The 49640-nt window shown below is 60.6% G+C and carries 38 protein-coding genes, 8 tRNA genes and 1 pseudogene; 34 read left to right on the forward strand and 13 right to left on the reverse strand.

The features are described from left to right. On the reverse strand, positions 1–1385 hold a 1385-nt coding region (locus tag JV201_RS09600; protein WP_219407148.1), incomplete at its 3' end, for an aldehyde dehydrogenase family protein. 104 nt (positions 1386–1489) lie between these two features. On the opposite strand from JV201_RS09600, the gene JV201_RS09605 reads away from it, so the two are divergent. Beyond that, on the forward strand, positions 1490–2365 hold the full coding sequence (locus JV201_RS09605; RefSeq protein ID WP_003214475.1) for a LysR family transcriptional regulator: 876 nt from the start codon (positions 1490–1492) through the stop codon (positions 2363–2365). A gap of 530 nt (positions 2366–2895) precedes the next feature. Here JV201_RS09605 and JV201_RS09610 read toward each other — a convergent pair. Together JV201_RS09610 and JV201_RS09615 are read right to left on the reverse strand one after the other, a co-directional pair. After that, on the reverse strand, positions 2896–3105 hold the full coding sequence (locus JV201_RS09610) for a hypothetical protein (protein ID WP_017478782.1): 210 nt from the start codon (positions 3103–3105) through the stop codon (positions 2896–2898). Between the two features lie 310 nt (positions 3106–3415). Next, positions 3416–4612, reverse strand: a complete 1197-nt coding sequence (locus JV201_RS09615; RefSeq protein WP_003214471.1) for an amino acid aminotransferase — start codon at positions 4610–4612, stop codon at positions 3416–3418. A gap of 343 nt (positions 4613–4955) precedes the next feature. On the opposite strand from JV201_RS09615, the gene uvrB reads away from it, so the two are divergent. After that, entirely contained in the window at positions 4956–6971 is a 2016-nt protein-coding gene (uvrB, locus tag JV201_RS09620; RefSeq protein WP_008438773.1) for an excinuclease ABC subunit UvrB, read from the forward strand. Positions 6972–7145: 174 nt separating this feature from the next. Here uvrB and JV201_RS09625 read toward each other — a convergent pair whose 3' ends face one another. After that, the gene (locus JV201_RS09625; RefSeq protein ID WP_177080347.1) at positions 7146–8696 is read right to left on the reverse strand and encodes an MDR family MFS transporter; all 1551 of its coding nucleotides are present in this window, start codon (positions 8694–8696) and stop codon (positions 7146–7148) included. Next, positions 8686–9732 carry an HlyD family secretion protein gene (locus JV201_RS09630; protein ID WP_219406811.1) on the reverse strand — a complete coding sequence of 349 codons (1047 nt, stop codon included), beginning with the start codon at positions 9730–9732 and terminating at the stop codon, positions 8686–8688. Before JV201_RS09630 ends, JV201_RS09625 begins: the two co-directional genes overlap by 11 nt. Positions 9733–9928: 196 nt before the next feature. Here JV201_RS09630 and gltX point away from each other — a divergent pair, with 196 nt between their 5' ends. The 9 genes from gltX to JV201_RS09675 all read left to right on the forward strand — a co-directional run bounded on the left by gltX (position 9929) and on the right by JV201_RS09675 (position 15162). Then, the gene (gene gltX / locus JV201_RS09635) at positions 9929–11410 is read left to right on the forward strand and encodes a glutamate--tRNA ligase (RefSeq protein WP_177028868.1); all 1482 of its coding nucleotides are present in this window, start codon (positions 9929–9931) and stop codon (positions 11408–11410) included. A gap of 147 nt (positions 11411–11557) precedes the next feature. After that, a tRNA-Ala gene (locus JV201_RS09640) sits at positions 11558–11633 on the forward strand. Positions 11634–11712: 79 nt separating this feature from the next. Next, a tRNA-Glu gene (locus JV201_RS09645) sits at positions 11713–11788 on the forward strand. A gap of 50 nt (positions 11789–11838) precedes the next feature. Continuing rightward, positions 11839–11914 (forward strand) — tRNA-Ala (locus JV201_RS09650). A gap of 80 nt (positions 11915–11994) precedes the next feature. Beyond that, a tRNA-Glu gene (locus JV201_RS09655) sits at positions 11995–12070 on the forward strand. 184 nt (positions 12071–12254) lie between these two features. Then, positions 12255–12794: a TetR/AcrR family transcriptional regulator gene (locus JV201_RS09660; protein ID WP_003214462.1), complete on the forward strand. Its 540-nt coding sequence runs from the start codon at positions 12255–12257 to the stop codon at positions 12792–12794. Between the two features lie 28 nt (positions 12795–12822). Beyond that, positions 12823–13656: an alpha/beta hydrolase gene (locus JV201_RS09665; protein WP_003214459.1), complete on the forward strand. Its 834-nt coding sequence runs from the start codon at positions 12823–12825 to the stop codon at positions 13654–13656. A 50-nt stretch (positions 13657–13706) separates the two neighbouring features. Beyond that, the gene (locus JV201_RS09670; protein WP_003214456.1) at positions 13707–14156 is read left to right on the forward strand and encodes a thioesterase family protein; all 450 of its coding nucleotides are present in this window, start codon (positions 13707–13709) and stop codon (positions 14154–14156) included. 40 nt (positions 14157–14196) lie between these two features. Then, positions 14197–15162, forward strand: a complete 966-nt coding sequence (locus JV201_RS09675) for a tRNA-dihydrouridine synthase (protein WP_003214454.1) — start codon at positions 14197–14199, stop codon at positions 15160–15162. A gap of 176 nt (positions 15163–15338) precedes the next feature. Here JV201_RS09675 and JV201_RS09680 read toward each other — a convergent pair whose 3' ends face one another. Continuing rightward, positions 15339–15545 (reverse strand): hypothetical protein, encoded by a 207-nt coding sequence (locus JV201_RS09680; protein ID WP_219406812.1) that lies wholly within the window; start codon positions 15543–15545, stop codon positions 15339–15341. Between the two features lie 162 nt (positions 15546–15707). On the opposite strand from JV201_RS09680, the gene JV201_RS09685 reads away from it, so the two are divergent. From JV201_RS09685 to JV201_RS09695, 3 genes are all read left to right on the forward strand, one after another. Then, positions 15708–16979 carry an adhesin gene (locus JV201_RS09685; RefSeq protein ID WP_219406813.1) on the forward strand — a complete coding sequence of 424 codons (1272 nt, stop codon included), beginning with the start codon at positions 15708–15710 and terminating at the stop codon, positions 16977–16979. A 78-nt stretch (positions 16980–17057) separates the two neighbouring features. Continuing rightward, a complete protein-coding gene (locus JV201_RS09690; protein ID WP_218166062.1) occupies positions 17058–18011 on the forward strand; it encodes a hypothetical protein in 954 nt (317 codons plus the stop codon). Between the two features lie 220 nt (positions 18012–18231). Further along, positions 18232–20196 (forward strand): hypothetical protein, encoded by a 1965-nt coding sequence (locus JV201_RS09695; RefSeq protein WP_219406814.1) that lies wholly within the window; start codon positions 18232–18234, stop codon positions 20194–20196. A gap of 369 nt (positions 20197–20565) precedes the next feature. Here the strand turns inward: JV201_RS09695 and JV201_RS09700 are convergent, their stop codons facing one another. Further along, positions 20566–23871, reverse strand: a complete 3306-nt coding sequence (locus tag JV201_RS09700) for a bifunctional diguanylate cyclase/phosphodiesterase (protein WP_102368522.1) — start codon at positions 23869–23871, stop codon at positions 20566–20568. A gap of 64 nt (positions 23872–23935) precedes the next feature. After that, positions 23936–24826 (reverse strand): LysR family transcriptional regulator, encoded by an 891-nt coding sequence (locus JV201_RS09705; RefSeq protein WP_003212656.1) that lies wholly within the window; start codon positions 24824–24826, stop codon positions 23936–23938. Between the two features lie 145 nt (positions 24827–24971). Between JV201_RS09705 and leuC the strand changes: the two genes are divergently transcribed. The 19 genes from leuC to JV201_RS09800 all read left to right on the forward strand — a co-directional run bounded on the left by leuC (position 24972) and on the right by JV201_RS09800 (position 43960). Next, positions 24972–26390 carry a 3-isopropylmalate dehydratase large subunit gene (gene leuC, locus JV201_RS09710; RefSeq protein WP_003212658.1) on the forward strand — a complete coding sequence of 473 codons (1419 nt, stop codon included), beginning with the start codon at positions 24972–24974 and terminating at the stop codon, positions 26388–26390. 10 nt (positions 26391–26400) lie between these two features. Continuing rightward, complete coding sequence (gene leuD / locus JV201_RS09715; RefSeq protein ID WP_003212660.1) at positions 26401–27045, forward strand: 3-isopropylmalate dehydratase small subunit; 645 nt, start codon at positions 26401–26403, stop codon at positions 27043–27045. Positions 27046–27191: 146 nt separating this feature from the next. Continuing rightward, positions 27192–27956 carry a class I SAM-dependent methyltransferase gene (locus JV201_RS09720; RefSeq protein ID WP_219406815.1) on the forward strand — a complete coding sequence of 255 codons (765 nt, stop codon included), beginning with the start codon at positions 27192–27194 and terminating at the stop codon, positions 27954–27956. 53 nt (positions 27957–28009) lie between these two features. Then, positions 28010–29092, forward strand: a complete 1083-nt coding sequence (gene leuB / locus JV201_RS09725) for a 3-isopropylmalate dehydrogenase (protein WP_177054537.1) — start codon at positions 28010–28012, stop codon at positions 29090–29092. Between the two features lie 64 nt (positions 29093–29156). Next, entirely contained in the window at positions 29157–30269 is a 1113-nt protein-coding gene (asd, locus tag JV201_RS09730) for an aspartate-semialdehyde dehydrogenase (protein ID WP_003212667.1), read from the forward strand. A gap of 248 nt (positions 30270–30517) precedes the next feature. After that, positions 30518–31528 carry an aspartate-semialdehyde dehydrogenase gene (locus tag JV201_RS09735; protein ID WP_003212668.1) on the forward strand — a complete coding sequence of 337 codons (1011 nt, stop codon included), beginning with the start codon at positions 30518–30520 and terminating at the stop codon, positions 31526–31528. Positions 31529–31688: 160 nt separating this feature from the next. Beyond that, entirely contained in the window at positions 31689–34259 is a 2571-nt protein-coding gene (locus tag JV201_RS09740) for a FimV/HubP family polar landmark protein (RefSeq protein WP_219406816.1), read from the forward strand. 156 nt (positions 34260–34415) lie between these two features. Continuing rightward, the gene (gene truA / locus JV201_RS09745) at positions 34416–35240 is read left to right on the forward strand and encodes a tRNA pseudouridine(38-40) synthase TruA (protein WP_003212671.1); all 825 of its coding nucleotides are present in this window, start codon (positions 34416–34418) and stop codon (positions 35238–35240) included. 63 nt (positions 35241–35303) lie between these two features. Then, on the forward strand, positions 35304–35936 hold the full coding sequence (locus JV201_RS09750) for a phosphoribosylanthranilate isomerase (RefSeq protein WP_003212673.1): 633 nt from the start codon (positions 35304–35306) through the stop codon (positions 35934–35936). A gap of 243 nt (positions 35937–36179) precedes the next feature. Further along, positions 36180–37100 carry an acetyl-CoA carboxylase, carboxyltransferase subunit beta gene (gene accD / locus JV201_RS09755; protein WP_003212675.1) on the forward strand — a complete coding sequence of 307 codons (921 nt, stop codon included), beginning with the start codon at positions 36180–36182 and terminating at the stop codon, positions 37098–37100. Continuing rightward, positions 37097–38404 (forward strand): bifunctional tetrahydrofolate synthase/dihydrofolate synthase, encoded by a 1308-nt coding sequence (gene folC, locus JV201_RS09760; protein WP_003212677.1) that lies wholly within the window; start codon positions 37097–37099, stop codon positions 38402–38404. Before accD ends, folC begins: the two co-directional genes overlap by 4 nt. Then, a complete protein-coding gene (locus JV201_RS09765) occupies positions 38388–39050 on the forward strand; it encodes an SPOR domain-containing protein (protein ID WP_087693954.1) in 663 nt (220 codons plus the stop codon). The genes folC and JV201_RS09765 overlap by 17 nt, the downstream gene beginning before the upstream one ends. 254 nt (positions 39051–39304) lie before the next feature. Next, entirely contained in the window at positions 39305–39862 is a 558-nt protein-coding gene (locus tag JV201_RS09770; protein ID WP_003212681.1) for a CvpA family protein, read from the forward strand. A 41-nt stretch (positions 39863–39903) separates the two neighbouring features. Beyond that, entirely contained in the window at positions 39904–41409 is a 1506-nt protein-coding gene (gene purF, locus JV201_RS09775) for an amidophosphoribosyltransferase (RefSeq protein ID WP_003212683.1), read from the forward strand. A gap of 66 nt (positions 41410–41475) precedes the next feature. Then, on the forward strand, positions 41476–42687 hold the full coding sequence (locus JV201_RS09780) for an O-succinylhomoserine sulfhydrylase (RefSeq protein ID WP_008438742.1): 1212 nt from the start codon (positions 41476–41478) through the stop codon (positions 42685–42687). 11 nt (positions 42688–42698) lie between these two features. Next, positions 42699–43463, forward strand: a complete 765-nt coding sequence (locus JV201_RS09785) for an SDR family oxidoreductase (RefSeq protein WP_003212687.1) — start codon at positions 42699–42701, stop codon at positions 43461–43463. A gap of 107 nt (positions 43464–43570) precedes the next feature. Then, positions 43571–43646: transfer RNA gene (locus JV201_RS09790), tRNA-Val, on the forward strand. Positions 43647–43701: 55 nt separating this feature from the next. Beyond that, positions 43702–43778, forward strand: a tRNA-Asp gene (locus JV201_RS09795). 105 nt (positions 43779–43883) lie between these two features. After that, positions 43884–43960 (forward strand) — tRNA-Asp (locus JV201_RS09800). 166 nt (positions 43961–44126) lie between these two features. On the opposite strand, the gene JV201_RS09805 is transcribed toward JV201_RS09800, so the two are convergent. Beyond that, positions 44127–45410, reverse strand: a complete 1284-nt coding sequence (locus JV201_RS09805; RefSeq protein ID WP_087693955.1) for an FAD-binding oxidoreductase — start codon at positions 45408–45410, stop codon at positions 44127–44129. Positions 45411–45593: 183 nt separating this feature from the next. Between JV201_RS09805 and JV201_RS09810 the strand changes: the two genes are divergently transcribed. Further along, positions 45594–45670: transfer RNA gene (locus JV201_RS09810), tRNA-Val, on the forward strand. A 179-nt stretch (positions 45671–45849) separates the two neighbouring features. On the opposite strand, the gene JV201_RS09815 is transcribed toward JV201_RS09810, so the two are convergent. From JV201_RS09815 to JV201_RS09830, 4 genes and pseudogenes are all read right to left on the reverse strand, one after another. Further along, the gene (locus JV201_RS09815; protein ID WP_102606034.1) at positions 45850–46161 is read right to left on the reverse strand and encodes a hypothetical protein; all 312 of its coding nucleotides are present in this window, start codon (positions 46159–46161) and stop codon (positions 45850–45852) included. 323 nt (positions 46162–46484) lie between these two features. Continuing rightward, on the reverse strand, positions 46485–48341 hold the full coding sequence (locus JV201_RS09820) for a hypothetical protein (protein WP_173406088.1): 1857 nt from the start codon (positions 48339–48341) through the stop codon (positions 46485–46487). Between the two features lie 549 nt (positions 48342–48890). Next, on the reverse strand, positions 48891–49454 hold the full coding sequence (locus JV201_RS09825; protein ID WP_102606480.1) for a siphovirus Gp157 family protein: 564 nt from the start codon (positions 49452–49454) through the stop codon (positions 48891–48893). Continuing rightward, positions 49451–49640: pseudogene (locus JV201_RS09830) on the reverse strand (hypothetical protein); the annotation flags it as partial. The pseudogene JV201_RS09830 and the gene JV201_RS09825, both read right to left, overlap by 4 nt.

Raw genomic sequence — 49640 nt, forward strand, 5'->3', positions numbered from 1 at the left:
CGGTTCAGCCACACGGTCTGCGCGTTGCAGAATTCCCGCACACCGAAGTGCGACAACTCCCGCCCGAAGCCGCTCTTTTTCACACCACCAAACGAGACCCGGGGATCGGACACGCTGTAGGCGTTGATAAAGATCCCGCCGGTTTCCAGCTGGTTGGCGATGCTGCGTGCCTTCTGCGGGTCGGTGGTGAACACACTGGCGGTCAGGCCGAACTCACTGTCGTTGGCGAGGGCCACGGCGTGGTCCGCATCGCGGGCGGTGATGATGGAGGCGACCGGGCCAAACAGTTCCTGTTTGAACGAGGTCATCTGGTCGGTGACGTTGGCCAGCACGGTGGGGGCGTAGTAGTTGCCCGCGCCTTCGACTTTGCTGCCGCCCAGCAGCAGGGTGGCGCCTTCGGCCAGGGTGGCCTGGACCTGGCCGTCGAGTTCGTCCCGCAGGTCGAACCGGGCCATCGGCCCGATGTAGGTCTCGCTGGCGGTCGGGTCGCCCATCACCAGGTTGCGGCTGGCTTCGAGGAATTTGGCGGTGAAGGCTTCCACCACGCCTTCTTCGATGATCAGGCGCTTGGCGGCGGCGCACACCTGGCCGGAGTTCTGGAAACGGCCGATCAGGGCAGCTTGCACGGCTTCGTCGAGGTTGGCGTCGTTGAGCACAATGAACGGGTCGGAACCGCCCAGCTCCAGTACGCATTTTTTCAGCGCGGCCCCGGCCTGGGAACCGATGGCCATGCCGGCGCGCACGCTGCCGGTGAGGGTCACGGCGGCGATGCGCGGGTCGGCGATGGCTTTGGACACGCCGTCCTGGGTGACGTTGATCACTTCGAACAGGCCATCGGCAAAGCCGGCGCGCTGGAAGGCTTGTTTCATCAGGTACGCGCTGCCCATTACGTTAGGCGCGTGCTTGAGCACGTAGGTGTTGCCGCTGAGCATGGTTGGCACCGCGCCGCGCAGCACTTGCCACACCGGGAAGTTCCACGGCATTACCGCGAGGATCGGGCCCAGCGGGCGGTATTCGATCTGGGCGGTGCCGTTGTCCACCAGGGTGGCTTCCGGGGCCAGCATGGCTGGGCCGTGGGCCGCATACCACTCAGCGAGTTGCGCGCATTTTTCGATTTCGCCACGGGCCTGGGCGATGGGTTTGCCCATTTCCAGGGTGATCATCTGGGCCATTTCTTCGGCCTGGTCGCGCAGGGTGCTGGCCAGGGCCAGCAGCAATTCGGCGCGCTGGGCGACGGGGGTATTGCGCCCGTTGCGGAAGGCGTTGATCGAGCGGGTGAGGGCGGCATCCAGCTGCGCCTCGGTTTCGTACGGGTAGCTGGCGACCGTTTCACCGTTGGCGGGGTTGATCGATAACGCGTGGGTCTGGGAGGAAATGGAGTTCATGGCACCGTCCTGCGCAGTGAATGGGATGGAGGCCAGCGTACGGGGCTGTATCTTTTTCGGAAACTGAATAATATTAAGCAATACGTTCACGTTTGGAGAATGACTTGGATCTGGTCCAGCTGGAAATTTTCAAAGCCGTTGCCGAGCAAGGCAGCATCAGCGCTGCCGCGCAATTGATCCATCGCGTGCCGTCGAACCTGACCACGCGGATCAAGCAATTGGAGCAGGACCTGGGCGTGGACTTATTTATTCGCGAGAAGAGCCGATTGCGTTTGTCACCGGCCGGGTGGAATTTCCTCGGCTATGCCCGGCGCATTCTGGATCTGGTGCAAGAGGCCCGGGCTACGGTGGCGGGGGAGGAACCCCAGGGCGCGTTTGCGTTGGGCTCGCTGGAGAGTACGGCGGCGGTGCGCATCCCGGCATTGCTCGCGGCGTATAACCAGAAGCACGCCAAGGTCGAGCTGGACCTGACCACCGGGCCGTCCGGCACGATGATCGAGGGTGTGTTGTCGGGGCGGCTGGCAGCGGCGTTTGTCGATGGGCCGGTGTTGCACGCGACGCTGGAGGGCGTGGCGGTGTTTGAGGAGGAAATGGTGGTGATTGCGCCGTTGCATCACGCGCCGATCACCCGGGGGCGGGATGTGAGTGGAGAGAGCATCTACACGTTTCGTTCGAACTGTTCGTACCGGCATCACTTCGAGCGCTGGTTTTCACAGGATGGCGCGGTGCCGGGGAAGATCTTTGAGATGGAGTCCTACCACGGGATGCTCGCGTGTGTGAGTGCCGGTGCCGGGTTGGCGCTGATGCCGCGGAGCATGCTGGAGAGCATGCCGGGGTTTACGGCGGTGAGTGTGTGGCCGCTGACCGATACGTTCCGGATTCTGAATACCTGGCTGATCTGGCGCCGGGGTACGGTGTCGCAGAGCCTGAACAGTTTTGTGCAGTTGCTGGAAGAGCGTGGCCTGGCCCTGGCATCGTAGCCGTAGCAGCTGTCGAGCTTTAGCGAGGCTGCGATGGCGTCGGCACAGTCGACATTKAKGGTGCCTGACCCACCGCTATCGCGGCCTCGCTRAAGCTCGACGGCTCCCACATTTGRTCTTTGTCAGCCGCCAAATTGCAGGGGGACTGCTTGCATCGAGTTGCACCAACCATACGAGCGCGGACTGAAGGCGGGAGTAGATCYCCTGTGGGAGCTGTCGAGCTTCAGCGAGGCTGCGAAGGCGTCGGCACAGTCGAYATTGAGGGTGCCTGACCCACCGCTATCGCGGCCTCGCTAAAGCTCGACGGCTCCCACATTTGGTCTTTGTCAGCCGCCAAATTGCAGGGGGACTACTTGGATCGAGTTGAACCAGCCACACGAGCGCGGACTGAAGGCGGGAGTAGACCCCCTGTGGGAGCTGTCGAGCTTCAGCGAGGCTGCGAWGGCGTCGGCACAGTCGACATTGAGGGTGCCTGACCCACCGCTATCGCGGCCTCGCTAAAGCTCGACGGCCCCCACATTTGATCTTTGTCAGCCGCCGAACTGGAAGGTGCCCATGGCCAGCTTGGCCATCAGGGCGCCGGCGCCCAGTTGCACCAGCCATAAGGCCAAACCACCGAGGAATACGCCGAGCGCGACTTGCAGCACCAGGCTTTTCTGGCGCTTGGCGGGTGGTGGGCGCGGGGTGAAGTGGTCCAGTTCGTCGCGGTCGGCACGCAGGTCCAGGTCGTCGTTTCTCATAGGATACTCAAGGGGAAGGGACTGTCTTGCTGTCAGTCTAGGGGCAGCGGACTGAAAGCAGCGAATTTTTAGGGGCTGAACACCCGCTCTTGAAGGCAAACCACCCACCCTGTGGCGAGGGAGCTTGCTCCCGTTGGGCTGCGCAGCAGCCCCAGTTCAGGCACCGCATTCATTCATAAAGTTCACGGTGGCAGGTTTTGGGGCCGCTTCGCCGCCCAGTGGGAGCAAGCTCCCTCGCCACAGGGGGCGCGGTTTTCAGAATGAAAAAGGGGAAGCCATTGGCTTCCCCTTTTTTTGCATCACAACAGGCTTACAGCACCTGAACGATGGCCTTGGTCACGGCATCGATGTTCTTCTGGTTCAACGCCGCCACACAGATACGACCGGTATCCAGCGCGTAGATACCAAACTCGCTACGCAGGCGTGTCACTTGTTCAACGCTCAGACCGGAGTAGGAGAACATCCCGCGCTGGCGACCGACGAAGCTGAAGTCGTGGCCCGGAGCAGCCTTGGCCAGGTCAGCCACCATCTGCTCGCGCATGCCGCGAATGCGCAGGCGCATTTCCGCCAGTTCCGCTTCCCACTGGGCGCGCAGCTCAGGGTTGTTCAGCACCGCCGCCACAATCGCCGCGCCGTGGGTCGGCGGGTTGGAGTAGTTGGTGCGGATCACGCGCTTGACCTGGGACAGGATGCGCGCGCTTTCTTCCTTGGAGTCGGTGACGATGGACAGGGCGCCCACGCGCTCGCCGTACAGCGAGAACGACTTGGAGAACGAGCTGGACACAAAGAAGGTCAGGCCCGACTCGGCGAACAGGCGCACCGCAGCGGCGTCTTCGTCGATGCCGTCGCCAAAGCCCTGGTAGGCCATGTCGAGGAACGGCACGAGGTTTTTCGCCTTGACCACGTCCAGCACTTGTTGCCAGTCGGCCGGGCTCAGGTCGACGCCGGTCGGGTTGTGGCAGCAGGCGTGCAGCACGACGATGGACTGTGGCGGCAGGGCGTTGAGGTCTTCCAGCAGGCCGGCGCGGTTTACGTCGTGGGTGGCGGCGTCGTAGTAACGATAGGTTTGCACCGGGAAGCCGGCTTTTTCGAACAGCGCCTGGTGGTTTTCCCAGCTCGGGTCGCTGATGGCGACGACGGCGTTGGGCAGCAGTTGCTTGAGGAAGTCAGCGCCGATTTTCAGGGCGCCGGTGCCGCCGACCGCTTGGGCGGTGATGACGCGGCCGGAGCTGATCAGCGGCGATTGCGCGCCGAACAGCAGCTTTTGCACGGCCTGGTCGTAGGCGACAATACCGTCGATCGGCAAGTAGCCACGGGCGGCGTGTTGCGCCACGCGAATGGCTTCCGCTTCGGCAACGGCACGCAAGAGTGGAATCTTCCCCTCCTCGTTGCAGTAAACGCCCACGCCAAGGTTCACCTTGGTGGTTCGGGTATCGGCGTTGAATGCTTCGTTGAGGCCCAGGATTGGATCGCGTGGTGCCATTTCGACAGCGGAGAACAGGCTCATTTTTGCGGCAGCTCTATAGAGAGTGGAGGGACGTGTCGCGCTCCAGCCGAATGCACTAGAGCGGTGCACAAACGGGGAGCTAGTATAGAGGCCATCACTGCTCACGGCGACAGCCGAAACGGCTTTTCGGCCAAGTTTTTCGGTTTATTTACCGACCGTTAGTCTTATTGCAACATGGGTGACCAACGGCATGTAGGACGATTGCCTTGAAACCCGTCACATTCGCCTCCACTTCTACAGCTATCATGGTTTTTTCCTGCAACCTGCGCCGAACAGTCGCGGGTCGCGGTCTTTTTCGTCCCCGTTGCTGTTTCCGGCCCCGGGGTGACTCAAGAGGTACGTTATGTCGGATTTCCAGCTAGTCACCCGCTTCGAGCCCGCCGGCGATCAACCGGAAGCCATCCGCCTGATGGTCGAAGGCATTGAGGCCGGCCTCGCGCACCAGACCTTGCTCGGGGTGACCGGCTCCGGCAAGACTTTCAGCATCGCCAACGTGATCGCCCAGGTGAACCGCCCGACCCTGGTGCTGGCGCCGAACAAGACCCTGGCCGCGCAGTTGTATGGCGAGTTCAAGGCGTTCTTCCCGAACAATGCGGTGGAGTACTTCGTTTCCTACTACGACTACTACCAGCCGGAAGCCTACGTACCGTCGTCCGACACCTTTATCGAGAAAGACGCCTCGATCAACGACCACATCGAGCAGATGCGGCTCTCGGCGACCAAGGCGCTGCTGGAACGTAAAGACGCGATCATCGTCACCACGGTGTCGTGCATCTACGGCCTGGGCAGCCCGGAAACCTATTTGAAGATGGTGCTGCACGTCGACCGCGGCGACAAACTCGACCAGCGCGAACTGTTGCGTCGCCTGACGAGCCTGCAATACACCCGCAACGACATAGACTTCGCCCGGGCGAGCTTCCGCGTGCGCGGCGATGTGATCGACATCTACCCGGCGGAATCCGACCTGGAAGCGATCCGCATCGAGCTGTTCGACGATGAAGTCGAGAGCCTGTCGGCCTTCGACCCGTTGACCGGCGAAGTGATCCGCAAGCTGCCGCGCTTCACCTTCTACCCGAAAAGCCACTACGTGACCCCGCGCGAAACCCTGATGGGCGCCATCGAGGGCATCAAGGCTGAGCTGGTGGAGCGCCTGGAATACCTGCGTTCCAACAACAAGCTGGTGGAAGCCCAGCGCCTGGAACAGCGCACCCGCTTCGACCTGGAGATGATCCTCGAGCTGGGCTACTGCAACGGCATCGAAAACTACTCGCGCTACCTTTCGGGCCGCGAGTCCGGGCAGGCGCCACCTACCTTGTTCGATTACCTGCCGGACGATGCCTTGCTGGTGATCGACGAGTCCCACGTCAGCGTGCCGCAGGTGGGCGCGATGTACAAAGGTGACCGTTCCCGTAAAGAGACCCTGGTGGAATACGGCTTCCGCCTGCCATCGGCGCTGGATAACCGGCCGATGCGTTTTGACGAGTTCGAAGGCATCAGCCCGCAGACGATTTTTGTCTCGGCCACGCCGGGTAACTACGAGGCCGAACATGCCGGGCGTGTGATTGAGCAACTGGTGCGCCCGACCGGCCTGGTGGACCCGCAAATCGAAATCCGCCCGGCGCTGACTCAGGTGGATGATCTGCTTTCGGAAATCACCAAGCGCGTGGCCCTGGAAGAGCGGGTGCTGGTCACCACGCTGACCAAGCGCATGTCCGAAGACTTGACCGATTACCTGGCCGACCACGGCGTGCGCGTGCGCTATTTGCACTCGGACATCGACACCGTGGAGCGCGTGGAAATCATCCGCGACCTGCGCCTGGGGGCGTTCGATGTGCTGGTGGGGATCAACCTGCTGCGTGAAGGCCTGGATATGCCGGAAGTGTCCCTGGTGGCGATTCTGGATGCGGACAAGGAAGGCTTCCTGCGGTCTGAGCGTTCGTTGATCCAGACCATTGGCCGGGCGGCGCGCAACCTGAATGGCCGGGCGATTCTGTATGCGGACCGGATTACCGGTTCCATGGAACGGGCGATTGGCGAGACCGAGCGTCGTCGCGACAAGCAGATTGCCTACAACCTGGAGCATGGCATCACGCCGAAGGGTGTGTTCAAGGACGTGGCCGACATCATGGAAGGCGCAACGGTGCCGGGTTCGCGCAGCAAGAAGCGCAAGGGCATGGCCAAGGCTGCGGAGGAGAATGCCAAGTACGAAGCGGAATTGCGTTCGCCGAGCGAGATCACCAAGCGTATTCGTCAGTTGGAAGAGAAGATGTACCAGCTGGCGCGGGATCTGGAGTTTGAAGCGGCGGCGCAGATGCGCGATGAGATCGGCAAGTTGCGGGAGCGGTTACTGGCGGTCTGATGATCGTTCCCACGCTCTGCGTGGGAAMGCAGCCCGKGACGCTCTGCGTCMCARGAGCGGACGCGGAGCGTCCAGTGAGGCATTCCCACGCAGAGCGTGGGAACGATCTTCAAGCTCTTTGTGGCGAGGGAGCATGCTCCCTCGCCACAACAAGCTCCCTCGCCACAGGTTATTTCAGTGAGATTCCCCAGCCTTAAGCCCCGCCGGCAACGCCTTGGTCAACAAGATCGCCACCATACTGATCCCCAACGCCAACCCCACAAAGTGAAACGCATCGTTGTAGGCCATGATCTGCGCCTGCTGATGCGCTATCTCACTCAACTTGCCCAACGCCGCCGTCTCACTGCCAAACGTCTCCGTCAGCCTGGCCATGCGCTCTGCCACCTGTGGATTGGTCGGCACAATCGCCTCACGCAGGTAATCAAAGTAGGTCTTGGTGCGCGCATCCAGCAGCGTCGCCAGCAACGCAATCCCGATCGCCCCGCCCAGGTTTCGCAAAATATTGAACAGGCTCGACGCCGACCCCGCGTCCTTCTGCATGATGTATGCCGTGGCAATCAACGAAATTGTCACCATGATCAACGGCTGCCCCAGCGCACGGATGATCTGGATGCGGTTGAACTGGTCGCCGGCAAAGTCCGGGTTCAGCACCCCCGATGAGAAACTCGCCAACCCGAACAGCCCGAAACCCAGGGTGCACAGCCATTTGGGCGACACGTACTTCATCAGCTTGGGCACCAGCGGAATCAAAAACAGCTGCGGAACCCCCATCCACATGATCACTTCGCCGATTTGCAGGGCGTTGTAGTTCTGGATCTGCGCCAGGTACAGCGGCAGCAGATAAATCGAGCCATACAACCCCACGCCCATCCCCAGGCTCGAAATACTCGATAGCCCGAAATTACGATTGCCGAGGATGCGCAGGTTGATCAGCGGGTTGGGCTTGGACATCTGCACGATCACAAAGGTGATCAGGCTGAGCAGGGCGACAGTGCCCAGGCTGACAATCAGGCTGGATTCCAGCCAGTCCTTGCGATGGCCTTCTTCCAGAAACACCTGCAAACACCCAAGGCCCACGGCCATGGTGACGATGCCAAGATAGTCGGTGCTTTTGAGCAGGTCCCAGTTCGAGTCCTTTTTCTCCAGGCCGTACAGCAGCCCGGCGATCATGATCAGGCCCGGTGGGATGTTGATGTAGAAGATGTATTCCCAACCCCAGTTTTCCGTGAGCCAGCCGCCAATGGTCGGGCCGATGGACGGGGCGAAGGTGGCGGTCATGGCGAACATGGCCATGCCTTTGGCGCGGTGATGTTCGGGCAGCTTGATCAGCGTGAGGGTGAACGCCAGGGGGATCAGCGCGCCGCCGGTAAAACCCTGCAGCGCGCGGAATACGATCATGCTTTCCAGGCTCCAGGCCATGGAGCACATCAGCGAGGCGATCAGGAACCCGCCCGAGACCCACACCGCCAGCCGACGCGCCGACAGCAGCTGCACCAGCCAGGCGGTGAGGGGGATCATGATGATTTCGGCCACAAGGTAGGAGGTGGAAATCCACGAACCTTCTTCCAGGGTGGCCGACAGCGCGCCCTGGATGTCCTTGAGGGACGAGTTGGTGATCTGGATGTCGAGCACTGCCATGAAGGCGCCGAGCATTACGCTCATGACTGCTATCCAGTCGCGCCGGCTCGGTTCGCCTACCGGCGGCAGCAGTTGATCACCGGCCATCTTGCGGGTCTTGGATGTTCACTTTGACCGTCACCGACATGCCCGGGCGGATTTTGCCCTGCAGCGGGTTGTCGGTGGCGAAGGTCAGTTTGACCGGAATCCGTTGTACGACTTTGGTGAAGTTGCCCGTGGCATTGTCCGGCGGCAGCAGGCTGAATTGCGCGCCGGAAGCGCCGAACAGGTTGGCGACGCGGCCTTCGATTGGAGTATCGCTGTAGGCGTCGAATGTCAGCTCGGCTTTTTGCCCAGGCTGCATGTGGCCGATCTGGGTTTCCTTGAAGTTGGCCTGCACCCAGATGTCCTGGTCCGGGACGATCGACAGCAGGTAGGCGCCGGCCTGTACGTATTGACCGTTGCGCGCGGCGCGCTGGCCGATCAAGCCGCTGATGGGCGCGTGGATTTCGCTGCGGGTCAGGTTCAGTTCGGCCTGGGCCAGGTCGGTCCTGGCGTTGGCGATCATCGCGTCGAGGCGCTTGATCTCGGCGTTCAGGGCGTTGACCTGCTGGCGCTGGCCCTGCAGGTCGGCCTGGGCCATGGTCACCTGGGAGCGGGCGATGTGGTTGTCGGCGTCGAGGGTGGTGACCCGTTCTTCGGAGACATAGCCGGGTTTGCGCAGGGTTTGTGCGCGGTTCAGGTCGATCTGCGAGCGGCCGAGGGTGGCCTGGCTGGACGAGACCTTGGCTGCACCGGCGGCGATCAGGCTGGCTTGCTGGGTCAGTTTGCTCTGGGCCTGCACACGCTCGGCTTCGCGCATGGCCAGGGCGGCGTTGGCGCGGTCGACGGCGAGGTGGAAGTCGTCGCCTTCGAGCTTGACCAGCAGTTGGCCTTTTTCCACGTGCTCGTTGTCGCCCACCAGCACCTCGACGATGCGCGCACCCAGTTGGCTGGAGACCCGGGTGATCTCGCCCTGGACGTAGGCGTTGTCGGTGCTTTCATAAAAACGGCCCTTGAAGAACCACTGGGCGAAAAAGCCCGCGGCGATCAGGACCACGATAAACAGGAAGATAAACAGGCGGCGTTTGAGCGGGGCAGGCATGGCGATGATGTCGTCGACAAAAGGTAATGGAATATAGCCAGCGAACGGTCTGGCAAATAGCCATGTCGAGACTTGAGACCGGAGCTTGTCTCATATGCCCTTTGTTCGCCTCCCCACGCTGGAGCCCAAGGGCTTGGGGCTGTTACCATTCGCCCCTTGTTTCATTTTCAGTTTTATCGCCAATTCGAGACCCGCCATGACCACCGTCCGCACGCGCATCGCGCCATCGCCTACTGGGGATCCCCACGTAGGTACTGCTTACATCGCCTTGTTCAACTACTGCTTTGCCAAGCAGCATGGCGGTGAATTCATCCTGCGGATCGAAGACACCGATCAACTGCGCTCCACGCGCGAGTCGGAACAGCAGATTTTCGATGCCCTGCGCTGGTTGGGCATTACCTGGGCTGAAGGCCCGGACGTCGGCGGCCCCCACGGCCCGTATCGCCAGAGCGAGCGCAGCGACATCTACAAGCAGTACACCCAGCAACTGGTCGACATGGGCCACGCCTTCCCGTGCTTCTGCACCGCCGAAGAGCTGGACCAGATGCGCGCCGAGCAGCAGGCCCGTGGCGAAACCCCGCGCTATGACGGCCGCGCACTGCTGCTGTCGAAGGAAGAAGTGGCCCGGCGCCTGGCCGCCGGCGAGCCGCACGTTATCCGCATGAAGGTGCCGAGCGAAGGCGTGTGCGTGGTGCCGGACATGCTGCGCGGTGACGTCGAGATCCCGTGGGACCGCATGGACATGCAAGTGCTGATGAAGACCGACGGCCTGCCGACGTACTTCCTGGCCAACGTGGTGGACGACCACCTGATGGGCATCACCCACGTACTGCGTGGCGAAGAGTGGCTGCCATCGGCGCCGAAACTGATCCTGCTGTACGAGTACTTCGGCTGGGAACAACCGCAGCTGTGCTACATGCCGCTGCTGCGTAACCCGGACAAGAGCAAGCTGTCCAAGCGCAAGAACCCGACCTCGGTGACTTTCTACGAGCGCATGGGCTTCATGCCCGAAGCGATGCTCAACTACCTGGGCCGCATGGGCTGGTCGATGCCGGACGAGCGCGAGAAGTTCTCGTTGCAGGAAATGGTCGATAACTTCGACCTGTCCCGCGTGTCCCTGGGTGGGCCGATCTTCGACATCGAGAAACTCTCGTGGCTCAACGGCCAGTGGCTGCGTGACCTGCCGGTGGAAGAGTTCGCCAGCCGCGTGCAGAAATGGGCGTTGAACCCCGAGTACATGATGAAGATCGCGCCGCTGGTGCAGGGCAGGGTGGAGACCTTCAGCCAGGTCGCACCGTTGGCGAGTTTCTTCTTTGCCGGTGGCGTGAACCCGGACGTGAAGCTGTTTGAGTCGAAGAAACTCTCGGGTGACCAGGTTCGCCAGTTGATGCAGTTGATCCTATGGAAGCTCGAAAGCCTGCGCCAGTGGGAGAAGGATGCGATTACCGCGACTATCCAGGCGGTGGTTGAATCCCTGGAGCTGAAATTGCGCGATGCCATGCCGCTGATGTTTGCCGCGATCACCGGGCAGGCGAGTTCGGTGTCGGTGCTCGATGCGATGGAAATTCTGGGCCCGGACCTGACTCGCTTCCGTCTGCGCCAAGCCCTTGATTTGCTTGGTGGTGTGTCGAAGAAAGAAAACAAGGAATGGGAAAAGCTGCTGGGCGCTATCGCTTAAGCACGCTGTTGTAACGGCCAAACCCCGGTTTTCCGGGGTTTGCTCGGTAAGTGATTGTTATCTCGGCAAAAAATTTTGAAAATTGTTGAAAATAAATTTGACACGTTTCGAATACGCCATTAAGATTCGCCCCGTCCTCACCGACGAGGGGCTATAGCTCAGCTGGGAGAGCGCTTGCATGGCATGCAAGAGGTCAACGGTTCGATCCCGTTTAGCTCCACCAATTTACAGGTTCAAGGTCTGGCCACACCGTCCTTGAATTCGATCAGACTCAGCCTGATCACGTTGTATAGAAGGTTTGTGTCCCCTTCGTCTAGTGGCCTAGGACACCGCCCTTTCACGGCGGTAACAGGGGTTCGAGTCCCCTAGGGGACGCCAGTTTCAACAAGCAGTTCGAAAGGTCTGCTGCGCCGCGAGGCGAAAAATCCGGGGCTATAGCTCAGCTGGGAGAGCGCTTGCATGGCATGCAAGAGGTCAACGGTTCGATCCCGTTTAGCTCCACCAATTTACAGGTTTAAGGTCTGGCCACACCGTCCTTGAATTCGATCAGTTCTCAGCGCTGATCAGTTGTACAGAAGGTTTGTGTCCCCTTCGTCTAGTGGCCTAGGACACCGCCCTTTCACGGCGGTAACAGGGGTTCGAGTCCCCTAGGGGACGCCACGATTACCCGCTCTGCGGGATTTTTAAGGGTCATTCAATTATTGAATGGCCCTTTTGTTTGTCTGGCGTTTAGCCAATCCTCCTTCCTTTTTCCCTGAATGTTCTTCTGACCAATGGTCATGCCTGTGGCTTGCGAAATATTATTATGGTAATAATATTCGAAGCATGAGATTCGGAGGCAACGATGAACGATAAAAAAGCGCAAACCCGCGAACGCATTCTGCAAGCTGCCGGCGCCGCCCTGGTACAACGCGGCCCGGCCGAGCCGAGTGTGGGCGAAGTCATGGGCGCGGCGGGGCTTACCGTCGGCGGTTTCTACGCGCACTTTGAAAGCAAGGACGCACTGATGCTGGAGGCCTTCACCGAGTTGCTGGCCCGGCGTCGCGCCGCCGTCGATGACATGGACTCCTCGCTGACCGGTGAAGAGCGTCGCGCGCTGGTCGCAGCGTTCTACCTGTCGCGTAAACACCGTGACTCCACCAGCCAGGCGTGCCCGATCCCGTCCACCGTGGGCGAGATGAGCCGCCTGCCGGACGAATTTCGCCAGGCCTTGAACGAACACTGCGAACTGATGGCAGCACAGCTGGCCGCCAGCCCGGAAGACACCGACAAGGCCTTGGCCGACATGGCACTGATGATCGGTGGCTTGTCGCTGGCCCGCGCCCTGGGCCCGGGTGAGTTATCGGATCGTGTGTTGCGTGCGGCCAAGTCCGCAGTGCGTTAAGAACGGCTTCTGGCCTGAGGGATGAGCGATGGGCACGTTGAAATGGATTCGTGGCGTCAATGGCACCTTGGGCCGGCTGGCGCCGCAAACGGTGGCTAGCAAGATGCGTCGGGTGTTCATGACGCCTCGGGATTTGCCGCCCCGTGACTGGGAGCTGCCGCTGCTGGCGCAGTCCGAGCGCATCACTTTGCGTTTCGGCCTGTCGGCGCTGAAGTGGGGCCAGGGCCCTGCGGTGCTGTTGATGCACGGCTGGGAAGGGCGCCCAACGCAATTCGCCAGCCTGATCAGCGCATTGGTGGAGGCGGGTTATTCGGTGGTTGCGCTGGATGGTCCGGCTCACGGGCGTTCGCCGGGGCGCGAAGCCCATGTGCTGCTGTTTGCCCGTGCCATGCTGGAAGCGGCTGCCGAACTGCCACCGCTGCATGCGGTTGTCGGTCACTCCATGGGTGGGGCCAGCGCGATGTTGGCGGTGCAGTTGGGCTTGCGCACCAAGGCGTTGGTCAGTATCGCCGCACCCTCGCGGTTTCTCGACGTACTGCGCGGCTTTGCCGGCATGGTCGGTTTGCCGGCGCGAGCGCGTTCGGCGTTTATCCAGGAGGTCGAGCTGACGATGGGCATGCCTCTCAAGCACCTCGATGTCGCCCACTATCAAATGAATATCCCGGGCCTGATCGTGCATGCCGAAGACGATACCTTCGTCTCGGTCAAGGCTTGCCAGGTCATCCATGACGCCTGGTTCGACAGCCGCCTGCTGCGCCTGGAGCAGGGCGGGCACCAGAAAGTGCTGGCGGATCCGCGTGTGATCGAAGGCGTGCTGGCGCTGCTGGCCGGCCGCCACGTGCCGGAGCGCCAAACCGCCTGAGCCATGGGTTACACTGCTCGCCGCCGACATTAATCGACCGGGAGCACCCCATGGGCTGGGATTTGGCAACGCCGTTTATCATCGATCTGCAGGTCGGTGCCGACGACATCGACGGTCTGGGGCACGCCAACAACGCCGTTTACGTGTCCTGGCTCGAACGCTGCGCCTGGCGCCATTCCCAGCGCCTGGGGCTGGACCTTAGCGAGTACCGCAGGCTGGATCGCGCGATGGCCGTGGTGCGTCATGAGATCGATTACCTCGCCGCCGGTTACGAGGGCGATGAGCTGCAGTTGGCGACCTGGATCGTCGACTGGGACCAGCGCCTGAAAATGACCCGACGCTTCCAGCTGGTACGCCCGCGTGATGGCGCTACCTTGCTGCGAGCGCAAACCACCTTTGTCTGCATCGAACTGTCCAGCGGCAAGCCCAAGCGCATGCCGTCGGAATTTCTTGAGGGTTATGGCCCTGCGCTGCAAGGCGAATTACCTGCCAGCGTCTGAAACCAGTAAACTGCGCCACGTTTTTCGTTGAGTGTTTTCCATGCAAATTGCTTTGGCGCCCATGGAGGGGTTGGTCGACAACATCCTGCGGGACGTGCTGACCCGGGTCGGTGGTATTGATTGGTGCGTGACCGAGTTCATCCGGGTCAACGACCGCCTGCTGACGCCTGCCTATTTCCACAAACTCGCCCCTGAGTTGCTGCACGGTGCCAAGACCGCTGCCGGCGTGCCGCTGCGTGTGCAGTTACTCGGTTCAGACCCGGTGTGTTTGGCGGAAAACGCCGCCCTGGCGTGTGAGCTGGGCTCTCAGGTGGTTGACCTCAACTTCGGTTGCCCGGCCAAGACCGTGAACAAGTCCCGTGGCGGTGCGGTGCTGCTCAAGGAGCCGGAGCTGCTTAACCAGATCGTCGAACACGTACGGCGTGCGGTGCCGGCACATATTCCCGTCACGGCCAAGATGCGCCTGGGCTTCGACAGCCCCGACGGTGCCCTGGTGTGCGCCACGGCCCTGGCCGAAGGCGGCGCAGCACATATCGTGGTGCATGCCCGCACCAAGGCTGACGGCTACAAACCTCCGGCGCACTGGGAGTGGATCCCGCGTGTGCAAGAGGTGGTCAAGGTGCCAGTGTTCGCCAACGGTGATATCTGGAGCGTTGAAGACTGGCGGCGGTGTCGCGAAATCAGCGGTGTCGAAGACATCATGCTCGGTCGCGGCCTGGTGGCCCGTCCCGACCTGGCCCGGCAGATTGCTGCCGCGCGGGCCGGGGAAGAGGTGGTCGAGATGACTTGGGCGCAGATGCAACCCATGCTCCAGGAATTCTGGCGGCAATCCGTTGAGCAATTGACCGAGCGCCAGGCGCCGGGACGCTTGAAGCAATGGCTGGCGATGCTGACCCGCAACTATCCCGAAGCAGTTGAACTGTTTACGCTGATGCGGCGGGAAACCGACCTGGAGCAGGTAGGACGATTGTTAGGGGTGCCTGATTCGGTTGCGCTGCAAAATTGAGTACATATATATAAGCGTTTCAATTCAGTAGGAAAGGGTGCCGTGGGCGCCCTTTTTTTTGCTTGAAATAAGGCCACGGATCGTTAACAGCGAGCGTTTGTGGGCACGTGACTAGAGCTTTTTGATTGCTTTATATATGTGAGCAAGTTTCTTGTTTGCTACAGAGTCTTGCGGTGTCAGCGGCGCATATTTTTAAGTTTTGTTAGTTGGAGTATGAGGGGCGCGCGCAATAACACAGATATGAATGACTGGCGTGGGTGAGTGATTTCATCAATTTGCCTTAACGGCTGACTGTTGCCTGATATATCCATTTTGCCCACGGCGACCACCGGGTAAGCATGATATTTTACGGAAAGTCCATAGGATAAATTCTCTATTTTCATTTGATTTCCTTATGTGAAGGCCGATTTTCGGAACCCGATGCTCGCAACACCCACGAAAGTAGGGAGTGTGCAGCACTCGGGTTTGTTTCCAGTCCAGAACCTGGACGGTCTGTTTGCAGACCGCTGAAGGAGTTTTGGCAATCACTGAATAAGGATTTGTTTATGTCTAATTTGTCGGTCAATAATTTCCCTCGCTTGACTAATGACTTCAATCAGCAGAATGCAGACCTGCCAAAGTCTGTCGACAAGAGCGCCGGCGAAATCCGGGCGAATACGCCCGGCACAGTATTGAAAAACAATACCGCCGTGGTGACGGATGGAACCGTCACCTTCAACAAGGATGCACTCGAGAAGTTGTTCGAGTTGTTTGAATATGCATTCAAGGCCATACGGAACATGCTGTCCGGGCAGGGGGGGATGCCCAAGTTGGTACCCGATGCTGGCCCGCTGCCTAAACCCGAAAAGAGTAGCGATACTCCGGTGAAGGATAAGGCGGACAGTAAATCGAATGTGCCGGACACTGCGGCCAAGGACAAGGCGGGGACTGACTCGCAAGTGCCGAACACTGTAGCCAAGGACAAAGCCGAGACCAACTCGCCGGTATTGAACACTGCACTCAAGGACAAGTCCGGGACCAACCCTGAGGTGTCGGTACAGAAAGACAAGCCAGCAAACAATCCAGCGGTCCCGAGTTCCGAGGTTAAGGTAACGCCTAAACCCCTGCCAGAGCCCCGCAGGCCAGACCCCGCATCGGGCAAGGACGTGCAGCCGAACAGCCGGAGCAGTTCCGACGTGAACGTCACGGTCCAAGTGATGAACTGCCATTGTCCTCACCCGGATGCAACGAAGCCGGTCCCGCCTAAGCCCGATGCACCGGTCCCGCCGAAGCCGGACGTGCCGGTCCCGCCTAAGCCCGATGCACCGGTYCCGCCGAAGCCGGACGTGCCGGTTCCGCCGAAGCCCGATGTGCCGGTTCCGCCGAAGCCAGATGCACCGGTTCCGCCGAAGCCGGACGTGCCGGTTCCGCCTAAGCCCGATGCACCGGTCCCGCCGAAGCCGGACGTGCCGGTTCCGCCGAAGCCCGAKGCACCGGTCCCGCCGAAGCCAGACGTGCCAGTTCCGCCGAAGCCTGATGCACCGGTCCCGCCGAAGCCRGACGTGCCRGTTCCGCCGAAGCCCGATGCACCGGTCCCGCCGAAGCCAGACGTGCCAGTCCCGCCGAAGCCAGATGTGCCGGTTCCGCCGAAGCCAGACGCTCCGGTCCCACCGAAGCCGGATGCGCCTAAACCAGATGCTCCGAAGCCGGATAAGCCGGAGCCGGACATCACTTCGCCAGGGCCGTCTGAGGATTTCTTTGAGTTCGAAACCAGCGGCAGGCGTCGAGCGTTCGACAACGACTGGCGGTTTAATCCCGGCCGCCGGATAAGCAGGTAAGTCGGCCACTTCCTCAGTTTTTTTCAACAAGGCGCTCCCGATCAAAAACGTCGGGGGCCCTTGATGAAGGATGGTTATATGTCTTGTTCAGAAATCAATAATGCGGGCGCGGTCAGAAACTATTATCAACATTCGCAAACCGGCAACACACCAGGACGATCGGTTCCCGTGCAGCCGGTATTCGTTAATAACCAAGTCCTCTCATCGTTCGGTAATAACGATCAAAGTACCGTTGGGAACACAGCCAGCGACACCCCGCTGTTAGCAAAGCTCCTCGAACTGTTCACCCAGTTTTTTACACAGTTGCAAGGCCTGCTGGCGGGCAAGGAACTGGCGAATACAGTTGCGACCAAGGTAACGCCTGCGCCCCCGCCGGCAGTGCTGCCCAAGCCGGATGCACCCCTGCCGGATCCAACACCGCAGCCGCTTCCTGATCTGTCCGATAAGCGCAACGGCGCCAAGCCGGCAAATATATGGAACGGTTTTCGCCAGGGCCCTGACGGTAATTGCGTGACCATTTCGGCGATCAAGGCGGCGATGGCGAAGTTCGGTCAAAGCCCGACCGATATCTTCAAGTCTGTTCAAGCCAAGGGTGATGGCTATCACATTGTCATGCGTGACGGGTACGCGCTGGATTTGAGCAAGGATGAATTGGCCCAAGCCAGGCGTGGCTCGAAGTTTGTCCCGATGCGCGATCCCGGCATGCTCAAGGATGCGCACTTTCTATTTGCCGTCAGCGCCAAGCGAGCGATGCTGGAAAACAATGACGGGACTGCAGGCAGGAGCTTTCAATCCGCAATAAACAGCCTCAACGACGGTGAAGACGAAACGGGGCCCGGGGAAGGCTTCAAGCGTCTGGGCTTGCGCCAGCATATGAAAGAAGTTCCGGTCAGTGCGTTTGCTGATAAATCATTGATCGGTATGGTCAACAGGAGCAGGCACTCTGTAGCAGTGGTTGATGGGTGTGAGGAGATGTATGGGACTAAAGCGGGAAGACCGCGGTTTGGACGGGCTATTGCATTGGTTGGCTAACCGGGCGTCCATAAAACAATAAGAAGATGATCGTTGCTGCGCAACACGTTAAATCTATAACTAGATCTTGTTGAACTTATTATCTGACTGGGTGCAGTTCATGGCGTGCAGAAAATACTGTATGCCGTGTTCATGCACTTTCTTTTTATGCCTGAGCGCAACGTGCAAGTGGCAGCGTTTACCACGGGCTGTTGTGTGTTCGCCCTTTAAGGAGTGCTCCATGATTACGATGAATACGGGTTATGCAATGAGTACGGCGGTCCATCATCCTGCGCGTGTATACGGGGGCGAAAATAAATCCGTCGACAGTGTAAGTACTTTGAATTCTACCGAGCGACAGTTCGGTGAGCATTTTGATACGAGCAGCCACTCTGCTGTTATCCAGATGATGATATCGACCTTCGGTCCTGCGCGCGCTGATCTATTTGATGAAGTAAAGCGCGTTGGCTCGGGGTATGACGTTACGCTGAAAGACGGTTATAAGTTGCATGTTTCCGATCATGAAGTGCATGGCACTGCCTCAACGTCGAGATTTGTCGGTGGTGATGCCAGTACAGTGGAAAACGCGAATTTCGCATTGGCTGTCTTCGTCAAGCGCAAACAATTGTCCAGTTCCGACAGCCGTATCAGCAGCAGCTTTAACGCGGCCTTGACCACGTCCTTACAAGGTGAGACTGCATCGAACCTGCTCAAGGGCATGGGCATGGGCCGTTTTATGCAGCAGATCCCTTCGGAGCAACTCGTCGGCAAGAACTCCGTCGGCGTCATGGAGGCGCATAACTTCGGTGCCGCGTTGATTCGGGATGGGGTGGCGCATCGGTTTGACCGTCAATATCGCCCCGACCGTCCCTACGTCTACGTGCTGGACAAGGAGGGGCAAACGGCTAAGCCGGTCAAGCGAGATGTGCCGGTTGCTCCGGTCGATGTTCCCCACGTCGATACGCCGTCCACCCGGCGTGGCCGCAAGCCCGTTGACATTCTCAGCGGATTTAACGCGGCCGAGCGAGGATTCGGTGAGGTTGTTGATGGCAGCAGCCATGCCTGCGTCATAAAAATGATGATGATGAGGTTTGGTCCAGACGCCACGGATATGTTCGAGAAAGTCACCCCGGCGGGAGACGGTTATGACATCACGATGAAGGACGGTTTCGAACTGCATTTTTCCCTGCAAGAGTTGCAGCAAGCGACCACGGCCTCGCGTTTCGCTGGGAACAACCCCGACGCGGTGAAGCAGGCCAACTTCATGCTGGCGGCGTACACGAAGCGCAAGCAGATGACCCGCGGTGACCAGGACCCTGGGGCATCGTTTGAAAAGGTTTTATCGAACACGCTCAAAGGCGATACGGAATACCGCGTGTTGAAGGGCTTGGGCATGACTGGCTTCTTGCGCATCGTGCCACCCGCCAAGATGCAGGAGCAGGGCGCGGTCGGGGTGGTCAGTACTTTTGGCTATTCGAGTGCCTTGGTACTGGATGGCCTGCAGCACAGCAATGGTGACAAGCCATCGATCGTCAAATCTTATGGCTACATGCTCGCCGAGGAGGTACCGGACGGAGTGCCCGTTGGTTCAAGCTCGCGGCCCCTGCCTATTTCCAATGTGCCGGTCGGGGTCAAGCCTGGGGATATCTGGCGTGGATTCTATCAAGGCGTCGAGGGGAACTGTGTCACGGTATCGGCGATCAAGGCGGCGATGATGAAGTATGGGCAAAGTCCCCGGGGCATCTATAAAAACATCACCGAGACCCGCGACGGTTACACCGTGACGATGCGCGATTCCAGCAAGGTCAGCTTGACCCATGCAGAACTGAAAACAGCCCGGGAACACTCGAATTTCAAAGGCACCGACGCCGGCCTGCTCAAGGATGCGAATTTCCTGTACGCCGTCAGCGCCAAGCGGGCGCAAATGGAGAACCACGAGTTTCGTGCCGGCGAGAGCTTTGAAGCGGCGATGAGTACGCTCAATGATGGCGAGACCCCCGGTGATGCACTGCGGCGTCTGGGTTTGTTCGCCTTTACCCGAAGCAGCAGCGTCCAGGCGCTGGCAGATGGTGCAACCGGCACGTTGGCGAACTTCATGCATTCTGTTGTCGTCGTTGATGGGGCTTTTGATGATTACGGGTATAAACACCCACTGAAATCATCAAGCTGGATGGATGAAGAGGGCACCGCGCTAACGCTGGTTTAGGTTCAAAGGTGCAAAGTTTGAGAAACACAGGCCACGAGATCTCGTGGTCTTTTTTCTGCGCGCAGAAAAGACAAGTCCGATGGTGGCCGGCTGCATATGCCTTGCAATCTGTGTCCGCATACGTAGTTGGCCTCGGCTACTCTCATCGACTCTGGAACCTCCTGGTCATGGATGAAATTCAACAGCATTGGCTGTATGCCCTGTCTGCTCCCATGGTGTCCATCAACCCTGGCGCCGGTTATCTCGAGGCGCCGCCCAGCAGCGCCGGGGAGTGCTTTGCATCCTGCATGGTAGGTGTGCCCGAAAATGGAAAGCACTTGAACCTACAGGCTCAAAAAGCAGCTGCCCATCAGGAAAATCCGGTGCAACTTATTCCGATGAAGTGGCCTGGGGCATTCGCTTCAGTACCTGCCTGAACCCTTCCACCGGCAAGGGCCGACTGTGCAGATACCCCTGATACAAATGACACCCAAGCCCCTGCAAAAACGCCAGTTGCTCAGGGGTTTCCACTCCTTCGGCAATGACGTCCAGGTTCAAGCTGCGCGCCATGGCCACAATGGCGCGGATGATCTCCGCATCGTTGGGGTCATGGGTGGCGTCGCGCACAAACGACTGGTCGATCTTCAGCGCATCCACCGGCAGGCGCTTGAGGTAGGTCAGCGACGAATAGCCGGTGCCGAAATCATCCATCGCAAAACTCACGCCGAGCTTTTTCAGGCGGCGCATTTTGCTGATGGTGTCGTCCAGATTCTGGATCACGATGCCTTCGGTGATTTCCAGCTTCAGCAGGGTATAAGGCAGGTGGTGGTTGCGCAGGCTGCGTTCTACCCGTTCGACAAAATCATTCTGGCGAAACTGCCGCGGGCTGATGTTGACGCACAGGCTGAAGTTCAGCGGATCTACCAGCCCCTCGGCAATCAACTGCGCGAAGGTGCTGCAGGCTTCGTCGAGGATCCAGGTGCCCACTTCAAGGATCAGGCCGCTGTCTTCCAGGACCTTGATGAATTCCGTCGGAGACTGTGCGCCCAACTGCGGATGTTGCCAGCGCACCAGGGCCTCGGCGCCGACGATGGTGTTGCCGCGCGCATCCACCTGGGGTTGGTAATGCACGCTGAACTCACCGCGGGACAGGGCCAGGCGCAGGTCGGTTTCCATGCGCAGCCGCTCGCTGGCGGTTTTCTGCATGCTGTTGTGGAACATCTGGATGGTATTGCGCCCTGAATCCTTGGCCCGGTACAGGGCGATGTCGGCGCGCTTGAGCAAATCTGCCGGGGTTGAGCCGTGATCGGGGATCAGCGCCACGCCGATGCTCGGGGTGACTTGCAGGCGGTGGCCATCCAGGAACATCGGTTCGGATAACAGTTCGCGCAGGGTATCGGCCAGCTCCTGGACCTGAGTGCTGACTTGCGGGCGCGTGCCTTCCAGGCCGCTGAGCAGCACCACAAACTCATCGCCGCCCAGGCGTGCCACGGTGTCTTCCATGCGCACACTGGCTTCAAGGCGTGCAGTGACGATCTTCAGCACCGTGTCGCCGACCGGGTGGCCGAGGGAATCGTTGATGTGCTTGAAGTGGTCCAGGTCAAGAAACAGCAGGGCGCCCCGCAGGTTGTGGCGCTTGAGCAGGGCGATCTGCTGGCTCAGGCGGTCCATCAACAGGGCGCGGTTGGGCAGGTTGGTCAGCGGGTCGTGATAGGCCAGGTGGCGAATCTGCGCCTGGGCGTTTTTCAGCAGGCTGACGTCCCGGGCGGTCAGCAACAGGCAGGGGGTTTCATTGAGGGTGATGGGCTCCACCGACACTTCAACCGCCAGCACTTCACCGCGCTTGTTGTGCCAGAGCATTTCCAGGTGATGAATGCGGCCCTTGATCTGCAACTCGGCCAATAACGCCGCGCGCTGGTTTTCATCGGCCCAGATGCCGATCTGGTACAGCGTCAGGCCGATCGCTTCTTCGGCGCGGTAGCCGGTGAGGCGGCAGAAACCGTCATTGACCTCCACGTAGCGCCCGGTATCGCGCTCGGTGATCGACACCGCATCGGGGCTGGAATGAAAGGCCTTGGCGAACTTCTCTTCGCTGGCCTTGAGCGCCGCTTCCGAGCGTTGTTGTTGGGTGATGTCCCGCAGGGTGGTGACGATGCAGGGTTGGTCGCTGACCTGGATCAGGCGGCTGGATATCACACAGTTCAGGGTCTGGCCGTTCTTGTGATGAACGGTGATTGCCACGTTGCTCAGGGATTGTTCGCGGATCACCTGCTCGATGCGCTGCAGGCGTTGGCTGGACTCCTCCCACAAGCCGATCTGCTCGGCGTTGTTGTTGAGCACCTCGGCGGCGGTCCAGCCGAAGGTCTGGGTGAAGGCCGGGTTGATCTCGATAAACTGGCCGGTCTCCAGGCGCGTCACGCAGATTGGGTCGGGGCTGGCGAGGAACAGGCTGGCGAATTTTTCTTCGGATGCGATCAGGCGCTGCTCACGTTCAACCTGGTCGGTGATGTCGAGCAGGGTCCCGGCCATTCGCAACGGTACGCCCGTGTCATCGCGATACAGGCGGGCGCGGCTTTCCAGGTAGCGCGAACTGCCGTCTTCCAGTTGCACGCGGTAGGTCAGTTGGTAGTTGCCCGCCGGGCCTTCGCGCAGGGTGCGGTAGGCGTTACGCATGCTCTCGCGCTCTTCCTGGGGCATGCCTTCAAAGAAGGCCTCGAAGGATTCGTGGAACGGTTGGGGTTCCAGCCCGTGCAGTTGGGCGGCGCGGGCCGAGCCATAGAGCATGCCGCTGGGGATGTGCCAGTCCCAGGTGCCCAGTTGCGCCGAGTCCAGGGCCAGGTCCAGGCGTTCCTGGCTGTCCTTGAGGGCCTGCTCGGCATTCTTGCGCTCGGTGGTGTCGAGGAAGGTGCTGATCAGGTAGTCCTCGCCGTCCAGCTCGACTTTCTGGGCGCTGAGGGTGCCATCGTGGACCTGCCCGTTGCTGGCGCGAAACTGCACTTCCATGGTGATGGGGGCGCCTTTGCGCTGGGTGGCCTTGACCAGATGCGCGCGTTGTTCCGGGTGTACCCAGAGGCCCAGCTCCAATGTGCTGCGGCCAATGGCATCGGCCAACGGCCAGCCGAACAGGCTTTCGAAATACTGGTTGGCTTCGCTGATCAGGCCGTCCGCCTGGCGGGTCAGCAGGACCATCAGCGGGCACAAATGGAACAGGGTGGCGAAGCGCTTTTCCGAATGGCTGAGGGCGTGTTCGCGCTCGCGCTGGTGGGTGATTTCGCGGATCACCCCGATCATTCGACGACGCCCGGCCTTGTCCGGTAGCAGGCTGCCGTTGATTTCCAGCCAGTGCAGGCTGCCATCGGGCCATTGGATACGGTGGTGCATGGCCTGGACAGCGGGTTCGCCGGCCAGCACCGCATGAAAGGCCCGGACCACCTTGGCGCGGTCCTCGGGGGCCAGCAGGTCCAGGTACTCCAGGTCTTCAGGCAGCGGCTGGCGCGGGTCGAAGCCGAACAGGGCCTGAGTGCCTCGGGACCAGCTGATCCGGCCGGTATCGATTTCCCAGCTCCAGGCGCCCAGCCGGGCAGCGTTGAGCGCCGCCAGCAGTTGCGGCGCGCTGTCCCAGCTTTGCTCCGCCTCCTGTGGGTCCAGGGCGTAGATGCGGGGCAGGGGTGGCACGGTATCGACGGGGTTGCGCATTATCAAAGGGCCTTGGCTCGATGGGCGTTCGGCGCGGGTTCCACGGTCTACGGGCCACGGCGATTCAAGCCTGATTCCCTGGCAGATCGACCTGTGCATCCAATAGGCTCATGAAAGCCCGCGCAGCGTTCGACAGCGTCCTTTCGGTGTGCACGATATAGCCTAGCTGGCGACTGAGCTGTATGCCCGGCAAAGCGATGCGTGCCACCTGGTCATCGAGCATGGTGCGCGGCAACACGCTCCAGGCAAGGCCAATGGAGACCATCATCTTGATGGTTTCCAGGTAGTTGGTGCTCATGGCGATGTTTGGCGTCAGGCCCTGGGCCTCGAACAGCCGCTGCACGATATGGTGGGTAAAGGTGTTGCCGCCGGGAAACACCGCCGGGTGCCGGGCGATGTCCGCCAGGCTGACGCTGCCGTTGCTGATCAGGCTGTGTTCCGGCGCCACCACGAAATCCAGTGGGTCGTCCCACACCGGGGTGGCCCGCACCAGCGTGTGGGGTTCCGGCGCCAGGGTGATCACGGCCACTTCGGCGCGGCCATGGAGGATTTCTTCGTAGGCCACTTCCGAATCGAGAAACTGAATATCCAGGGCGACGTTCGGGTATTCCCGGGTAAACGTTCGCAGTACGGGCGGCAGGCGATGCAGGCCGATGTGATGGCTGGTGGCCAGGGTGAGACGACCGCTGACCTCGCCGGTCAGGTTGGTCAGGGCGCGGCGGGTGTCGTCCAGTACATTGAGAATCTGATACGCCCGGGGCAGCAGCGCCCGTCCGGCTTCGGTGAGGCCGACTTCACGCCCCAGCCGGTCGAACAGGCGCACCTTTAATTGTTGCTCCAGGCCGGCGATGCGCTTGCTGATGGCCGGTTGGGTCAGGTGCAGGCGTTCACCGGCACCGGAGAAGCTGCCGGTCTCGGCGATGGCGATAAAGGCATTGAGGTTGGCCAGGTCCATTGTGCTATTCCAGTTGGTAATCCAAAGCATAAAAAATATGAATTTGAGTTATTTAATGTAGCGCCATACCATCAGCCTCACAAGCCAAAGGGTTATTGAATCGTTCAAGGCCCGGGGCATAGAAACACCTGATGAGGACCGCGTGATGGCCGGCAAAACGCTTTACGACAAGCTTTGGGATTCCCATGAAGTGAAACGGCGCGATGATGGGTCGTCGCTGATCTACATCGACCGTCACATCATCCATGAAGTGACCTCGCCCCAAGCGTTCGAAGGCCTGCGACTGGCCGGGCGCAAGCCTTGGCGCGTCGACTCGATCATCGCCACCCCGGACCACAACGTGCCGACCACACCGGAGCGTAAAGGCGGGATCGACGCTATCGTCGACACCGTGTCGCGCCTCCAGGTGCAGACCCTCGATGATTACTGCGACGAATATGGCATCACCGAATTCAAGATGAATGACGTGCGCCAGGGCATCGTTCACGTGATCGGCCCGGAGCAGGGCGCTACCTTGCCCGGCATGACCGTGGTTTGCGGCGACTCCCACACCTCTACCCACGGTGCGTTTGGCGCCCTGGCCCACGGTATTGGTACCTCCGAGGTGGAACATGTATTCGCCACCCAGTGCCTCGTCGCCAAGAAAATGAAGAACATGTTGGTGTCGGTGGAAGGTGAGTTGCCTTTCGGCGTCACTGCCAAGGACATCGTCCTCGCCGTGATCGGCAAGATCGGCACCGCCGGCGGTAACGGCCACGCCATCGAATTCGCCGGCAGCGCGATTCGCGACCTGTCCATCGAAGGCCGCATGACCATCTGCAACATGTCCATCGAAGCCGGTGCCCGTGTGGGCATGGTAGCGGCGGACGAAAAGACCATTGCCTACGTCAAGGGTCGCCCATTCGCACCGAGCGGTGCCGATTGGGACGCCGCAGTCGAAGCCTGGAAAGACCTGGTGTCCGACGCCGATGCCGTATTCGACACCGTGGTCACCCTCGACGCCGCCCAGATCAAGCCGCAAGTCAGCTGGGGCACCTCGCCGGAAATGGTGTTGGCCGTTGACCAGAACGTGCCGGACCCGGCCAAGGAAACCGACCTGGTCAAGCGTGGTTCCATCGAGCGCGCCTTGAAGTACATGGGCTTGAAAGCCAATCAGGCGATTACCGACATCCAGCTGGATCGCGTATTCATCGGCTCCTGCACCAACTCGCGGATCGAGGATTTGCGCGCTGCGGCGGTGATCGCCAAGGGCCGCAAAGTCGCCTCGACCATCAAGCAGGCGATCGTGGTGCCAGGTTCGGGCCTGGTCAAGGCCCAGGCTGAAGCCGAAGGCCTCGACAAGATCTTCCTCGAAGCCGGTTTTGAATGGCGCGAGCCGGGTTGCTCGATGTGCCTGGCGATGAACCCGGACCGTTTGGAGTCGGGCGAGCATTGCGCGTCCACCTCCAACCGTAACTTCGAAGGGCGTCAGGGCGCCGGTGGCCGTACCCACCTCGTCAGCCCGGCCATGGCTGCTGCGGCTGCCGTCAACGGTCGTTTCATCGACGTTCGCGAATTGATCTGAGGAATACCCGATGAAAGCTTTTACTCAACACACCGGTTTAGTCGCGCCGTTGGACCGTGCCAACGTGGACACCGACCAGATCATTCCCAAGCAGTTCTTGAAATCGATCAAGCGCACCGGTTTTGGCCCGAACCTGTTCGACGAGTGGCGCTACCTGGACGTGGGCTACGCCTACCAGGACAACTCCAAGCGCCCGCTGAACAAGGACTTTGTACTCAACGCCGAGCGTTACCAGGGTGCCAGCGTGTTGCTCGCCCGGGAAAACTTCGGTTGCGGCTCCAGCCGTGAGCACGCGCCGTGGGCCCTGGAAGAATATGGCTTTCGCAGCATCATCGCGCCGAGCTACGCCGACATCTTCTTCAACAACAGCTTCAAGAACGGCTTGCTGCCGATCATCTTGAGCGATGCCGAAGTGGATGAGTTGTTCCAGCAGGTGGAAGCCGATGTGGGCTACCAGTTGACCATCGACCTGGCGGCGCAGACCGTGACCCGTCCGGACGGCAAGGTGTATCACTTTGAAGTGGACGCCTTCCGCAAGCACTGCCTGATCAATGGCCTGGACGACATCGGCCTGACCTTGCAGGACGGCGATGCGATTGCCGCGTTTGAAACTAAACACCGGGCCAGCCAGCCTTGGTTGTTTCGCGACGCTTGATTCCATGTAGACCGGACTGGCCCCTTCGCGAGCAAGCCCGCTCCCACATTTGATTGCATTTCAACTGAAGGAACTCGGTCGAATGTGGGAGCGGGCTTGCTCGCGAAAGGGCCAGCAACAGCAACACAAAAACCAGGGACATCATCATGACCAGCACTGCCCACACCCAAGTCGTGCAAAAACAATTCGGCGAACAGGCCTCGGCCTACCTGAGCAGCGCAGTACATGCTCAAGGCACCGAGTTCGCGCTGCTCCAGGCCGAACTGGCCGGGCAGGGCGCTGCACGACTGCTGGACCTGGGTTGCGGCGCCGGTCACGTGAGTTTCAACGTGGCACCGTTGGTTAAAGAAGTGGTGGCGTACGACTTGTCCCAACAGATGCTTGACGTGGTCGCCGCCGCTGCCGTGGACCGTGGCCTGGACAACATCCGCACTGTGCACGGCGCCGCCGAGCGCCTGCCGTTTGCCGATGGCGAATTCGACTTCGTGTTCAGCCGCTACTCGGCGCACCATTGGAGCGACCTGGGCCTGGCCCTGCGTGAAGTGCGCCGGGTGCTCAAGCCGGGTGGCGTGGCCACGTTTGTGGATGTCTTGTCACCGGGCAGCCCGCTGTTGGACACTTACCTGCAAACCGTCGAAGTGCTGCGCGACACCAGTCATGTGCGTGACTATTCCGCCGGCGAGTGGATGCGCCAGCTCAGCGAAGCCGGTTTGCATGTGCGCAACAGCAGCCGCCAGCGCCTGCGCCTGGAATACACCTCGTGGGTCGAGCGCATGCGCACCCCAGAGGTATTGCGTGCCGCGATCCTGGAGCTGCAAAAGGCAATGGGCCAGGAAGTGCGCGATTACTTCGAGATTCAAGCCGACGGCACCTTCAGCACCGACGTGCTGGTGGTGTGGGCCGAACGCTGATTAATTTTTCCCGACCTGCCCACGGGCGGGTCGCTTGATGAAATGAGGAACGCATGAGCAAGCAGATTCTGATTCTCCCTGGCGACGGCATTGGTCCGGAAATCATGGCCGAAGCGGTCAAGGTGCTGGAAGTGGCTAACGCCAAGTACAGCCTGGGCTTCGAACTGAGCCACGACGTAATCGGCGGCGCGGCCATCGACAAGCACGGCGTGCCTCTGGCCGACGAAACCCTGGAGCGTGCCCGCGCAGCCGACGCCGTGCTGCTGGGCGCCGTGGGTGGCCCGAAATGGGACAAGATCGAGCGTGACATCCGCCCTGAGCGCGGCCTGCTGAAGATCCGTGCGCAACTGGGCCTGTTCGGCAACCTGCGCCCGGCGATCCTTTACCCGCAACTGGCGGACGCTTCCAGCCTCAAGCCGGAAATCGTCGCGGGCCTGGACATCCTGATCGTCCGCGAACTGACCGGCGGTATCTACTTCGGCTCGCCACGGGGCGTGCGCGAGTTGGAGAATGGCGAGCGTCAGGCCTACGACACCCTGCCGTACAGCGAGAGTGAAATCCGCCGTATCGCCCGTGTCGGTTTCGACATGGCCCGTGTGCGTGGCAAGAAGGTCTGCTCGGTGGACAAGGCCAACGTATTGGCGTCCAGCCAGCTGTGGCGTGAAATCGTCGAAGAAGTCGCCAAGGACTACTCGGACGTCGAGCTGAGCCACATGTACGTCGACAACGCCGCCATGCAGCTGGTGCGTGCACCGAAGCAGTTCGACGTGATCGTCACCGACAACCTGTTCGGCGACATCCTGTCCGACCAGGCCTCGATGCTCACCGGTTCCATCGGCATGCTGCCGTCGGCCTCCCTGGATGCCAACAACAAGGGCATGTACGAGCCGTGCCACGGTTCGGCGCCGGACATCGCCGGGCAGGGCATTGCCAACCCGTTGGCGACCATTTTGTCGGTGTCGATGATGCTGCGTTACAGCTTCAACCTGACCGACGCCGCGGATGCCATCGAGCAGGCCGTGAGCCTGGTGCTCGACCAGGGCCTGCGCACTGGCGACATCTGGTCCCAGGGTTGCACCAAGGTCGGTACGCAAGAAATGGGCGACGCAGTAGTCGCCGCGCTGCGGAATCTGTAATCTCTCGGGCCCGCTTGCAGATGTTGCTGCAAGGCGGCCCACTTTTGAACAAGGTGTAGTTGCGATGAAACGTGTAGGTCTGATCGGTTGGCGCGGTATGGTCGGTTCCGTGCTCATGCAGCGGATGCTGGAAGAGCAGGATTTCGATCTTATTGAGCCGGTGTTTTTCACCACCTCCAATGTAGGTGGTCAAGGGCCGTCCGTGGGCAAGGACATTGCTCCGCTCAAGGACGCCTACAACATTGAAGAACTGAAGACCCTCGACGTCATTCTGACCTGCCAGGGTGGCGACTACACCAGCGAAGTCTTCCCCAAGCTGCGCGAAGCCGGCTGGCAGGGTTACTGGATCGACGCCGCTTCCAGCCTGCGCATGCAGGATGACGCGGTGATCGTGCTGGACCCGGTCAACCGCAAGGTGATCGACCAGCAACTGGACGCGGGCACCAGGAACTACATCGGCGGCAACTGCACCGTCAGCCTGATGCTGATGGGCCTGGGCGGCTTGTTCGAAGCCGGCCTGGTGGAGTGGATGAGCGCCATGACCTATCAGGCGGCCTCCGGTGCCGGCGCGCAGAACATGCGTGAACTGATCAAGCAGATGGGCGCGACCCACGCCGCTGTCGCCGATCAACTGGCTGACCCGGCCAGCGCGATCCTCGACATCGACCGCCGTGTGGCCGAGGCCATGCGCAGCGAGGCCTACCCGACCGAAAACTTCGGTGTGCCATTGGCCGGCAGCCTGATCCCGTGGATCGACAAGGAACTGCCTAACGGCCAGAGCCGTGAAGAGTGGAAGGCCCAGGCCGAGACCAACAAGATCCTCGGTCGCTTCAAGAGCCCGATCCCGGTGGACGGTATCTGCGTGCGCATCGGCGCCATGCGTTGCCACAGCCAGGCGTTGACCATCAAGCTGAACAAAGACGTGCCGATCGCCGATATCGAAGGGCTGATCAGCCAGCACAACCCTTGGGTCAAGCTGGTGCCGAACAACCGTGATATCAGCATCCAGGAACTGAGCCCGAACAAGGTGACCGGTACCCTGAATGTGCCGGTTGGCCGTCTGCGCAAGCTGAACATGGGGACGCAGTACCTGGGTGCGTTCACCGTCGGCGACCAACTGCTGTGGGGCGCGGCTGAGCCGTTGCGTCGCATGCTGCGGATCTTGCTGGAGCGGTAATCGCTGCTGGTAATAAGAAACCCGCGTTCTGGTGACAGGCGCGGGTTTTTTATTGCGCGCTCGGGCCTCTTCGCGAGCAAGCCCGCTCCCACATTTGATCGCATTTCAACTGAAGAAACTCGCTCGAATGTGGGAGCGGGCTTGCTCGCGAAGAGGCCATCAGCCACACCACAACCCCCAGGTTAATTGCCTCACCCCCAGCCACCCGGTAAAGTGCCGCTCCCCCCGCAATGCCCGAGGCAGCCCCCATGACCCAGACCTTTGATATTGCCGTGATCGGCGCCACCGGCACCGTTGGCGAAACCCTGGTGCAGATCCTCGAAGAGCAGGACTTCCCGGTAGGCAGCCTGCACCTGTTGGCCAGCAGCGAGTCGGCCGGGCATTCGGTGCCGTTTCGTGGCAAGAACGTGCGGGTGCGGGAAGTCGATGAATTCGATTTCAGCAAAGTCCAACTGGTGTTCTTCGCCGCCGGCCCTGCGGTCACCTTGAGTTTTGCCCCGCGCGCCACCGCTGCGGGCTGCACCCTGATCGACTTGTCCGGCGCCTTGCCGGCCGATCAGGCGCCGCAGGTAGTGCCGGAAGCCAACGCACAGATCCTCGATGGCCTGAAAAAACCTTATCAGGTCAGCAGCCCAAGCCCGTCGGCCACTGCCCTGGCCGTGGTGCTGGCGCCACTGCGCGGCTTGCTGGACATTCAGCGCGTCAACGTCACCGCCAACCTCGCCGTTTCCGCCCAGGGCCGTGAGGCTGTCAGCGAACTCGCCCGGCAGACCGCCGAGTTGCTGAATGTGCGCCCGCTGGAGCCGAAGTTCTTCGACCGGCAAATGGCCTTTAACCTGCTGGCCCAGGTCGGCAAGCCTGACGCGCAAGGCCACACTGCCCTGGAAAAACGCCTGGTGCACGAATTGCGCGCCGTGCTGGAAATGCCTTTGCTAAAGATTTCCGTCACTTGCGTTCAAGCCCCGGTGTTTTTTGGCGATAGCCTGACTGTGTCACTGCAATTGGGGGCAGCGGTGGATCTCGCTGCCGTCAACCGTGCCCTGGACTCGGCACCGGGTGTCGAATTGGTGGAAGAGGGCGATTACCCCACGGCTGTGGGCGATGCGGTCGGTCAGGACGTGGTCTACGTGGGCCGGGTTCGTGCCGGTGTTGATGACCCCGCGGAACTAAATATGTGGCTGGCGTCAGATAACGTACGCAAAGGGGCGGCACTGAACGCCGTACAGCTGGCGCAGTTGTTGATAAAAGGCCTTGTGTAAAAGATACTTGGCGGCAATTTGTAGATTGATTCTAGCCAAGCGCTATGCTTGGCCCCAAGCTGGAAAAATTGCGCGTCGGTGACCTATCGGCTCGCCATGCCTAATGGCAGCGGTTACCCACCTTCTCGCCGGCCGGGGAGTGTTCAAAAAGGATGAGGCTATGGTTCAAGTTCGCAAACTGGTGTTAGCAATAGCGGCCGCCTCGGCGCTGTCCTCCGGTATGGCGCAAGCACTGCAGCTTGGGGAGATGACCCTCAAGTCGAAGCTGAACCAGCCGCTGTCGGTGGAAATCGAGTTGCTCGATGTCGGTGGCCTGACCGCCTCCGAGATCACCCCCAGCCTCGCGTCGTCCCAGGCCTTTGTGGATGCGGGCGTCGATCGCCAGGCGTTCCTGAACGACCTGACCTTTACCCCGGTAGTCAATCCCAACGGCCGCAGTGTGGTGCGTGTCACCTCCAGCAAGCCGCTGCCGGATTCCTACGTGCGTTTCCTGCTGCAGGTGCAATGGCCCAACGGTCGCCTGATGCGCGACTACAGCGTGTTGCTGGACCCGGCCAAGTTCGACCAGTCGACCCCGGCCGCCGGTGCACCTGCACCCGCGCCACGCTTGAGTGCGCCTGCGACGACGGCTCCGGCAGTCACCAAGGCCAAGGAACACACCACGACTTCCCGTGACACTTTGTGGGAAATCGCCGCGAAAAACCGCAATGGCGCCTCGGTGCAGCAGACCATGCTGGCCATTCAGGCGCTGAACCCTGACGCCTTTATCGACGGCAACATCAATCGCATGAAAACCGGCCAGGTCCTGCGCCTGCCGGATTCGGGGCAAAGCACCAGCCTGCCGCAGCCCGAGGCGATTGCTGAAGTGACGGCGCAAAACGCGGCGTGGCGCGAGGGTCGCCGTGGCGGCAATCAGCTCGCCGGCAAGGCGCAGTTGGACGCGACCAAGCGTACCCAGGCGGGTAATGCGCCGTCGCAGACCAATACCAAGGACAATTTGAGCCTGGTCTCGGCCGAAGCGGCCAGGAAAGGCGGGAAGGGCGCGGCGGGCGACAGCCGGGCCTTGAACAACAAGCTGGCGGTGACCCAGGAAAGCCTGGATTCGACCCGTCGCGAGAATGAAGAACTGAAAAGCCGCATGGCTGACCTGCAAAGTCAGCTGGACAAGCTGCAGCGGCTGATCGAGCTCAAGAACAACCAACTGGCCAAGTTGCAGACCCCGGGTGGCGCTGCGGCGCAGCCTGCTGCAACGGCGGCGATGCCGGCCGAGCTGACTGCACAACCGGCGGCGCCGGCAGCGGCAGCTCCGGCAGCAACCCCCGCGGCTGCGCCGGTCGAGACCCCGGTCAAGCCGGATGCGGCACCTGCCAGCACTGAAGGTAAATTCAACGACCTGCTGACCAACCCGATCGTGCTGGGGGTGATCGGCGGCGCAGCGGGTTTGCTGGTGCTGTTGCTTCTGCTGCTGTGGGCCCGTCATCGCAATGCGCGGCTTGAAGAAGAAAAGCACCTGCGCATGGCACGGGCCCTGGCTGAAGAGCCGGAATTTGCGCCGAACATTGATCACGATCTGCCATCTGACAGTTTCGAAGGCCTTGATGTACCGCCGCCGAACGTCAAGCTGGCTCCAGCTCCAGCTCCAGCTCCAGCTCCAGCTCCGGCGGCGGTGGTTGCCCCGGTGATTGCCCCGGTGGTCACACCTGTTGCTGTGCAGCGTCCGACCGACGCCCTGGCGCAAGCCCAGTCGCATATCGACCGTGGCCACCTGAACCAGGCTGCGGAAGTGCTGGAAGATGCAATCAAGCAAGAGCCCGCCCGCAGTGACCTGCGTCTCAAGCTGATGGAAGTCCACGGCTTGCAGGGCAACAAGGACGGGTTTGTCACCCAGGAGCGCCAGTTGGTCGCCAATGGCGACAACCATGCCCAGGTCGAACAGCTGAAAAGCCGCTTCCCGGCCATGGCCGTGTTCGCAGCAGGCGTCAGCGCTGCCGTTGCCGCTGCCGCTCTCGACGCCCAATACGTCAAGGACCTGCTCAAGGACGACCCGGCACCGCCTGCACCTGAGCCTGCGCCGGACGCGTTTGACACTGACTTCGACCTCAGCCTGGACGATCTGGAGGCTGCTTCGCCAGCTGTGGTCCGCCCGACGTCGGACGACGACCTGAGCTTTGAATCGGTGCTGCAACAGCAGACCGAGGCCAAGGCCAGCGCGGAAGACCTCTCGGATTTCGACCTGGACCTGCAACTCGATCCACCCTCGTCGACCCAGTCCGACGACGACTTCCTCTCCGGCCTTGAAGACCAGATGAAGGACCTGCCGCCGGTAGAGCCGCCGACACTGACGCCGGCCGACCTGGACGACCTCGACCTGCCGGAGGATTTCGACCTGTCCCTGGCCGACGAGCCCGAGGCGCCTGCAGCGGCCAAGCCGGACGCGTTTGCGTCGGAGCTTGATGATGTCAACGCCGAGCTGGATCGCCTGTCGCAAAGCCTGGAACATCCGCCAATCGAACCGTCCTTCACCGCCGACGACGCGGCGTTGGGTGGCGATGAGCCGGAATTCGACTTCCTCTCCGGTACCGACGAAGTGGCCACCAAGCTCGACCTGGCGCAGGCCTACATCGACATGGGCGATGCCGACGGTGCGCGGGACATTCTTGGCGAGGTGCTCAAGGAAGGCGATGACGGTCAGAAGGGCGAGGCCAAGGAAATGCTCAGCCGGCTGGCTTGATACGCGCGGTAAATACAACGGCAGCCTTCGGGCTGCCGTTTTGCCATCCAGGCACCAAACCCATGGCGTCCCAGGCGCACGGCCTTATAATGGCCGCCTTTGCGCAACTCATCAGGCTCTCAGTTCTTGGCAAATATAGATAACGCGGCCGCCGAAATGGCGGCCGCAGGCTTTTTCAGAATCGCCCTGGGCGTGGAATACAAAGGCTCGCGCTATCGTGGCTGGCAACGCCAGGCCTCCGGTGTGCCGACGGTGCAGGAAACCCTGGAGAAGGCCCTGTCGAAAGTCGCCGACTCACCGGTGTCGCTGATGTGCGCCGGGCGTACTGATGCCGGCGTGCACGCTTGCGGGCAAGTGGTGCACTTTGACACTCAGGCCGAGCGCTCGATGAAGGCATGGGTGATGGGCGCCAATATCAACTTGCCCCACGACGTCAGCGTCAGTTGGGCCAAGGTAATGCCGGCGGACTTTCACGCGCGCTTCAAGGCCATCGCCCGGCGTTATCGCTATGTGATCTACAACGATCAGATCCGCCCGGCCCATCTCAACGAAGAAATCACCTGGAACCACCGCCCGCTGGACGCCGAGCGCATGGCCGAGGCGGCCCAGCATCTTGTAGGTATCCACGATTTCAGCGCGTTCCGTGCCGGCCAGTGCCAGGCCAAGTCGCCGATCAAGGAAGTCCATCACCTGCGGGTGACGCGCCACGGCAAGATGATCGTGCTGGATATCCGCGCCGGCGCGTTCCTGCACCATATGGTGCGCAATATCGCCGGGGTGCTGATGACCATCGGTACCGGCGAACGCCCGGTGGAATGGGCCAGGGAAGTCCTGGAAAGCCGGATTCGCCGTACCGGCGGCGTCACGGCGCATCCGTTCGGCCTGTACCTGGTGGATGTGGAGTACCGCGACGAGTTCGAATTGCCCCAGCGATTCATCGGGCCACACTTCCTCACAGGTTTCAGCGAACTTGGCGGCTGACGCCCTCAAAAGCATTTGTTACCATCCGGGACTTTCCCCGACACGCCCTGAGGTTTCATCGACATGTCTGCCGTTCGCAGCAAGATTTGCGGGATTACCCGCATAGAAGACGCGTTGGCGGCGGTCGAGGCGGGGGCCGATGCCATCGGTTTCGTGTTTTATGCCAAAAGCCCGCGGGCGGTGAATGTGTTGCAGGCGCGGGCGATCATCGCCGCGTTGCCGCCGTTCGTGACCACCGTGGGGTTGTTCGTCAACGCCAGCCGCTGCGAGCTCAATGAAACCCTCGACGCCGTGCAACTGGACATGCTGCAGTTCCATGGCGATGAGAGTCCGGACGAGTGCGAGAGCTACCAGCGCCCGTACATCAAGGCGCTACGGGTCAAGGCCGGGGACGATATTGCTGCGGCATGCGCTGCCTATGGCGGGGCTCGCGGGATTCTTCTCGACACCTACGTCGAAGGCGTTCCCGGTGGTACGGGCGAGGCGTTTGACTGGTCGTTGATTCCCGAAGGGTTGAGCAAGCCGATTATCCTCGCGGGCGGCCTGAATCCGGACAACGTGGCCAGTGCCATCCAGCAGGTTCGGCCGTATGCCGTGGACGTCAGCGGCGGGGTAGAGCAGGGCAAGGGCATCAAGGATCACGCAAGGATTCGCGCATTCATGCAGGCCGTGCGCGACAGCAGCGGGACGATGTGACGGCTGGCAGTCTGCCGCCGTCCATAACTACCACTGTGTAAAACAGCCCGGCGCCGCCTGTGGGAGGCCCGGAAATGAAGTGGCAGCCCTGCACGGCAGGTTGTCTGGAAGGCTGAGGGCACAGGCAGGAAATGGCTGGTCGAACGTCTGACCCCGTCCAGTTTGTGTCATCGCCACATATGAATTTAGCTCAAGGGCATACGCGGGGCTGTGTTCAAGCCACCGGTACTGGAGAAAGAAAGCATGAGCAACTGGTTAGTAGACAAACTGATCCCTTCGATCATGCGTTCCGAGGTGAAGAAAAGCTCGGTTCCTGAAGGTCTTTGGCACAAGTGCCCATCCTGCGACGCGGTGCTGTACCGCCCGGAGCTGGAAAAGACCCTGGACGTTTGCCCCAAGTGCAATCACCACATGCGTATCGGCGCCCGCGCCCGCATTGATATTTTCCTCGACGCCGATGGTCGCTCCGAACTGGGCGCTGACCTGGAGCCGGTTGACCGTTTGAAGTTCCGCGACGGCAAGAAGTACAAGGACCGCCTGACCGCGGCCCAGAAGCAGACCGGTGAAAAGGACGCGCTGATTTCCGTCAGCGGCAAGCTGCTGGGCATGCCGGTGGTGGTTTCGGCCTTCGAATTCTCCTTCATGGGCGGCTCGATGGGCGCCATTGTCGGTGAGCGTTTCGTACGTGCCGCCAACTACGCGCTGGAAAACCGTTGCCCGATGATCTGCTTCGCCGCCTCCGGTGGTGCGCGGATGCAGGAAGCACTGATCTCGCTGATGCAAATGGCCAAGACCTCCGCGGTACTGGCGCGTCTGCGCGAAGAAGGTATTCCGTTCATCTCCGTGCTGACCGACCCGGTCTACGGCGGTGTGTCCGCCAGCCTGGCGATGCTGGGTGACGTGATCGTCGGTGAGCCGAAGGCGCTGATCGGCTTTGCCGGCCCGCGTGTTATCGAGCAAACCGTTCGCGAAAAACTGCCGGAAGGCTTCCAGCGCAGCGAGTTCCTGCTGGAGCACGGCGCGATCGACCTGATCATTCCGCGCGGCGAACTGCGTCCGCGCCTGGGTAGCCTGCTGGCGCAAATGATGGGCCTGCCGACACCTGTGTACGTCGCGCCTAAAATCGAGCCGATTGTCGTGCCACCGGTGCCTGCAAACATATGACCCAGCGTACCCTGGGCGAATGGCTCGCCTACCTTGAGCAGTTGCATCCGTCAGCCATCGACATGGGCCTGGAGCGCTCGCAACAGGTAGCGGCCCGCCTCGGGTTGGGCCGGCCGGCGCCGCGTGTGATCACGGTGACCGGCACCAACGGCAAGGGCTCTACCTGCGCCTTTGTCGCGGCCTTGCTGCAAGCCCAGGGCCTGAAGGTCGGCGTGTACAACTCGCCGCACCTGCTGCGCTACAACGAGCGGGTGCAGCTCAATGGCGTCGAAGCCACTGACGAGCAACTCTGCGAAGCCTTCGCCGCACTTGATGCCGGGCGTGGCGAGATTTCCCTGACCTATTTCGAGATGGGCACCCTGGCGGCGTTCTGGCTGTTCGAGCGTGCGCAGCTGGATGTAGTGGTGCTGGAAGTCGGCCTGGGTGGGCGTCTGGACACGGTCAACGTGGTGGATGCCGACCTGGCGCTGATTACCAGTATTGGCGTCGACCATGCGGACTACCTGGGTAACACCCGTGAGTCCGTGGCCTATGAAAAAGCCGGGATCTTCCGCCAGGGCAAGCCTGCACTGTGCGGCGACCTGGACCCGCCGCATACCTTGCTGGACAAGGTGCGCGAGCTGGATTGCCCGTTCTTCCTGCGCGGGCGTGATTTCAATCTCGAGATTGGCGACCAATTCTGGCAATGGCGCGGGCTTGACGCGCGCGGTCAAACCGTCGAGTTGCGCGACTTGCCACTGCTGAACCTGCCGATGGAAAACGCCGCGCTCGCGCTGCAAGCCTACCTGTTGCTGGATTTGCCCTGGCATGCCGAGCAGATTGCCGCTACGTTGCAGACTACTCGCGTGGTGGGGCGCCTTGACCGGCGCACGTTCGACTGGGAGGGCAAGCGCCTGAACCTGCTGCTGGATGTGGGGCATAACCCTCACGCCGCTGAATACCTGGCCAGGCGCCTAGCACGCACGCCGCCCGCCGGTCGCCGCCTCGCGGTGTTCGGGTTGTTGTCCGACAAGGACCTGGACGGCGTGGTTGCACCCTTGCTGGGCGACGTCCAGGCCTGGGCGGTTGCACCGCTGGATACGTCCCGCAGTCGTCCTGCCATCGAGTTGCAGGTTGCCTTGCAGAACCTTGGCGCGTCCGTGACGTCCCATGCAAGCGTGACAGCCGCCCTGGAAGCCCAGTGCGCGGTTGCGACGCCTGAGGATGAGATTCTGTTGTTCGGATCATTTTATTGTGTTGCCGAGGCGCTCGAATGGTTGGCCCGGCGCTCCACGGAGGAAGCTGCACATGGCATTACTGGATAGCGCATACAAGCAGCGAATGGTTGGAGCCCTGGTCCTGGTGGCGTTGGCGGTGATTTTCCTGCCGATGCTGTTTTCCCGTCAGGATGAGCAGCGCCAAGTGACCGTTGAAGCGCCAGCTGCGCCCCAGGCGCCTGCGGTGCCTCAGGTTCAGGTTGAGCCGGTGGTGGTTCCCGAGCCGCAAGCGCTGCCGGAAGAAGAGCCGGTGCCGACCGATGACGAAGTGGCTGCACAGCAAGCGCCGTCGATGCCGGTGCAGCCGAGCGTGCCGGTGGTTAAGCCTGCGCCTGCTGCTCCTGCAGTTGCTGCGAAGCCTGCGGCGCCGGCGCCAGCGCCAAAACCTGTGGCCCCGCAACCTGCGGCACCAGGCAAGCCGGACGTGGGCCAGAGCCGTATTGACCCGAATGGCTTGCCGATCAGTTGGTCGATCCAGCTGGCCAGCCTGGCTAACCGCGAAAGTGCTGATGCGTTGCAGAAGAAGCTGCGCACCCAGGGTTACAACGCCTATATCCGCAGCGCCGATGGCAAGAACCGGGTATTCATCGGGCCGCTGATCGAGCGGGCTGAAGCCGATCGCCTGCGGGACCTGTTGGATCGCCAGCAGAACCTCAAGGGTTTTGTGGTTCGCTTCCAGCCCGAAAAAGGCTGAGGCTGCAAGGATTCAAGCTGGAATGCGGTCAATGTGGGAGCGGGCTTGCTCGCGAAGCGGTGTATCAGTCAGCAGATTTATTGGCTGCCCCACCGCCTTCGCGAGCAGGCCCGCTCCCACAAGTGTTTTGGGTGTGCCGCAACAGGCCGGTTTCCCCTATAACTCATTGATTTCAAATGCACTGCCAATCACAGCTTACCGATAGCCCAGCGCTCTGCTAAAATGCGCCGCCTTATCCGTCTGTAGGCTGAACTGTGCCATTTACCTGGGTTGATTGGGCGATCGTTGCAATCGTCGCCATCTCCGCTTTGATCAGTCTGAGCCGCGGCTTCGTCAAAGAAGCATTGTCGCTGCTGACATGGATCATCGCAGGAGTTGTAGCCTGGATGTTCGGCGGTTCATTGTCTGTCTATCTGGCCGGATACATCGAGACACCTTCGGCTCGCGTCATCGCGGGCTGCGCCATCATGTTCATCGCCACGTTGTTGGTGGGGGCAATGGTCAATTATCTTATCGGCGAATTGATACGCGTCACCGGCCTCTCCGGGACCGATCGATTTCTCGGCATGGCCTTCGGCGCCGCGCGTGGCGGCTTGCTGGTGGTCGTGGCGGTCGGGCTGTTGAGCCTGGGGCCGGTACAGCAGGATTCGTGGTGGCAGGAGTCGGTACTCGTGCCAAAATTTCTATTGGTTGCAGATTGGTCCAAAAACCTCATTTTGGGGTGGAGCAGTCAGTGGCTGGCCAGCGGGATCAGCGTACCCGCTGATCTTCCGTTCAAGGAACACCTCTTGCCGGCCAAAACGCCTCAGTAAGTTGTGTTCAGTCAAGATTCATTAAGTAGGGGTTGCGTCGCATGTGTGGCATCGTCGGTATCGTCGGTAAGTCGAACGTGAATCAGGCGCTGTATGACGCGCTAACCGTCCTCCAGCACCGCGGCCAGGATGCTGCCGGTATTGTGACCAGCCACGACGGCCGGTTATTCCTGCGCAAGGACAATGGTCTGGTGCGTGACGTGTTCCATCAGCGCCACATGCAGCGCCTGGTCGGGCACATGGGCATTGGCCACGTGCGCTACCCGACAGCGGGCAGCTCGACTTCGGCCGAAGCCCAGCCGTTCTACGTCAACTCGCCCTATGGCATCACCCTGGCGCACAACGGCAACCTGACCAACGTTGAACAACTGGCCAAGGAGATTTACGAATCTGACCTGCGCCACGTCAACACCAACTCGGACTCCGAAGTACTGCTGAACGTGTTCGCCCACGAGCTGGCCCAGCGCGGCAAGCTGCAGCCGACCGAAGAAGACGTGTTCGCTGCCGTGACTGACGTGCACAACCGCTGCGTCGGTGGCTATGCGGTAGTGGCGATGGTGACCGGCTACGGTATCGTCGGTTTCCGCGACCCCCACGGCATCCGCCCGATCGTGTTCGGCCAGCGTCATACCGACGAAGGCGTCGAGTACATGATCGCTTCCGAAAGCGTGTCCCTGGACGTGCTGGGCTTTACCCTGATTCGCGACCTGGCGCCGGGCGAAGCGGTCTACATCACTGAAGACGGCAAGCTGCACACCCGTCAGTGCGCACTGAACCCGAAACTCACCCCGTGCATCTTCGAACACGTCTACCTGGCGCGTCCGGATTCGATCATCGACGGTGTTTCGGTGTACAAGGCGCGCCTGCGCATGGGCGAGAAGCTGGCGGACAAGATCCTGCGCGAGCGCCCGGATCACGACATCGACGTGGTGATCCCGATCCCGGACACCAGCCGCACCGCTGCGCTGGAGTTGGCGAACCACCTGGGCGTGAAATTCCGCGAAGGCTTCGTCAAGAACCGTTACATCGGCCGTACCTTCATCATGCCTGGCCAGGCTGCGCGCAAGAAGTCGGTGCGCCAGAAGCTCAACGCGATCGAGCTGGAGTTCCGCGGCAAGAACGTGATGCTGGTGGATGACTCCATCGTACGCGGCACCACCTGCAAGCAGATCATCCAGATGGCCCGCGAAGCCGGTGCGAAGAACGTTTACTTCTGTTCCGCCGCGCCTGCCGTGCGTTACCCGAACGTGTACGGCATCGACATGCCGAGCGCCCACGAACTGATCGCCCACAACCGTTCGACCCAGGACGTTGCGGACCTGATCGGCGCCGACTGGCTGATCTACCAGGACCTGCCGGACCTGATCGAAGCCGTCGGTGGTGGCAAGATCAAGATCGAGGAGTTCGATTGCGCGGTGTTCGACGGCAAGTACGTCACCGGCGATGTCGACGAGGCCTACCTGAACAAGATCGAGCAGGCCCGTAACGATTCCTCGAAGATCAAGACCCAGGCGGTCAGCGCGATCATCGACCTGTACAACAACTGAGTAGACACCGGCCCTGAGGGGCCGGTTTTGTATCTTTGATAAAGCATTCGAGTTGAGGAGTAGAGCATGAGTCAGGAATGGGATGCCGGTCGCTTGGACAGCGACCTCGATGGCGTAGCTTTCGATACCCTGGCTGTGCGCGCCGGCCAGCACCGCACCCCGGAAGGTGAGCACGGTGACCCGATGTTCTTTACCTCCAGCTATGTGTTCCGCACTGCGGCCGACGCCGCTGCGCGTTTTGCCGGTGAAGTACCGGGCAACGTTTATTCGCGCTACACCAACCCGACCGTGCGCGCGTTCGAAGAGCGTATCGCCGCGCTGGAAGGCGCCGAGCAAGCTGTCGCCACTGCCACGGGCATGGCCGCGATTCTCGCGGTAGTCATGAGCCTGTGCAGCGCCGGTGACCACGTCCTGGTATCGCGCAGCGTGTTTGGTTCGACCATCAGCCTGTTCGAAAAGTACTTCAAGCGTTTTGGTATTGAAGTCGACTACGTGCCGCTGGCGGACCTGTCCGGCTGGGACGCGGCCATCAAGGCCAACACCAAATTGCTGTTCGTCGAGTCGCCGTCCAATCCATTGGCCGAGCTGGTGGACATTGCCGCGTTGTCCGAAGTGGCCCACGCCAAGGGCGCGATGCTGATCGTCGACAACTGCTTCTGCACCCCTGCATTGCAGCAGCCGCTGAAGCTGGGCGCAGACATCGTTGTGCACTCGGCCACCAAGTTCATCGACGGCCAGGGCCGTTGCATGGGGGGCGTGGTTGCCGGCCGCAGCGAGCAGATGAAGGAAGTGGTGGGCTTCTTGCGCACCGCCGGCCCGACCCTGAGCCCGTTCAACGCCTGGATCTTCCTTAAAGGTCTGGAGACCCTGAGCCTGCGGATGAAGGCCCATTGTGCCAACGCCCAGGCCCTGGCCGAGTGGCTGGAGCAACAGGACGGCATCGAGAAAGTCCACTACGCCGGCCTCAAGAGCCACCCGCAACACGAGTTGGCCCAGCGCCAGCAACGTGGTTTCGGCGCCGTAGTGAGTTTCGAGGTCAAGGGCGGCAAAGAGGGTGCCTGGCGCTTTATCGATGCGACTCGCCTGATCTCCATCACCGCCAACCTGGGTGACAGCAAGACCACTATCACTCACCCGAGCACCACCTCCCACGGCCGCCTGGCGCCGCAGGAGCGTGAAGCTGCCGGGATTCGTGACAGCCTGATCCGCATTGCGGTGGGCCTGGAAGACGTCGCTGACCTGCAGGCCGACCTGGCCCGTGGGTTGGCTGCCCTGTGATCGAGTGGTCCATGGAGGCGGCGAGCGCCAGTAACGGGCGGGTCGCGCTGGTGACCGGCGCGGCGCGGGGCATCGGCCTGGGGATTGCCGCCTGGTTGATCAGCGAAGGCTGGCAGGTGGTATTGACGGACCTGGACCGTGAGCGCGGTTCCAAGGTGTCCAAGGTGCTCGGCGACAACGCCTGGTTTATTACCATGGACGTGGCCGATGAGCGGCAGGTTGCCCAGGGCGTGGCCGAGGTACTTGGCCAGTTCGGGCGCCTGGATGCGCTGGTGTGCAATGCCGCCGTGGCCGACCCGCGCAACATCACCCTGGAAAGTCTCGACCTGGCTTACTGGAATCGTGTACTGGCGGTGAACCTCAGTGGTCCCATGTTGCTGGCCAAGCACTGTGCGCCCTACCTGCGGGCCCACGGCGGCGCCATTGTCAACCTGGCGTCGACCCGGGCACGCCAGTCGGAACCGGACACCGAAGCCTATGCGGCGAGCAAGGGCGGTTTGCTGGCCCTGACCCACGCGTTGGCTATCAGCCTCGGGCCGGAAGTACGGGTCAATGCCGTCAGCCCGGGCTGGATCGATGCCCGTGACCCGGCTGCACGCCGTGCCGAGCCGCTGACGGATGCGGATCACGCCCAGCACCCGGCGGGCAGGGTAGGCACTGTGGAAGACGTAGCGGCGATGGTGGCGTGGTTGCTGTCGCGCAATGCCGGGTTTGTCACCGGGCAAGAGTTCGTCGTCGACGGCGGCATGAGCAAGAAGATGATTTACACCGAGTAGGGCGGGTCGCGGTCCTGAAGCCATTTTGTCTTTTTCAGAAAAACTTCAAGCAGGCTATTGACTTAGGTCCGCTACCTGCGTAAATTTCGCGGCCTCAACGAAGCAAAGGGTGATTAGCTCAGCTGGGAGAGCATCTGCCTTACAAGCAGAGGGTCGGCGGTTCGATCCCGTCATCACCCACCACTTCTTGAGAGTTTTGCCCTAGGGCAAGACGCAACGTTAAAGGTTGCACCGACGCGCAGCGGTAGTTCAGTCGGTTAGAATACCGGCCTGTCACGCCGGGGGTCGCGGGTTCGAGTCCCGTCCGCTGCGCCATATTTTCCAGGTCTGATGTTTCAGATTTGAGATTGAACAGCCAAGGCTGGTCAGTCAGATGTTTGAAGGCGGTTGAAGGTGACACTTCAGCAGTCTGAGCGATACGCAGCGGTAGTTCAGTCGGTTAGAATACCGGCCTGTCACGCCGGGGGTCGCGGGTTCGAGTCCCGTCCGCTGCGCCATATCTGTTCCAGGGTCCACTGAACGCCCTGAGACGCCAAAGCAAGCCGCTGGCTTGGTTGGATCGATAGCAAAGACCCTGGTCGAAAGGCCGGGGTTTTTTGTGTCTGCGATTGGGTGCCGGCGCGGCAAGTACAGGGGCCGGCAAGCCAGCCCCGTGGTCCGGGGTCAGAATCCCAGCTTGTCCCGCAACCCGTAATACCAGGCCCCCAGCGCCGCAAACGGCGTGCGCAACAGTTGTCCGCCGGGGAAGGGGTAGTGCGGCAGGCCGGCAAACGCATCAAAACGTTCTGCCTGGCCTCTCAGCGCTTCCGCCAGTACCTTGCCCGCCAAGTGGGTATACGTCACGCCATGGCCGCTACAGCCCTGGGAGTAGTAGATGTTATCCCCCAGGCGACCGACCTGCGGCAGGCGCGACAAGGTCAGCAGGAAATTGCCGGTCCAGGCGTAGTCGATCTTCACGTCCTTGAGCTGCGGGAAGGCCTTGAGCATCTTCGGCCGGATGATCGCCTCGATATTCGCCGGGTCACGCGCGCCGTACACCACGCCACCGCCGAAGATCAGGCGCTTGTCGCTCGTCAGGCGGTAGTAGTCCAGCAGGTAATTGCAGTCCTCGACGCAGTAATCCTGTGGCAGCAGCGTCTTCGCCAGTTCATCGCCCAGTGGTGCGGTGGTAATCACCTGCGTACCACACGGCATCGACTTGGCCGCCAGTTCCGGAACCAGGTTCCCCAGATAGGCGTTGCCCGCGACAATAATGAATTTGGCCCTGACCTTGCCGTGCGCCGTATGCACCACCGGATTGGCGCCGCGCTCGATGCGAGTCGCCGCCGACTGCTCATAAATGGTGCCGCCCAGGGACTCCACGGCTGCCGCTTCGCCCAGCGCCAGGTTCAGCGGGTGAATGTGCCCGCCGCTCATGTCGAGCAGGCCGCCCACATAGTTGTCACAGGCGACCACTTCTCGAATGCGCCGCTCGTCCAGCAGCTCCAGCTGGGTGTGGCCGTAGCGCTCCCACAGGCGCTTCTGCGACTCCAGGTGGCCCATGTGCTTGCTGTTCAGTGCCGCAAATACACCGCCGTCCTTCAGATCGCACTGGATCTGATACTTGGCCACCCGCTCCCGAATGATCCTGCCGCCTTCAAATGCCATGTCGCCGAGTAATTTCGCCTGCTGGGGGCCGACACTGCGCTCGATCACATCGATATCACGGCTGTAGCTGTTGACGATCTGCCCACCATTGCGGCCCGAGGCGCCAAAGCCTACCTTGACAGCTTCCAGCACTGTCACGCGAAAGCCGTTTTCCAGCAGGAACAGCGCACTGGACAGGCCGGTATAACCGGCGCCAATCACGCACACATCGGTTTCGACTTCACCTTGCAGCTCTGGGCGAGGAGGTACCGCATTCGCAGACGCGGCGTAATACGACTGGGGGTAGGGGGTGTTCGCCATCCTGGAACCTCTGTTTTATATTTTTTACGAGTGCGCCGATCCTACCTGAGTTGAAAATCCGCTGCCAGCCACCGGAAAATACCGTTGCGCTGGCCACAAATAAAAAATTCGCATATTCATAGGCTTAGCTGCAAAAAAGGTGTTGACACCCCTCGGGAATTCCGTAGAATGCCGCCTCACAGCAGGCACGTAGCTCAGTTGGTTAGAGCACCACCTTGACATGGTGGGGGTCGTTGGTTCGAGTCCAATCGCGCCTACCAAACAAAATCCGCTCTGCTGGGCGGTCTAGAAGGGCTCACCGAAAGGTGGGCCCTTTTTTGTTGCCTGGAATTTGCAAAACTTTTGCAAAACTTTTGCAAAACTCCCACCTCAGAACGCCAATTCGGCGCCCACCTCCAGGTACTCGATCTTCTTTTCGTCATGCAGCGAGTAGGGTGGGTTATTCGGGTTCGATGCCGGTCTTGCGGAACTCTTCAAGCTGTCGCGACTGCTTTTCAGTAACCTCGAAAACAGGTCGCGACATGGTGGTGAAGCGGGCAGATTCTTCGGCGGGCGCTGCTGCCAGGTTGATCAGTAGCGTCGAGACCGTCTCCTGCCACTCTTCAAAGTCGTGACGTTCGCCCAGCACTTGAAGCGCATCATCGAGCGCTTTCGAGACAATCAGCGTTCGCTTCTCGGCACCGATCCGGTCGAGCAGCGCCTTCTCTTTCGCGCGCTTGTCCCGCTGGATCTGCGCGTTGTCCTTGGCCATGGCCTACCTCTTCGATTTCATGTGCTGGCAAATCAAGCCATGCCTGCCGCCGGCGCTGCCGCACCTGGTTGTTGATGCGGTTCACGTGGGCAACAGGTGTGAATTTTTCTATGTGGCTACCTTGTGTCATCGACTTGGATCCGGGCTGACCAATCTGCTATTTGGTCGGCCCGGATCCAGGCTTTTCGGTACTCGGATATGAGGAACGGTTACTACTATGAGCGATTGCAGCCAGTTACCGTATCGACCATATCGAGGTAGTGGCATGGGCCTTCTCAGTGCTTTTGAATATCGGGATGCCACTCCTCAATGGTGTCCGAGTATCAGGCGATGTAGCTTGCATCCGTGATGTTATTCAACGTTTGGGCTGTGGTTGTGGCATCGGGAGCCGCCACTTTAAAACCCACTGTAGAAATGTTGCCTAGCAATGAACACTTTGTTGCGCTGCCGATGGTGACAATTGACCCTCCTGATGCAGGCGGAAGATTAAATGTGTTCATGGCGAAACGTGTTGAGCTTGGATTGTTGATCAACAACGACCCGTTGGCCCGCGTGGTTTGATTGATTACGCTATTGTCGAAAAACTCAGAAAATCCAAGGCTTCCAATAGTCCCTAAGTAAAACGACCATTCCGTGACATTGATCGTGTTGCCTCTAGCCCTTAGCCCCTTCCATGCAGCGGTCCCGGTACCCGCTACAGCGGAGGAAGCAGTAATGTGGTTGTTAAGCAAGTCGATGTTTTTAACGGCCGCGCTTATCTGGATTCCGGTATTGATGGACGTAATATTGTTGCCGACAAACCTTGCCTGTGGTGTTTGCCAGTCAATACCAATTGAGCCTCCGCTGATGCTATTTCCTTCAATCAGGGGGGGCTGTGTCGCTGTATTGAGCTGGGACCTAATACCGATGGCATTTATGGACAGCAACTTCAGGATGTTATTCGAAATGATAATTTGGCCGTCGTGTGTAAAGCCCGTGACCGAGCCGACGCTTATCGCGACAGTGAACGAGCCTTGCAAGCTATTGGAAGATGCAATCAGTCTGTCAGTGCCGCTGTTAAAGAAAATGCCTAGTTGCTGTATTCCCGTAATGTTGTTTCCAGTAATAAGACAGTCGCGGCTTGCGACGGTTGTCGCATCCGGAAGTAGTGGTTGCCCGTTCAAGCCTATATTTGACGACTCTACTTTGCAGAAGTGCAGAACATTGTTGCCAGTGTTGTTGCTGATAATTCCCCCGCGAGTTCCCTGGGAGAAGTCTATGCAAAAGCCGCCAGTGAAGGACTCAAAGTTATTACTCGTGGCTCTTGGGCGATAACAGTTGGTAGCGACCATGCCGTGAACGACAATATTTCGAAGGTCACAGGTTTCTATCCAGATATTCGAGCAGTACTTGGATCCAGTGGGGTCCAATGCGTACTGGCGACCGCCGAGCAAACCGATCAACTGCCCATCTAGGGTGCAGTTTTTAAGCCCTACATCGTCAACCGATCCATCAGCAGTCGGATCGATGATAATCGCAGAGTAGCCGCCCGTGAATTTGATGCCCGAGATCACAATATTCTTGGCGTTAACTACTCTGAAAAATGCCTGCTTGGTAGTGTTGCCCCAGATTAATTCCGAGCCCGCACCTTCTCCTGTAACGTTCTGACCGGTGCCTAGCGTCACGGCGGAGGTCCGATTCGGCTCCCGCCCTTCCGGGTAGACAGCGGCCGGTCCAATCGGCGCTACCTTGTATCGGCCAGACGGAATATGTACAGGGAGTCCAGTGCTGAAGCAAGCCAGGTACCCGGCGGTATCGTCAGTGATTCCGTCGCCCTTGCAGCCGAACTGTTTAAGGGTATAAGGCGTAGTTTGGCAAAGCTTCCAACGGTAAGTGCCGTTGTCACCAACGATCACGCTTCCTTTATTGTCCGGTGTAGTGACATCGTCGGGATCCCTGCGATAGACACCTCCACCTCCATCTCCAGGCACGTAATATCCAAGCACATAAACCGCGTCACTCGCCGTAACGAGTGCCTTAAGTGCTGAGATATTGTCGACGACCTGACTGGTGATACCCGCTTCGTTAATGTTTTCTAGCATTTCCTTTGCTCCTTGATGATGGGGTTTTGCTTGTTTACGATGTTCGAAATCTAGCGTTTCCGGCATGTTTCTACGATCGTTTTGGGTAATCGATACCATGGGCGGCGATGATCCGCTCGAAGGCCTTGTTGCCGATCGCCAGCCTSCCGCAGCACTGGCGCYGGGTGATGCCCAGTTCCAGGAASGCGCGAATCCGCTCGGCGTACTTCGCGTCRCGGGCYYGRACCTGYTCGYTTCGARCTGYGCCGTTGGCGCCGCCCCGGGTTGGCTTCTTGAAGGYGATGYCGTACTCCTTYGCGAAGCTGTAGAGGGTGCGCCGGCTCAGGCCCARGGCWACCGATGCCTCCGTYTGCGTGTGCRTGGYKCCCAGTTCCCGAATACGCTCGGCAAGCTCGTCGCGTTCCTGCTGGCGTATATCTTTYGAGTGCAGGGGGCAGGGGAGTCGCCTCAACCCGCCGTCGAACAAATGGCTTCRGCGCTGGCGGCATCTGGTTGCTGTARGTGATKGGYTTGGGCTTRTASCCGATGGGCGCCGCTTCTTCGATCTGGCCGCCGCCGGCCAGAAACCGGGCGACCTGGGCCGCCAGTTCATCCGAGGCCGGGCGTAGTGCCTCGACCAGGCTGAGGTAGTTGCTGATCATGAGGGCCTCACTTAATGCGGATTGAACTGTCGCCGCGCTCCAGGTGAGCCCAGGCTGGTTCGGGTAAAAGTTCGTGCTCCGCATCCTCACCGGCCGCCATACGCTTTGTTACGGCTGCGTTGTGATCTCGGATTTCCTTGAGCTTGGTCGCGATAGCACGCTTGTCGGGAGAGAACACGGTTTTGGTGTCGATGAAGTCATCCGGGATATCGTCTTCTTTATCGACGATGACCTTTTCGGGCGCCAAAGCCAGAGTGATCGTGAACAACGGTCGCCTGATCGTCTTGATGTCGGAGGCCTCCATGTTATTGCGCAAGTACTCGTCGAGCTTGCCTACGGTATTCTTCCGGATGCGCTTGAGCTCATTCAGCCGGTCGACTTCTTTGTCTATTGCGTCGATGTCGCCTTGGATGTTCCGACTCAGCATGACGACGCTCTCAGCCTTATCGCCGAACTCGCCCTGGATCTCCTCCATGGCGTACTGCAGAGCCTCCTTCAACCCCTCGTCGTCGGTGTCAGCCATTGCTTGAAGTTCGGCCAGCTTGCCGGTGAGTGTGTAGAGCTGGGTCATGCTGCAGCCTCCTTATCGGCATCGGTGATTCGCTTCCATTCCAGCGAGATACGCTCGGCGCCCTTGGTGTCCTTGCGCAGAGTGAGTTTGCGTACCGCAACGTCATGGATCTTTTTCAGCTCTTGGGGGGACTGGGCTCCGGCCATCGTGTCGATAACCGATTTGATGTAGTCCAGGCGCTCCTGC

Origin of the sequence: Pseudomonas sp. Colony2 (genome assembly GCF_019382755.1) — a bacterium.
Classification (GTDB): domain Bacteria; phylum Pseudomonadota; class Gammaproteobacteria; order Pseudomonadales; family Pseudomonadaceae; genus Aquipseudomonas.

Bases quoted from the DNA above. Each gene is read 5' to 3' on its own strand.
- truA (WP_003212671.1), top strand. From the start codon at position 34,416: ATGGCGGCCGCAGGCTTTTTCAGAATCGCCCTGGGCGTGGAATACAAA.
- JV201_RS09680 (WP_219406812.1), bottom strand. From the start codon at position 15,545: ATGAAAATAGAGAATTTATCCTATGGACTTTCCGTAAAATATCATGCT.
- leuD (WP_003212660.1), top strand. From the start codon at position 26,401: ATGAAAGCTTTTACTCAACACACCGGTTTAGTCGCGCCGTTGGACCGT.
- JV201_RS09815 (WP_102606034.1), bottom strand. From the start codon at position 46,161: ATGGCCAAGGACAACGCGCAGATCCAGCGGGACAAGCGCGCGAAAGAG.
- JV201_RS09820 (WP_173406088.1), bottom strand. From the start codon at position 48,341: ATGGTATCGATTACCCAAAACGATCGTAGAAACATGCCGGAAACGCTA.
- JV201_RS09785 (WP_003212687.1), top strand. From the start codon at position 42,699: ATGGAGGCGGCGAGCGCCAGTAACGGGCGGGTCGCGCTGGTGACCGGC.
- uvrB (WP_008438773.1), top strand. From the start codon at position 4,956: ATGTCGGATTTCCAGCTAGTCACCCGCTTCGAGCCCGCCGGCGATCAA.
- JV201_RS09780 (WP_008438742.1), top strand. From the start codon at position 41,476: ATGAGTCAGGAATGGGATGCCGGTCGCTTGGACAGCGACCTCGATGGC.
- JV201_RS09630 (WP_219406811.1), bottom strand. From the start codon at position 9,732: ATGCCTGCCCCGCTCAAACGCCGCCTGTTTATCTTCCTGTTTATCGTG.
- JV201_RS09750 (WP_003212673.1), top strand. From the start codon at position 35,304: ATGTCTGCCGTTCGCAGCAAGATTTGCGGGATTACCCGCATAGAAGAC.
- leuB (WP_177054537.1), top strand. From the start codon at position 28,010: ATGAGCAAGCAGATTCTGATTCTCCCTGGCGACGGCATTGGTCCGGAA.
- JV201_RS09615 (WP_003214471.1), bottom strand. From the start codon at position 4,612: ATGAGCCTGTTCTCCGCTGTCGAAATGGCACCACGCGATCCAATCCTG.
- JV201_RS09705 (WP_003212656.1), bottom strand. From the start codon at position 24,826: ATGGACCTGGCCAACCTCAATGCCTTTATCGCCATCGCCGAGACCGGC.
- JV201_RS09610 (WP_017478782.1), bottom strand. From the start codon at position 3,105: ATGAGAAACGACGACCTGGACCTGCGTGCCGACCGCGACGAACTGGAC.
- JV201_RS09765 (WP_087693954.1), top strand. From the start codon at position 38,388: ATGGCATTACTGGATAGCGCATACAAGCAGCGAATGGTTGGAGCCCTG.
- JV201_RS09670 (WP_003214456.1), top strand. From the start codon at position 13,707: ATGGGCTGGGATTTGGCAACGCCGTTTATCATCGATCTGCAGGTCGGT.
- leuC (WP_003212658.1), top strand. From the start codon at position 24,972: ATGGCCGGCAAAACGCTTTACGACAAGCTTTGGGATTCCCATGAAGTG.
- accD (WP_003212675.1), top strand. From the start codon at position 36,180: ATGAGCAACTGGTTAGTAGACAAACTGATCCCTTCGATCATGCGTTCC.
- JV201_RS09660 (WP_003214462.1), top strand. From the start codon at position 12,255: ATGAACGATAAAAAAGCGCAAACCCGCGAACGCATTCTGCAAGCTGCC.
- JV201_RS09735 (WP_003212668.1), top strand. From the start codon at position 30,518: ATGACCCAGACCTTTGATATTGCCGTGATCGGCGCCACCGGCACCGTT.
- JV201_RS09740 (WP_219406816.1), top strand. From the start codon at position 31,689: ATGGTTCAAGTTCGCAAACTGGTGTTAGCAATAGCGGCCGCCTCGGCG.
- JV201_RS09700 (WP_102368522.1), bottom strand. From the start codon at position 23,871: ATGCGCAACCCCGTCGATACCGTGCCACCCCTGCCCCGCATCTACGCC.
- JV201_RS09825 (WP_102606480.1), bottom strand. From the start codon at position 49,454: ATGACCCAGCTCTACACACTCACCGGCAAGCTGGCCGAACTTCAAGCA.
- asd (WP_003212667.1), top strand. From the start codon at position 29,157: ATGAAACGTGTAGGTCTGATCGGTTGGCGCGGTATGGTCGGTTCCGTG.
- JV201_RS09690 (WP_218166062.1), top strand. From the start codon at position 17,058: ATGTCTTGTTCAGAAATCAATAATGCGGGCGCGGTCAGAAACTATTAT.
- purF (WP_003212683.1), top strand. From the start codon at position 39,904: ATGTGTGGCATCGTCGGTATCGTCGGTAAGTCGAACGTGAATCAGGCG.
- JV201_RS09665 (WP_003214459.1), top strand. From the start codon at position 12,823: ATGGGCACGTTGAAATGGATTCGTGGCGTCAATGGCACCTTGGGCCGG.
- JV201_RS09805 (WP_087693955.1), bottom strand. From the start codon at position 45,410: ATGGCGAACACCCCCTACCCCCAGTCGTATTACGCCGCGTCTGCGAAT.
- JV201_RS09625 (WP_177080347.1), bottom strand. From the start codon at position 8,696: ATGGCCGGTGATCAACTGCTGCCGCCGGTAGGCGAACCGAGCCGGCGC.
- gltX (WP_177028868.1), top strand. From the start codon at position 9,929: ATGACCACCGTCCGCACGCGCATCGCGCCATCGCCTACTGGGGATCCC.
- JV201_RS09695 (WP_219406814.1), top strand. From the start codon at position 18,232: ATGATTACGATGAATACGGGTTATGCAATGAGTACGGCGGTCCATCAT.
- folC (WP_003212677.1), top strand. From the start codon at position 37,097: ATGACCCAGCGTACCCTGGGCGAATGGCTCGCCTACCTTGAGCAGTTG.
- JV201_RS09720 (WP_219406815.1), top strand. From the start codon at position 27,192: ATGACCAGCACTGCCCACACCCAAGTCGTGCAAAAACAATTCGGCGAA.
- JV201_RS09675 (WP_003214454.1), top strand. From the start codon at position 14,197: ATGCAAATTGCTTTGGCGCCCATGGAGGGGTTGGTCGACAACATCCTG.